The 56,170-nt window shown below is 49.7% G+C and carries 60 protein-coding genes, 1 tRNA gene and 2 pseudogenes; 54 read left to right on the forward strand and 9 right to left on the reverse strand.

Annotated features, from left to right (window positions below):
- The 17 genes from ACTOY7_RS03750 to feoB form a co-directional block, all read left to right on the forward strand.
- Positions 1-216, forward strand: a 216-nt coding sequence (locus ACTOY7_RS03750; RefSeq protein ID WP_482672661.1) for a helix-turn-helix domain-containing protein, incomplete at its 5' end; no start/stop codon positions are given.
- The gene (locus ACTOY7_RS03755) at positions 206-1,105 is read left to right on the forward strand and encodes a DMT family transporter (protein ID WP_160282346.1); all 900 of its coding nucleotides are present in this window, start codon (positions 206-208) and stop codon (positions 1,103-1,105) included. The genes ACTOY7_RS03750 and ACTOY7_RS03755, both read left to right, overlap by 11 nt.
- 84 nt (positions 1,106-1,189) lie before the next feature.
- Positions 1,190-1,618 (forward strand): hypothetical protein, encoded by a 429-nt coding sequence (locus ACTOY7_RS03760; protein ID WP_482671986.1) that lies wholly within the window; start codon positions 1,190-1,192, stop codon positions 1,616-1,618.
- On the forward strand, positions 1,585-2,007 hold the full coding sequence (locus tag ACTOY7_RS03765; protein WP_482671985.1) for a DUF2000 domain-containing protein: 423 nt from the start codon (positions 1,585-1,587) through the stop codon (positions 2,005-2,007). Before ACTOY7_RS03760 ends, ACTOY7_RS03765 begins: the two co-directional genes overlap by 34 nt.
- 86 nt (positions 2,008-2,093) lie before the next feature.
- A complete protein-coding gene (locus ACTOY7_RS03770; protein ID WP_482671984.1) occupies positions 2,094-2,690 on the forward strand; it encodes a YbhB/YbcL family Raf kinase inhibitor-like protein in 597 nt (198 codons plus the stop codon).
- Between the two features lie 37 nt (positions 2,691-2,727).
- Positions 2,728-3,285 (forward strand): helix-turn-helix domain-containing protein, encoded by a 558-nt coding sequence (locus ACTOY7_RS03775; protein ID WP_482671983.1) that lies wholly within the window; start codon positions 2,728-2,730, stop codon positions 3,283-3,285.
- A 15-nt stretch (positions 3,286-3,300) separates the two neighbouring features.
- The gene (locus ACTOY7_RS03780) at positions 3,301-4,179 is read left to right on the forward strand and encodes an MBL fold metallo-hydrolase (protein WP_160285176.1); all 879 of its coding nucleotides are present in this window, start codon (positions 3,301-3,303) and stop codon (positions 4,177-4,179) included.
- Between the two features lie 275 nt (positions 4,180-4,454).
- Entirely contained in the window at positions 4,455-5,354 is a 900-nt protein-coding gene (locus tag ACTOY7_RS03785; RefSeq protein ID WP_482671982.1) for a helix-turn-helix domain-containing protein, read from the forward strand.
- Entirely contained in the window at positions 5,351-5,842 is a 492-nt protein-coding gene (locus ACTOY7_RS03790; RefSeq protein ID WP_482671981.1) for a hypothetical protein, read from the forward strand. The genes ACTOY7_RS03785 and ACTOY7_RS03790 overlap by 4 nt, the downstream gene beginning before the upstream one ends.
- Positions 5,843-5,874: 32 nt before the next feature.
- Entirely contained in the window at positions 5,875-6,207 is a 333-nt protein-coding gene (locus ACTOY7_RS03795; RefSeq protein ID WP_482671980.1) for a hypothetical protein, read from the forward strand.
- A 95-nt stretch (positions 6,208-6,302) separates the two neighbouring features.
- Positions 6,303-6,524 carry a LytR/AlgR family response regulator transcription factor gene (locus ACTOY7_RS03800; RefSeq protein WP_482671882.1) on the forward strand — a complete coding sequence of 74 codons (222 nt, stop codon included), beginning with the start codon at positions 6,303-6,305 and terminating at the stop codon, positions 6,522-6,524.
- A gap of 150 nt (positions 6,525-6,674) precedes the next feature.
- Positions 6,675-6,812: a GHKL domain-containing protein gene (locus ACTOY7_RS03805; RefSeq protein ID WP_482671877.1), complete on the forward strand. Its 138-nt coding sequence runs from the start codon at positions 6,675-6,677 to the stop codon at positions 6,810-6,812.
- A gap of 163 nt (positions 6,813-6,975) precedes the next feature.
- Positions 6,976-7,614 (forward strand): DUF6033 family protein, encoded by a 639-nt coding sequence (locus tag ACTOY7_RS03810; protein ID WP_482671878.1) that lies wholly within the window; start codon positions 6,976-6,978, stop codon positions 7,612-7,614.
- Positions 7,615-7,708: 94 nt separating this feature from the next.
- On the forward strand, positions 7,709-8,332 hold the full coding sequence (locus ACTOY7_RS03815; RefSeq protein ID WP_160280469.1) for a DUF6033 family protein: 624 nt from the start codon (positions 7,709-7,711) through the stop codon (positions 8,330-8,332).
- Positions 8,333-8,351: 19 nt separating this feature from the next.
- Entirely contained in the window at positions 8,352-8,927 is a 576-nt protein-coding gene (locus ACTOY7_RS03820; protein WP_482671879.1) for a DUF3879 family protein, read from the forward strand.
- Between the two features lie 597 nt (positions 8,928-9,524).
- Positions 9,525-9,770: a FeoA family protein gene (locus ACTOY7_RS03825; RefSeq protein ID WP_482671880.1), complete on the forward strand. Its 246-nt coding sequence runs from the start codon at positions 9,525-9,527 to the stop codon at positions 9,768-9,770.
- A complete protein-coding gene (gene feoB / locus ACTOY7_RS03830; RefSeq protein ID WP_482671881.1) occupies positions 9,749-11,854 on the forward strand; it encodes a ferrous iron transport protein B in 2,106 nt (701 codons plus the stop codon). The genes ACTOY7_RS03825 and feoB overlap by 22 nt, the downstream gene beginning before the upstream one ends.
- A gap of 83 nt (positions 11,855-11,937) precedes the next feature.
- Here feoB and ACTOY7_RS03835 read toward each other — a convergent pair whose 3' ends face one another.
- The 3 genes from ACTOY7_RS03835 to ACTOY7_RS03845 all read right to left on the reverse strand — a co-directional run bounded on the left by ACTOY7_RS03835 (position 11,938) and on the right by ACTOY7_RS03845 (position 14,212).
- Entirely contained in the window at positions 11,938-12,675 is a 738-nt protein-coding gene (locus ACTOY7_RS03835) for a tRNA pseudouridine synthase A (RefSeq protein WP_160280465.1), read from the reverse strand.
- A gap of 446 nt (positions 12,676-13,121) precedes the next feature.
- Positions 13,122-13,406 carry a hypothetical protein gene (locus ACTOY7_RS03840; protein ID WP_160280464.1) on the reverse strand — a complete coding sequence of 95 codons (285 nt, stop codon included), beginning with the start codon at positions 13,404-13,406 and terminating at the stop codon, positions 13,122-13,124.
- Positions 13,403-14,212 carry a hypothetical protein gene (locus ACTOY7_RS03845; RefSeq protein ID WP_482670241.1) on the reverse strand — a complete coding sequence of 270 codons (810 nt, stop codon included), beginning with the start codon at positions 14,210-14,212 and terminating at the stop codon, positions 13,403-13,405. The genes ACTOY7_RS03840 and ACTOY7_RS03845 overlap by 4 nt, the downstream gene beginning before the upstream one ends.
- A gap of 179 nt (positions 14,213-14,391) precedes the next feature.
- On the opposite strand from ACTOY7_RS03845, the gene ACTOY7_RS03850 reads away from it, so the two are divergent.
- From ACTOY7_RS03850 to ACTOY7_RS03865, 4 genes are all read left to right on the forward strand, one after another.
- The gene (locus ACTOY7_RS03850) at positions 14,392-14,562 is read left to right on the forward strand and encodes a hypothetical protein (RefSeq protein ID WP_300885913.1); all 171 of its coding nucleotides are present in this window, start codon (positions 14,392-14,394) and stop codon (positions 14,560-14,562) included.
- Positions 14,563-14,755: 193 nt separating this feature from the next.
- Positions 14,756-16,201: a DNA cytosine methyltransferase gene (locus tag ACTOY7_RS03855; RefSeq protein WP_300885912.1), complete on the forward strand. Its 1,446-nt coding sequence runs from the start codon at positions 14,756-14,758 to the stop codon at positions 16,199-16,201.
- Positions 16,198-17,274, forward strand: a complete 1,077-nt coding sequence (locus ACTOY7_RS03860) for a hypothetical protein (protein ID WP_300885911.1) — start codon at positions 16,198-16,200, stop codon at positions 17,272-17,274. The genes ACTOY7_RS03855 and ACTOY7_RS03860 overlap by 4 nt, the downstream gene beginning before the upstream one ends.
- A 9-nt stretch (positions 17,275-17,283) precedes the next feature.
- Positions 17,284-17,742, forward strand: coding sequence for a very short patch repair endonuclease (locus ACTOY7_RS03865; RefSeq protein ID WP_160280462.1), 459 nt, complete (start codon positions 17,284-17,286; stop codon positions 17,740-17,742).
- A 117-nt stretch (positions 17,743-17,859) separates the two neighbouring features.
- Here ACTOY7_RS03865 and ACTOY7_RS03870 read toward each other — a convergent pair whose 3' ends face one another.
- On the reverse strand, positions 17,860-18,129 hold the full coding sequence (locus tag ACTOY7_RS03870) for a chorion class high-cysteine HCB protein 13 (protein WP_160280461.1): 270 nt from the start codon (positions 18,127-18,129) through the stop codon (positions 17,860-17,862).
- Positions 18,130-18,427: 298 nt separating this feature from the next.
- On the opposite strand from ACTOY7_RS03870, the gene ACTOY7_RS03875 reads away from it, so the two are divergent.
- The 5 genes from ACTOY7_RS03875 (at position 18,428) to ACTOY7_RS03895 (ending at position 22,567) form a co-directional block, all read left to right on the forward strand.
- Entirely contained in the window at positions 18,428-19,714 is a 1,287-nt protein-coding gene (locus ACTOY7_RS03875) for an aspartate aminotransferase type Ic (RefSeq protein ID WP_482670242.1), read from the forward strand.
- A 220-nt stretch (positions 19,715-19,934) separates the two neighbouring features.
- A complete protein-coding gene (locus ACTOY7_RS03880) occupies positions 19,935-20,327 on the forward strand; it encodes a GntR family transcriptional regulator (protein WP_004080916.1) in 393 nt (130 codons plus the stop codon).
- Between the two features lie 44 nt (positions 20,328-20,371).
- Complete coding sequence (locus ACTOY7_RS03885) at positions 20,372-21,295, forward strand: ABC transporter ATP-binding protein (protein WP_482670243.1); 924 nt, start codon at positions 20,372-20,374, stop codon at positions 21,293-21,295.
- The gene (locus ACTOY7_RS03890; RefSeq protein ID WP_004080907.1) at positions 21,292-21,912 is read left to right on the forward strand and encodes a hypothetical protein; all 621 of its coding nucleotides are present in this window, start codon (positions 21,292-21,294) and stop codon (positions 21,910-21,912) included. Before ACTOY7_RS03885 ends, ACTOY7_RS03890 begins: the two co-directional genes overlap by 4 nt.
- Entirely contained in the window at positions 21,902-22,567 is a 666-nt protein-coding gene (locus ACTOY7_RS03895; protein WP_300885312.1) for a hypothetical protein, read from the forward strand. The genes ACTOY7_RS03890 and ACTOY7_RS03895 overlap by 11 nt, the downstream gene beginning before the upstream one ends.
- Positions 22,568-22,689: 122 nt before the next feature.
- Here ACTOY7_RS03895 and ACTOY7_RS03900 read toward each other — a convergent pair whose 3' ends face one another.
- A complete protein-coding gene (locus ACTOY7_RS03900) occupies positions 22,690-24,057 on the reverse strand; it encodes a spore germination protein (RefSeq protein WP_300885313.1) in 1,368 nt (455 codons plus the stop codon).
- A 107-nt stretch (positions 24,058-24,164) separates the two neighbouring features.
- Complete coding sequence (locus ACTOY7_RS03905) at positions 24,165-25,373, reverse strand: M23 family metallopeptidase (RefSeq protein WP_482670244.1); 1,209 nt, start codon at positions 25,371-25,373, stop codon at positions 24,165-24,167.
- Positions 25,374-25,645: 272 nt separating this feature from the next.
- Between ACTOY7_RS03905 and ACTOY7_RS03910 the strand changes: the two genes are divergently transcribed.
- The 3 genes from ACTOY7_RS03910 to ACTOY7_RS03920 are packed head-to-tail and all read left to right on the forward strand — an operon-like array spanning position 25,646 to position 29,504.
- Positions 25,646-27,076 (forward strand): sodium:proton antiporter, encoded by a 1,431-nt coding sequence (locus tag ACTOY7_RS03910; protein WP_482670278.1) that lies wholly within the window; start codon positions 25,646-25,648, stop codon positions 27,074-27,076.
- 12 nt (positions 27,077-27,088) lie between these two features.
- Complete coding sequence (locus ACTOY7_RS03915) at positions 27,089-28,159, forward strand: cytidylate kinase-like family protein (protein ID WP_482670245.1); 1,071 nt, start codon at positions 27,089-27,091, stop codon at positions 28,157-28,159.
- Positions 28,146-29,504 (forward strand): MATE family efflux transporter, encoded by a 1,359-nt coding sequence (locus ACTOY7_RS03920; RefSeq protein WP_300885317.1) that lies wholly within the window; start codon positions 28,146-28,148, stop codon positions 29,502-29,504. Before ACTOY7_RS03915 ends, ACTOY7_RS03920 begins: the two co-directional genes overlap by 14 nt.
- 27 nt (positions 29,505-29,531) lie before the next feature.
- Here the strand turns inward: ACTOY7_RS03920 and ACTOY7_RS03925 are convergent, their stop codons facing one another.
- The gene (locus ACTOY7_RS03925) at positions 29,532-30,890 is read right to left on the reverse strand and encodes a sodium-dependent transporter (protein ID WP_482670246.1); all 1,359 of its coding nucleotides are present in this window, start codon (positions 30,888-30,890) and stop codon (positions 29,532-29,534) included.
- 492 nt (positions 30,891-31,382) lie between these two features.
- Here ACTOY7_RS03925 and infC point away from each other — a divergent pair, with 492 nt between their 5' ends.
- The 8 genes and pseudogenes from infC to ACTOY7_RS03965 form a co-directional block, all read left to right on the forward strand.
- Positions 31,383-31,877, forward strand: a complete 495-nt coding sequence (gene infC, locus ACTOY7_RS03930) for a translation initiation factor IF-3 (RefSeq protein ID WP_004080894.1) — start codon at positions 31,383-31,385, stop codon at positions 31,875-31,877.
- Between the two features lie 50 nt (positions 31,878-31,927).
- Positions 31,928-32,125 (forward strand): 50S ribosomal protein L35, encoded by a 198-nt coding sequence (gene rpmI, locus ACTOY7_RS03935; RefSeq protein WP_004080891.1) that lies wholly within the window; start codon positions 31,928-31,930, stop codon positions 32,123-32,125.
- A 29-nt stretch (positions 32,126-32,154) separates the two neighbouring features.
- Positions 32,155-32,511, forward strand: a complete 357-nt coding sequence (rplT, locus tag ACTOY7_RS03940; RefSeq protein ID WP_160280450.1) for a 50S ribosomal protein L20 — start codon at positions 32,155-32,157, stop codon at positions 32,509-32,511.
- Between the two features lie 205 nt (positions 32,512-32,716).
- Positions 32,717-32,869, forward strand: coding sequence for a hypothetical protein (locus ACTOY7_RS03945; RefSeq protein WP_300885319.1), 153 nt, complete (start codon positions 32,717-32,719; stop codon positions 32,867-32,869).
- A 263-nt stretch (positions 32,870-33,132) separates the two neighbouring features.
- Positions 33,133-33,261: a hypothetical protein gene (locus ACTOY7_RS03950; RefSeq protein WP_300885320.1), complete on the forward strand. Its 129-nt coding sequence runs from the start codon at positions 33,133-33,135 to the stop codon at positions 33,259-33,261.
- A 192-nt stretch (positions 33,262-33,453) separates the two neighbouring features.
- Positions 33,454-33,624, forward strand: coding sequence for a hypothetical protein (locus tag ACTOY7_RS03955; protein WP_482670247.1), 171 nt, complete (start codon positions 33,454-33,456; stop codon positions 33,622-33,624).
- 59 nt (positions 33,625-33,683) lie between these two features.
- Positions 33,684-34,308: pseudogene (locus ACTOY7_RS03960) on the forward strand (IS66 family transposase); the annotation flags it as partial.
- A 48-nt stretch (positions 34,309-34,356) separates the two neighbouring features.
- Positions 34,357-34,626: pseudogene (locus ACTOY7_RS03965) on the forward strand (hypothetical protein); the annotation flags it as partial.
- Between the two features lie 5 nt (positions 34,627-34,631).
- Here the strand turns inward: ACTOY7_RS03965 and ACTOY7_RS03970 are convergent.
- Positions 34,632-34,715: transfer RNA gene (locus tag ACTOY7_RS03970), tRNA-Leu, on the reverse strand.
- Positions 34,716-34,941: 226 nt separating this feature from the next.
- On the opposite strand from ACTOY7_RS03970, the gene ACTOY7_RS03975 reads away from it, so the two are divergent.
- The 15 genes from ACTOY7_RS03975 (at position 34,942) to ACTOY7_RS04045 (ending at position 51,399) form a co-directional block, all read left to right on the forward strand.
- Positions 34,942-35,325, forward strand: a complete 384-nt coding sequence (locus ACTOY7_RS03975; RefSeq protein ID WP_160280449.1) for a helix-turn-helix domain-containing protein — start codon at positions 34,942-34,944, stop codon at positions 35,323-35,325.
- Positions 35,326-35,517: 192 nt separating this feature from the next.
- Positions 35,518-36,441 (forward strand): nucleotidyltransferase family protein, encoded by a 924-nt coding sequence (locus ACTOY7_RS03980; RefSeq protein WP_482670248.1) that lies wholly within the window; start codon positions 35,518-35,520, stop codon positions 36,439-36,441.
- Positions 36,442-36,443: 2 nt separating this feature from the next.
- Positions 36,444-37,556, forward strand: coding sequence for a phosphotransferase enzyme family protein (locus tag ACTOY7_RS03985; protein ID WP_160280447.1), 1,113 nt, complete (start codon positions 36,444-36,446; stop codon positions 37,554-37,556).
- 66 nt (positions 37,557-37,622) lie between these two features.
- Positions 37,623-39,161 carry a polyphosphate:AMP phosphotransferase gene (gene pap / locus ACTOY7_RS03990; protein WP_482670249.1) on the forward strand — a complete coding sequence of 513 codons (1,539 nt, stop codon included), beginning with the start codon at positions 37,623-37,625 and terminating at the stop codon, positions 39,159-39,161.
- 128 nt (positions 39,162-39,289) lie between these two features.
- Positions 39,290-40,291 (forward strand): deoxyguanosinetriphosphate triphosphohydrolase, encoded by a 1,002-nt coding sequence (locus ACTOY7_RS03995; protein WP_160280486.1) that lies wholly within the window; start codon positions 39,290-39,292, stop codon positions 40,289-40,291.
- 91 nt (positions 40,292-40,382) lie between these two features.
- A complete protein-coding gene (dnaG, locus tag ACTOY7_RS04000; protein ID WP_482670250.1) occupies positions 40,383-42,158 on the forward strand; it encodes a DNA primase in 1,776 nt (591 codons plus the stop codon).
- A 55-nt stretch (positions 42,159-42,213) separates the two neighbouring features.
- Positions 42,214-43,329: an RNA polymerase sigma factor RpoD gene (gene rpoD, locus ACTOY7_RS04005; RefSeq protein WP_160280444.1), complete on the forward strand. Its 1,116-nt coding sequence runs from the start codon at positions 42,214-42,216 to the stop codon at positions 43,327-43,329.
- A gap of 126 nt (positions 43,330-43,455) precedes the next feature.
- Positions 43,456-44,208, forward strand: coding sequence for a tRNA (adenine(22)-N(1))-methyltransferase (locus tag ACTOY7_RS04010; protein ID WP_482670251.1), 753 nt, complete (start codon positions 43,456-43,458; stop codon positions 44,206-44,208).
- Positions 44,198-44,980: a Nif3-like dinuclear metal center hexameric protein gene (locus tag ACTOY7_RS04015; RefSeq protein WP_482670252.1), complete on the forward strand. Its 783-nt coding sequence runs from the start codon at positions 44,198-44,200 to the stop codon at positions 44,978-44,980. The genes ACTOY7_RS04010 and ACTOY7_RS04015 overlap by 11 nt, the downstream gene beginning before the upstream one ends.
- Before the next feature lie 42 nt (positions 44,981-45,022).
- Entirely contained in the window at positions 45,023-46,693 is a 1,671-nt protein-coding gene (locus ACTOY7_RS04020) for a uridine kinase family protein (RefSeq protein ID WP_482670253.1), read from the forward strand.
- Positions 46,694-46,843: 150 nt separating this feature from the next.
- On the forward strand, positions 46,844-47,392 hold the full coding sequence (locus ACTOY7_RS04025) for a helix-turn-helix domain-containing protein (RefSeq protein WP_160280434.1): 549 nt from the start codon (positions 46,844-46,846) through the stop codon (positions 47,390-47,392).
- 11 nt (positions 47,393-47,403) lie between these two features.
- Positions 47,404-48,477: an ABC transporter ATP-binding protein gene (locus ACTOY7_RS04030; protein WP_482670254.1), complete on the forward strand. Its 1,074-nt coding sequence runs from the start codon at positions 47,404-47,406 to the stop codon at positions 48,475-48,477.
- A gap of 131 nt (positions 48,478-48,608) precedes the next feature.
- Entirely contained in the window at positions 48,609-49,448 is an 840-nt protein-coding gene (locus ACTOY7_RS04035; protein ID WP_482670255.1) for an ABC transporter permease, read from the forward strand.
- Positions 49,442-50,248, forward strand: coding sequence for an ABC transporter permease (locus ACTOY7_RS04040; RefSeq protein WP_160280432.1), 807 nt, complete (start codon positions 49,442-49,444; stop codon positions 50,246-50,248). The genes ACTOY7_RS04035 and ACTOY7_RS04040 overlap by 7 nt, the downstream gene beginning before the upstream one ends.
- An 89-nt stretch (positions 50,249-50,337) precedes the next feature.
- On the forward strand, positions 50,338-51,399 hold the full coding sequence (locus ACTOY7_RS04045) for an ABC transporter substrate-binding protein (RefSeq protein WP_482670256.1): 1,062 nt from the start codon (positions 50,338-50,340) through the stop codon (positions 51,397-51,399).
- A gap of 63 nt (positions 51,400-51,462) precedes the next feature.
- Here the strand turns inward: ACTOY7_RS04045 and aroC are convergent, their stop codons facing one another.
- On the reverse strand, positions 51,463-52,560 hold the full coding sequence (aroC, locus tag ACTOY7_RS04050; protein ID WP_482670257.1) for a chorismate synthase: 1,098 nt from the start codon (positions 52,558-52,560) through the stop codon (positions 51,463-51,465).
- A gap of 302 nt (positions 52,561-52,862) precedes the next feature.
- On the opposite strand from aroC, the gene ACTOY7_RS04055 reads away from it, so the two are divergent.
- Positions 52,863-54,956: a L,D-transpeptidase family protein gene (locus tag ACTOY7_RS04055; RefSeq protein WP_482670258.1), complete on the forward strand. Its 2,094-nt coding sequence runs from the start codon at positions 52,863-52,865 to the stop codon at positions 54,954-54,956.
- 75 nt (positions 54,957-55,031) lie between these two features.
- A complete protein-coding gene (gene tgt / locus ACTOY7_RS04060; RefSeq protein ID WP_482670259.1) occupies positions 55,032-56,159 on the forward strand; it encodes a tRNA guanosine(34) transglycosylase Tgt in 1,128 nt (375 codons plus the stop codon).
- Positions 56,160-56,170 lie beyond the last annotated feature (11 nt).

Below are 56,170 nucleotides of genomic sequence, written 5' to 3' on the forward strand. Positions count from 1 at the left end.
GTCACGCCGTACCGATACCTTGAGACAGTCCGCATCAATGAGGCAAAGAAGCTGTTATCGGAAGGTGTGCCGCCCGTGGAGGCGGCCATAAGGACAGGGTTCTCAGACCAGAGCCATTTTACTAATTATTTCAACCAGTTTATAGGGCTTGCGCCGGGGACTTACCGTGAAATATTTTCGGAAAAAGACGGGGACGGTGGGCAGCATGGGGAATAGGAGAACGGCAGGGCATCTGGCGGCGCTGTTCACCATCATCATATGGGGGACGACATTCATATCCACCAAAGTCCTGCTTACGGATTTCAGGCCGGTGGAAATCCTGTTTTTCCGCTTTGTTATGGGACTTGCGGCATTATTTTTGGTTTGTCCGCACCGTATGAAAGGCGTGGGGCGCAGGCAGGAGCTGACATTTGTATTGGCGGGACTGTGCGGGATATGCTTATATTATCTGCTGGAGAATATTGCGCTTACATATACGATGGCGTCCAACGTGGGAGTCATCATCTCGGTTGCACCGTTTTTCACGGCAATCCTGTCACATCTGTTCCTGAAATCGGAAGGGAAACTGAGAGCGAATTTTTTCATAGGATTTGTGGTGGCGATGGCGGGTGTTGCGCTGATCAGCTTTAACGGCTCCCGTATGGAGCTGAACCCGATGGGGGATTTGTTGGCAGTTCTTGCGGCTTTTGTATGGGCGTGCTATTCCATACTGACAAGGAGGATCAGTAGCTTTGGCTACCCGGTCATACTCACCACGCGGCGGACATTCTTTTACGGCATCCTGTTCATGGTTCCGGCATTGTTTCTTTTCGATTTTGAAGTCGGGCTGGAACGGTTTGCGGATACGACGTATTTACTCAATATCCTGTATCTTGGGCTGGGGGCGTCTGCACTCTGCTTTGTCACATGGAACCTTGCAGTAAAGATGCTTGGCGCGGTCAAGACCAGCGTCTATATTTACATGGTTCCCGTCATAACGGTGGTGACTTCCATGTTAATACTGAAGGAGCCGGTGACAGGGGTTTCCGTTATGGGGACGGTTCTGGCGGTCGCAGGGCTTTTCCTTTCTGAATATAACGGGAAAGGAAGTGGGAACAGTGAATGAGCCTGCGATAAGGACGGGGAGCAGATCATCAGCCTGTTCCCCGACAGGGAAACTTTAATCTGCCGGGGATGGGGGCTGAAAAGAATGGAAGGGCAGCTTTTGGTCTATCCGCTGTATTACAAGTTTTCGGAAGGGGATATCCCGGAGAATATACGAAGGTGCGAGGAGATCAGCCGCCAGTGCGGGGCAGGATGCGTGTTCCGCATCGTGGAGCATACCAATTACCACCTGAGTTCCATCCTTACGGACAATGGGTACGGGCTGGAAAAATGCGGCGTGGTCGATGAATGGAATTTAACAACGGATACCGGGGAACTTTGCATGAAAGAGAAAGTGCAGGGCGGGCTGTTCATGAAAAACGGGAATGGCGGGACGGACTGCCGGAGCAGTATGGGCGGCGGGGTTTTTGCAGGGCCTATCTCTACCGTCGTTATCAGAAAAATCAGGAGGAGAAATCCTTCAGAAAAGAGGATTGAAAGATGGATTTACAGAATGAAAAATGTGTCATGGTGATTGACGAGAACCTGCCGCTTGGCATCATAGCGAACACGGCGGCGATCATGGGCATCACGCTGGGGAAGCAGATGCCGGAGGTCGTAGGCGCGGATGTGTATGACAGGACAGGAAACGGTCATTTGGGGATCATTGAATTCCCGGTGCCAATCTTAAAGGGCAATGTGGAGGTAATCAAGTCTATCCGTGAAAAGCTGTATGAGCCGGAGTTTTCGGACTTGACGGTGGTGGATTTTTCAGACCTTGCGCAGGGGTGCAAGACCTATGATGAGTTTATTGAAAAGATGAAGGACGTTCCAGAAACGGAACTGAATTATTATGGGATTGCCATTTGTGGTGTGAAAAAGAAAGTAAACAAATTGACAGGGAGTATGGCGCTGCTGAGATAAAGGGTACCCACGAAAAAGTGGGTAATTTACTGTCCGGGAACCGCTGCTTATAATATCATCATAAAATCGGATTGGAGGATTCAAAGATGAATGCTACGAGCAGCGGTATTGTAAACGGGGTAATCCAGCCCCAATATGGCGGGCATGGGGCGCAGTTCAATGAAAATGGCATCCCTACTTATTCTTTACCCTTTACAGTGGAGGATGCGCCGCAGGGAACGGTGTCGATTGCCATTGTCCTAGAGGACAAGGACGCATACCCGGTGACAGGGGGATTTGCATGGATACATTGGCTGGCAGCAAACATAAATCGTTTTGAGGTCAAGGAGAATGAGAGCCAGACGGCGGATGACTTTGTGCAGGGATGGAACAGTTGGACGAGCATACAGGGCGGAGAGCAGTCTGCGGAGCTTTCCTGTTATTATGGCGGGATGACGCCGCCGGATAAGCCGCACATATATGAACTTCATGTGTATGCTCTGGATAAGATGCTGGAGTTGGAAAAGGGATTTCTGTTGAATGAACTTCACCGGGAAATGGACGGGCATATCTTAGACCAGTTTACGCTGAAAGGGATATATGAAAATTATCAGGTAGCATTTACAGAACAGCAGAATCGCCGTAAATGGGATCAGACCATTGCGGCGTTTTCTTCTTTATATTTCAAAATGAATATGCTATAATATATTTTGTTCAATAAAACATATTCAAGGAGGAATCATGGAGCAGGTTTCATTGAAGATAGGAGAGCGGCTGAAAGAAATCCGGAACACAAGGCAGCTTACGCTGGAGGATGTTGCGGAGCTGACTGGCGTGAGCAAGCCCATGTTGGGACAGATCGAGCGTGGGCAGTCCTCACCCACCATCAACATTTTATGGAAGATTTCAACAGGGCTGAAAATTCCATTGTCCTTTTTCTGCAAACAGGAGGAAGCGGAATATACGGTCGCCGGGTCTGGTGGGGAAAATGTGATCACGGAGGAAAATGGAGGGATGCGGGCATACCCGTTGTTTCCCTTTGACCCGATAAGGAATGTGGAGGTGTTCTATATTGAGTTTGACGCAGGTGTGCAACACGAATCGCTTTCCCATGTGGCGGGCGTGGAGGAATATGTTTTTATGGTGCAGGGGACGCTGAAAATGGTAATAGGCGGGGAAGAAGTGACATTGCAAGAAAAACAGTCCATACGGTTTGGGGCTGATATTTTCCATGCATACCACAATGTTTCAGATAAAGCCTGTGCTGCCTATAATGTGATATTTTATCCGAATAATTAAAGGAGGAAACGAAAAATGTATGAATTGGTACAGGTCAGTGAGAAATGCTATTACATAAACTGCCCGGCGAAGATAGGCGTCTATGTGGCAGACAATGATCATGTCTATCTGGTTGACAGCGGGAATGATAAGGATGCGGGGAGGAAAGTCAGGCAGATACTGGATAAGAACGGATGGCATCTGGCGGCAATCCTGAATACCCATTCCAACGCAGACCATATCGGCGGGAACAAATACCTGCAGGGGCAGACGGGCTGTAAGGTGTATTCCGGCGGCATAGAGGCGGCTTTTACAAAATACCCGGTCTTGGAGCCGTCCTTCCTTTACGGCGGTTATCCGTGTAAGGATTTGCGGCATAAGTTTCTGATGGCGCAGGAGAGTGATGTGACGTATTTTTCAGATGAAAGTTTCCCGAAGGAGATTGAGGTGATTCCCCTGCCGGGACATTTCTTTGATATGGTCGGGTTCCGTATGCCGGACAATGTAGTGTTCCTTGCGGACTGCATCAGCAGCAGGGAAACGCTGGATAAGTATGCGGTTTCCTTCATCTATGACGTGGGCGCATATCTGGAAACGCTGGATAAGGTGGAACAGATGGAAGCGGCCATGTTCGTTCCCGCCCATGCGCAAGCTCAGGCTGATGTGAAAGAGCTTGTCTGCTATAACAGGGATAAGGTGCATGAGGTGGCGGACAGGATTCTGTCCATCTGTGGGAAGCCGATGTGCTTTGAGAGGATTCTGCAGGAAGTGTTCAAAGGCTATGGGCTTTCCATGAACTTTGAGCAGTATGTGCTGGTGGGAAGCACGGTGCGCTCTTACCTTTCGTGGCTGAAAGATACCGGGAAAATGACGGCTGAATTTCAGGACAGTATGCTGCTGTGGCAGAAAGCATAATTTTATGACAAACAGTCCGGGAGGCATACAGGCAAAGCACGGAAAGGCTGAAATCTTATATGCAGCGCCAGTGGAGCCTTGTCGGGGGAATGGCTGGCACGTTCAGGGAGATGGAATGATGGTTTGATACCAAAAGTTCTGCCAGAAAACGGAATTAGAGCATAAAAACAGAGAATGACACGCTGAATTGACAGGATGACACGCTAAGATGGTGGCATTTATACAACTTTGATTCTATAATCCAAACAGAAAAACAGAAAGAGAGGTTGTTTAAGATGACTTTTGGAGAAAAACTGAAAGGGCTCCGCAAAGAGAAAGGCTATTCTCAGGAGGAACTGGCAGGACTGTTAGAGGTGTCACGCCAAGCTGTAAGTAAATGGGAAAGTGACAGGGGGATACCAGAGATCGATAAATTATTGCAGATCAGCAATATGTTTGGCGTGACACTGGATTATCTGCTAAAAAGTGAAGGACCGGATGAGAATAATAAAGAAAATGGGTATTATGTAAGCCGGGAGACGATTGATGGGTTCCTTTCCCATAAGAGGCATTTGGCGAAAAACATTGCTATTGGGGTTGGTCTGGTCATCAGCTCGGATATTTTTGGATGCTTTTCCGGATATATGCAGTTGCTGCGCCCGTTGTATTGGGGGACAATGGCAATTGGCATAGCTGTTTTGGTATGGACTTTTTTTCAACCGAGGCGTTACAAAGAAATCAGTTCAAATACCTTGCTGTTTGACGAAACAGTGATAAAATCCTTTCGTGAGGAAAGTAACCGAAACAGGAAAAGATATGTTGGCATGATTGTTTTGGGGGTGATAATGTTCCTTTTTGGATCAGAGTTTCTGTATATGGTAAAAGATGCTGTCGGCAGTGAGGTATGCAACGCATTGGACTGGCTGATAGATGCGGCATCGGTCATGCTCCTGATCATAGCGGGAATAGCGATCCATGCCGAAAATATAATTACCCGGAATGCGGATTATATTGCGAAGAAAAATTCGCGCGGGAAATTTACATGGGTGTATATTGCCCTGCCTGCAACGGTACTGGCGGTATTGATAGGTATTGCCACAAATGCCTGGAGCCCGGTTTTCCCGGTCATTTTCCTGTTTTGTGTGTTGCTTGTGACAGTCTGTAAATTGCTGATAGAAAGGAAGGGATCTAAATGAAGAAGGTATTGAGTTGTTTACTGGTAGTTATTCTGTCCGCTATAGGTCTGGCTGGATGCGGCGCAGGCGGGAATGCGGGAGGGGAAGATGTACAGCGGCTTTCACAGGTGGAAGTTTATTCAGCGGATGGAAATCTGCTGGGTACTGTTACGGATGAGGATACCTTACTCCGGTTTAGCGGCTTAGAATATACTGATATTTCGTCTGATACAGATGCGGAGATGGATATACTGGAGAGTAAAACCGAAAATCTTAAGGTATTATACACGATTATTTCTTACAAGGCACCAGTGGCAGCCTATAATGATGGAAACCCGGAAAAATTGATGGAACTGACGGTATATGAAGATTCAAATATCATTAAAGAACAGATTGCTCCGGAAACAATAAGAGGGGGATATGTAGCCGAGGAATTTTTGACATTTTATACTACTGTATCAGATGAAGATAAAAATTTTATTCTGTCATTGGCGGAGATTAAAAAATAATAAGCGCAAGCTGATAAGGGAAAGCCTATTTAATGAATGTGGATAAGCAAAGTAAAGACCGCCGCTATGGCAAACCGCCATATGCGGCGGTCTGCCTATTGGAAAGCAGGGAATCAGAGGTAATATGCTTACACGGCGGCTTGCGTTTGTACCGCCTTGCGGGGGCAGCCACTCCTATATCGGACGAATGGCGAAAAACTTTAGATTTATTTTGGAATTTTTTGTACTGCGTTTCTGCCTTTCGTTCCCGAAAAGTGGTCGTTTCGTTCCATCCGCCCGAAAAACGGGAAATTTCTGCCGATATAAAAAGTGAATGCCTATATGGATTTGAGGTGATGGATTTTGGATATTGCAGTTGTGGATGACGAGAAAGCGATCAGGGAACATATATGCGGGCTGGTGGAGGAACGGCAGACGGCTTTGCCGACTGTTTTTACGCATGTGAGTGAAATGACTGTGAATAGTAACATCAGGGAAACGGTTTGACATCGTTTTCCTTGACATACAGATGGAGGGCATGAACGGCATAGAGGCGGCAAGGGGCCTGCGGGAAAGGCGGGGGGATATCGTGCTGGTGTTCATTACGGGCATTAAGGATTATGTGTTTGACGCGCTTGACCTTTATGCGTTCCAGTATCGGCTAAAGCCAATAGATGAGAGGAAATTTGCGGAGGTGCTGTAAAGGGCGGGGAACATGGTGGACAATGCGATTGAAGCCTGCCGGAAGCTGAAAGCGAAAGAACCGGGGGGCGGATGCCTTTATCCGCATAAGTTCCCTACAGAAAGGGAACCTGCTCATCCTGAAAGTGGAGAACAGCTTTGACGTGCGGCGGTGCTTAAGGCCAAGGAGGAGTTCCCGGTGACGGATAAGGCGGACAGGCAATCCCACGGGATAGGACTTGCCAACATTAAAAGCACGGCGGAGAAGTACCAGGGTGTAGTCAAGGCTCCAAGTTGCTCGGACTTATAGCAAGGGAGTGGATTTAGCCCTGAATGACAGAGGGACTGTGATACAAATATGTTTTGGAAGGAAAGGATTGATTATGAGTATTTTAGGAGTAAACAGTGCTTTGGCGGGTGCATATCAGTACGCCAATAGGACACAGAAAACAGGCACAAACAGGACGGGTTTTATGGAGCGGTTGCAGAAAACAGGAGAAGCGGCGGAAACATCAAAGGTGGATGCTTACACAGAATATCTACGGTCAAAGTATGGCAATGTAAGAATCCAGAGTATTGGGAAAGACCAGAAAAGCCTTGACAGGGCGGGAAAGAGCATGAGCGGCAGTGATGTTGTAATCGCCCCGAATATTCTGGAGCAGATGGCGAATGACCCGGAAAAGGCGGCTTATTACGAGGGAAAGATAGATGATTTCTTTGAAGCCACGCCGAGATTGAAGGCTTCCTTTGCGGCACAGGGGCTTGATTACCAGCCGTGCGGGGTAGTCGTCCATGAGGATGGGAGCGTCACTTATATCGGCGGATGCGGCGATTCCCCGGAGCGTGTGGCGGAGGTGAATGCGATTAATAAGGCAAAGTGGGAGAAGGAAGCCGCACAGAGGAAAGCAAGTATGGAGCGTAGCCAGGAGGCGGCGGAAGAACGGAAACAGCAGATGGAAATAGCTTACAGGAAACAGGCTGTGGCGGAGTTTTTTGCCAGCCGTACAGTAGATATGAGCAGAGTTACATATACGGGTACACCGAGAGTTATGGGTTCTGCGGTTGCGGCATATGAACAGAACATTATGGAAGCGGCGGGCATTTTGAAGTAAGGAAGATCATGCCCGGACTTACCGAAAGGGGGTATGGGCAGTTCCGAATGACAGAGGGGACGCAGGTAAGATTTTGTGAAGGAGGATGATTATTATGGCAATTTCAGGAGTAACGGATTACACGAACACTTATGCGGCAGACAGGGCAAATGGGAGCAGTTCCCTGAATGGGGATTCGCAGGCTTACCTGAATAGTCTGAAAGAGAAATACCCGGATGTGAACATAACGGTGGCGGATTTCAAGAACGGGAAGCAGGAAGATGCCTATATGCTTGGGAGCAGGGGATATAAAAACATAGCGGTTTCTCCCGGAATCGTAGAGAAGATGGCGGAAGACCCGGCAGCGGCCGCAAAGTATGAGAAAGTCTTTGCAGAAATGTCCGGCAATTCGGAGCGAATTGAGAAGTTCGCAAGGGAGAACAATGACGAGATACTCAGCGCAGGCGCCCTTATTGACAAGAATGGGAAAGTGTCCTACTGGATGGTCGGCAAGAGCAAGGATACGATGGAGAACCCCGGCACGGTCTATAAGGAAAAGGTACAGAAGCAGATAGCGGAAAAACGCGCGAAGAAGAAAGAGGAGGAAGTCTTAAAGGAGAAGAAGCTGGCAAAGGCGGAATCCGTGGAAAAACTGATGGAACAGATAAAGGCGGGAACAAGCCAGCCTGTAAAAGTGCAGGAAGAAGGCAAGGGCGCACAGTTGGATTTGACCATATAGAAGTAGGAGGGATTTTATCATGCGTATAGGAAATAACAGCCAGGGAATCTGGCAGCTTTTATCAAGGATGAACGGCGGCAAAGCAAATACGAATATGCTTTTCGGCAGTGGTGCGTCGAAAGGATATTATTGTGGTAATACCATTGATGATCTGCGTTCTGGACATTTCAAAAATTCTTATGGAGTTGAAGGCATGGGAATCACAGGAAAAACAGATTGGAAGCGGATTGTCAATGTATCAGATGAAATGAAACAGCACGTTTATGATGATGTTAAAAAGTCGTTTTACAAGTATGGCGGAATGTCCGGCGATAATACTGCTGAGACAGATGCGTATTATGACAAGATTCATTCCTATGTGAAGTCGTTAGATTTAAGTACCCGCCGTGCTGCGCCGTGGACGTTGAGCCAGCTTCATTTGGAAATTTCCGGAAGGGTAACACAGGCTGTAAAGGAAAAAGACCCAACATGGACAGCCGGAAATCCAATTTCTCATGAGATACTGGATGAGATTTTTGCAGGTGACGCTATCTATCAGGACAGTGTAAATGCCTTGTACTCTAAAGGCAGCAAAGGGCTGGATATACAGATATAATCTTTACAACGTATTCCGCGGAGGTGTATAAACCTTTGCCTCTGCGGACTGCAAGGGTGCATGGGCGGCTCTGACCGACAGAGGGGCTGTGATGTAAAATTGATGGGGGTTCTGTAGCATTATGAAAAAGAACTTTATTTTATGGTTGGTGGTTTCGGCTGCTCTGTTCCTGATTGGCACATGGGTGTTAGGTCTGGCATTCCAACAGTAAGTACAAGCGGACGGTATGGCAGTGCAACGCCAAGTTCAAAGGCGAAAGCAAATGCGCCATGTCCCATCTGTACGAGCAGAGGATAAGGGAGCTGTTCCACAGACTTGTGGATTACGCAACGGTATACTCAATTGTTGTGATTTCCGTAGTATCATCATTTTAATGAAATGGGGAACATTCAGTGGGGAGCGATTTGAAATTAAATTCATATATTTGGATTTCTATAATATATTTTATAGCAAAGATGCTTCATCTTGAACAGCAATGATCCGGCAGCGATCAGAATGCGTTACTGTGAGCGCCCGTTCAGGGTGTGAACAGTAACCAGAATACAAGATCAGTTACGACTGCCGGTGATAGAAAATAGATTTGGAGGAGGGGAGAGGATGCGGCTCAAAGAGGGGAGGGATCACCAGGTCTATGAAGTGTTGGACCTGCATCTGGAACCGGAGCTGGAGCGCCGTATGATGGCTCTTGGGCTGACGGCCGGGACCAGGATCGAGATTGTGAACAATCAGAAAAAGGGGGTTGTGATCGTGAAATTCCGGGGCGCCCGGTTTGCGTTCGGCAGGAGGATCGCCGATCAGATTCAGGTAAAGGAGGCAGCAGGATGGGGGAATACAGCGGGGTGATCCGGGCAGGCCTGATCGGGAATCCGAATTGCGGAAAGACAACGCTGTTCAATGCGCTTACCGGGGCAAATCTGAAGGTAGCGAACTGGCCCGGCGTGACCGTAGAGAAAAAGGAAGGGCGGACAACCTGGCAAGGGCAGGACTTTTATCTGACGGACCTTCCGGGTGTCTACAGCCTGGCATCCTATACCATGGAGGAACGTGTATCAAAGGAATTTATCCTGAGCGGTGAGGCGGACGTGGTGGTGGACGTAGCGGACGCGTCCTCTCTGGAAAGAAATCTTTACCTGACGCTGCAGCTGCTGGAGCTGGGGAAGCCGGTTGTGCTGGCACTGAATATGATGGATATCGTAAAGGAGCGGGGAATGGAGCTTGACCTGCCCCGTCTGTCGGAACTGCTGGGAATCCCCTGCATTGCCATATCCGCAAGAGAACGCACGGGACTGAACATGCTGCTGTATGCCATGTCTCGGTATGAGGAGTACGGGAATCCAGCAATGCCTGCAAAAAGGGAGCGTGTATCGCTGCGGTTACGGGACAGGCAGGATGCAGGGAAACAGAGAAACAGGTTATCAGAAAAATGGAATCCCACATTTGAGAGAGGTATGAAATCTGCTTCACTGGCGGGGGTGAGCTATGATTGGATTGAGGAGATCATATCGCAGGTTGTAAAAGAGACTGAAAATCATACATTGCTGATGTCCGGACAGATGACAGAAAGTGAAAACCATGCAGCGCTGATTCCCAGACAGGTGACAGAAAGAGAAAATTATGCATTGCCGATGCTAGGACAGGTGATGGAACGTGAAGATTCTACAGTGTCGATACCCAGCCGGGCGATGGAAGAAACAATCCGGAAGCGGCAGGACCGGACGGATCGGATTGACCGATACCTGACCGGTAAATGGCTGGGGCTTCCGATCTTTCTGGCAATCATGGGACTGGTATTTTTCCTGACCTTCGCGGTGGGCGGGTGGCTGAAAGGATATTTTGAGACCGGGCTGGTGCTGCTTTCGGACAAGACGGGAGTTGTACTGGAAGCATGGAAGGTCAGCCCTATACTGCAGTCCCTGATTGTGGACGGGATCCTGTCCGGTGTGGGAGGGATCCTGACCTTTCTTCCAAACATCTTTATCTTATTCCTTGCGCTGGCGTATCTGGAGGACAGCGGATATATGTCCAGGGCTGCGTTTGTCATGGATGACCTGATGAGCAGGGTGGGACTGTCCGGAAAAGCATTTCTTCCGCTGCTTCTGGGGTTCGGCTGTTCGGTTCCGGCGGTCATGGCCTCACGGACACTGGAAAACCGGAAGGACAGGCTGCGGACGATCCTGATCACTCCTTTCATGTCCTGCAGTGCCAGGCTTCCGGTCTATGTTCTGTTTTCCACGATGTTTTTTGGGAAATATGCCATGGCCGCATGCTATTCGATGTATCTGATCGGGATCCTGGCAGCAGGAATATCGGCCTGGATCCTGTTTCGACTGGATCCTCATGGGACAGACTATATGCTGCTCATTGAGCTGCCGGAGTATCAATCGCCAGATGTCAGATCCATCATAATGTATGTCTGGGAGAAGGTGAAAGACTATCTGACGAAAGCAGGAACCGTAATCTTTCTGGCATCAATGGTCATGTGGCTTCTTCTGAATTTCGGAGCGGAGGGATATGTTTCGGATATGAGCCGGAGTTTCGGGGCTGTGATCGGAAAATGGATCACGCCGGTGTTGGAACCGGCCGGGCTGGGATACTGGCAGATCATTGTGGCTCTGATCTCCGGGATTGCGGCAAAGGAGGTGGTGGTGTCCAGCTGCGGCGTGCTGTTCGGAATCCCGAATATCACGACCGCCGGCGGGATGGAAGGCTTTGCGCATATACTGGAGGACATGGGATTCGGCATGCCTAACGCATATGCTCTGATGACCTTCTGCCTTTTGTATGTGCCCTGTACGGCAGCGATCGCTGCCATCAGAAGGGAGACAGGGAGCGGAAAGGTTACGGCGGCGATCGTACTGTTTCAGACCGCCGCGGCATGGGTGGTGAGCGTCATTGCTTATCAGGCGCTGCGCTTATGGGGATTTTAGTACAGCATTGCGTAAACAGAAGGGACGAAATCGCCCCAATTACACTAAGAAACAAAAACAGCAGGTTATTTATGCATAATTCCTTAGTATCGGGTTCCCGTCAGGCAGAGTCCTGCCGGAGGAGCCGGGCGACTGGCCGGCTCCCGCCCTGACAGAATGGCAGGAATACATGCCGCGCTTCGGACGTCCGTTCCCACATCCAGCAGGGTGCCTGCAATGAGCCGGGGCATCTGGCGCAGGAAGGAAGAGGCTTCCAGGACAATGCAGAGTTCCTCTTCCGCAGGGGAAACGATCTCTGCGGACAGAAGCTCCTTTTCACAGCTTTTCTTCGTCCTGCCGGAGGACAGACAGCGGAAGTCATGAATTCCGACAAGATGGGAGGCTGCCGCTTCCATGGCGGAGATATTCAGGGGCCGGGGAATGTGGAACATATGCTTTCTACGAAACACATCCATCACGGCGCCGGTATGGATCCGGTAAGTATAGGTCTGGGAAAGGAGGTTCAGGGAAGCATGGAAGCGCTCCGGAACTTCCTCGGCCCGCAGGACGGCAATATCCTGGGGAAGATATTGATTCAGCTCACGCCGGATCTCCAAAACCGGAAGCGGGGAAGCCGTTTTGAAGCTGACGGTCTGGCAGGAGGCATGGACGCCCGGCTCTGTGCGCGCGGCGCAGAAGATCTCGATCTCTTCTCCGGTCAACCGGCAGAGCGTTCCCGTCAGCCTTCCGGAAATGGTGCCGGAAGGGTCTTTTTTTCCGAGCTGCTGCCAGCCCTGATAACGGGTTCCGTCATATTCCAGGATCAATTTGATATTTCTCATGGTGTCGGTTCTCCTTTATCCAGAGTGTGTATCGTGAAGCTGCTGTATACATAGCAAAAGGATATTTACGCGGCCGCAGACGCAAAACGGTGTATTACTTTATACGGCTGTGCGCATCATAATATACGGAGCGGCAGTTTTATCTGACACTCCGTATATTATATACTGTTTCAGACCGAAAAACCAGAGAAATCTGCGGCTATTGAAACCGCAGCAGCTAATATGTGTTACATGTCACACCTCGACCAATCACCACGCTGATTGGTCGGGAGGATGCACATAAGAGCTGGTATTCAGGCCGTCCATTGCCGTAGGCAATTTAAAATGACGGCCTGAGTTACAGGGCACGCCTGGTCAAGGTGTGACCTGTAACTAATATGTTACTGTTCACACCCTGACCGGGCGCTCACAGTAACGCTAATATCGTAATAATTCACATGGCAGCCTTATTTTGTATTCTTTTGGATCAGAGAAGTCACCATCTGGATCGTCTTGTCGATCTGCGCCTGTTCTTCCTTTGATTTTCCTTCTTTCAGTACTCCCAGGATCAGACTGATCTCCTCCTGGGAAAACTGGATCTTCTGTCGGTTGGCGCTGGTGATGAGTGCCAGCATGACCGGGGCAAGCTCTTTTCCTGATTTTCCGGAAACCTGCGCGGCGGCCTTCTGGATCAGGTCCAGCTTTACCGGGTCAATATGATTTAACAGGGGGTTATTCATCCATTCATTCATAGTCTGTCTCCATTCTTTTCTGCATATTTTTGCATGTCATAATACGATCCAGTTTCAGACAGGTCCGTATCCCGCAGTGAAAATCCATCCAAATCCGGTTCCCGCTGTCCGTCCTCCCGGACCGTAAAGTCATTCACTGCGGATTCCTGCTGCTGATCCTCCTGAATCCGAACCTCCGGCGATGTCTGGCTGAAGGCGCCAAAGCCTGACGGAGCGGCATTCTCCGAGGGTGAACCGGCGGCAGCAGGCTCTTCCGGCTGCGAGAACATGGTCTGGTACATTTCGAACATTTCCTGTTGCTCCGGAGAGAGCATTCCCATCACAAGCTGCATGGGATCGAACCCTCCGCCGAAGCTTCCGGAGGTTTTTTGGGGCTCGCGCCGATCAGCGTTATATTGGGAGGAATTTTCAGAGGATGCATCTGTTTCCGGACCGCCGGACTCGTAAGGTTCCTGATTTGCGCCTGCGGAAAACTCCTGCATCATTTGTACCATATCCATTATATTCATCATATTGCGGAAGGTTCCCAGCATTTCCGCCTGCTCTGGTGGGAGATAGGGGGCGATCTCTTCCAGCATATCCAGGGGGGAGGAGAAGCCGGCGGAAAATTCCTGGCTGTGCAGGACATTTTTTTGCTGTTGAAAATATTGGAACGTGTGCTGCAGTTCAATGACTTTGACAAGAATCCCCAATGCCTGCTGTGAGGAGGCAGGTGTGTAAGGGAGAAGCAGCTTTAGGATATGAAGTTCTTTTGGGACAGTCCATTCATCGAACGGCGTCATGGGTGTGGGAGATTTCTTTTCCATAAGCACTCCTGGCCTTAACGTTGTATCAAGGGAAATTCTTTACGAATATATATATGAAGGAAAATGTGGGATTATGTTATGGTTCCGGGATCATTCAGCGAAATCGTGTGCTGCGGCGGAGTTCCTTTTCAGAACGGCGAACATACAATAATAGGGAACGAATCACAGGAGAAAAGCTGATGAGAGCGAAATTGATCATCGACGGAAATGCGGTCTATGAGATTGACGAAGGCTGTATGAGAAGAAAACAGACCGATCATGGGAAGAATTGCTTTTCTGAAAAGAACGGTAAAGAACATGCAGGGCTGGAAAAATTAAAAAAGAGTGATAGGGAAAAGAATAATCCGTAGTTCCTGCCATTATACGCTCAATCCCGGTAATCACGCATGTTCTAGCAATGTAGAAAGAATTACGTAGCGGGAACTATGGATTATACAGCCGGAAAGAAATGGGCAGTTTAGAAAACTTCTAATTGATAAAGTAAAAGTATAATGTTATAATTTAGATGTGTTCGTATTGACGAATAAATAGATTGGAGGAATAATGATGATTTCATTTAGCAGTGTGGCAGAGACTGCGGAAAGATGGAATATTACGCAGAGGCGAGTACAGGTTCTTTGCAATGAAAATAGAATTGATGGAGCAATAAAACAAAGCGGAATATGGTTGATTCCAAGCAATGCGAGAAAGCCGCAGAGGTTGTTGCCTGGAAAAAAGAACAAGTCAATTGTTAAAGTGCATAATGTTTTATCTCTATTTTCAGGATGTGGTGGAATGGATCTTGGATTTGAGGGCGATTTTTCTGTCTTAGAACGGTCCATAAACAGGTCAATGCATGAAGATTGGATAGTGAAGGAAGAAAAAAAAGGCTGGGTAAAGCTACGGAAGACATGCTTTCATACAGTATTCGCAAATGATATTAAACCGGAAGCAAAAGCTGCGTGGATAAACTATTTTGGCTCAAAAGGCGTTGATATATCAGCGTATTTTTTAGACAGTATTGTAGATCTGGTGAAGCTCGAAAAAGAGAATAAATTATCTGTTTTTCCAAAGAACATAGATATAGTTACTGGAGGATTTCCATGCCAGGATTTTTCAATTGCGGGTAAAAGACTTGGCCTTAATTCAGATACCGGGCATAATGGTAAAAAGAAACAGGAGGAGGATCCGACTATAGAAAACAGAGGGCATTTGTATATGTGGATGAGAGAAGTGATTTCTATTACGCAGCCCAAAATGTTTATTGCGGAAAATGTAAAAGGTCTTACAAATTTAAACGACGTTAAGGAAATCATTGAGAAGGATTTTTCATCAGTATGTAATGAAGGATACTTAGTTGTACCTGCAAAGGTGTTGAATGCGGCTGAGTATGGTGTTCCACAGGGAAGAGAGCGTGTAATATTTTTTGGCTTTAAAAGGTCGGAATTGACAGAAAAAGCGAAAAAAGCGTTGGAAAAAGAAACCATTGATATGGCGTATGATCCATATCCGACGCATACGCATTTTTTAAATGAAAATGACGATGGGAAAAAATGCAAATATGTTTCTGTGAGAGAAGCCTTGGCTGATCTTCCAGAGCCGGATGACGCGGAAGATATTAATCAAAAAAAATACTCAAAAGCAAAATATATGGGGAAACATTGTCAAGGACAGCAGGAGGTGAAATTAGACGGGATTGGACCAACAATAAGATCTGAGCACCATGGCAATATTGAATATAGAAGATTGAGCAAAGAACATGGTGGAGTTCATAAGGAAGAGTTAGCAAAAGGATTATCAGAAAGAAGGTTAACGATTAGGGAATGCGCAAGGATACAGACATTTCCTGATGAATATTCATTTGTAATTCCGGCAAAAGGCGAAGAATGTTCAGTGTCAGCTTCGGAAGCGTATAAGATAATTGGTAATGCGGTACCTCCGCTATTAGCGTATAATATCGCAAAAAATATTGAAGAAAAATGGGACTTATATTTTGGAGGAGAAGTATGATGGCTTCGGATCAATTTATAAAATATTATCAATTGCTGAAAAGAATGACAAGCCAATTACAATCGGATATGCAATCTGAGTTGTCTGAAGGTAAAAAAATTAAGATGACAGGAACAGAATTTGAAAAAAGAGTATATGACGCTCTGACCGACGCGGGAATTAAAGAAGAAAATATTCAGCATAGCGCGCAAAAATTTCCTGACTTTATTATTACGGATCCGGAAAAAGGGGAGAAGATTGGCGTAGAGGTAAAGAAGACGGATTCGGCTAAGTGGGAGGTTATTGGTGGAAGCATATATGAAAGTTTAAAAAATAATATAGATGAAACATATGTTGTCATGGCAAAGCTTGGTGGAAATAATCCGGAAGTACGTTTCAGAAAATATGAGGAATGCATTGCTGATTTGAAAGTTACTCATAGTCCAAGATTCTCTTTGAATATGGACCTGAAAAAGGGTGAAGACTATTTAACAACGCATGATTCAGGCGATTTGCTGAAATTATCTGGAGATGAGCTTAATAAGCGGATACGGCAGCTGCTTAGATCAAATAAATCGACATGGTGGAGCGAAGCGGAAACAACATCCTTTACAGAGTTATCATTAGAAGAAAAAGACGCTTATTTTGTAGATGGAGTTGTCCTTTTTCCAGAGGTTTTTGGCGGAAACTATGAAAGATTTACACCCTGGCTGATATATAGCTGCCTTGTCTGGTGCAAAAATGTCAGAGATGTTTTTTCGGCAGGAGGTACTCAGAAAATAACTGAGATTGATACGTTTGTGTCTGCGGTTATGAATAGAACAGTCGAAAAGATAGATGACGTAAAAGCTAGAATCGATAATCTGACAAATGATGAAATACAGAAATTTTGGAAAAAGGAATATGCGCAAAGAAGCAATAAAATACAGATATGGCTATCGTTAGTGAAAGAAAATATGAAATTCTCAAATAAACTGATTGAGAATAATAAGAAACTTGATAATTATAAAGAATTACCTGATGAAGATATTTCAGAAAAAATAAAGGATACATATTGCGGACATATAAGCTCACTTTTAAAATTACATAAATAGAGAAAAGTTATGAGAGATCCCAAAATAACTCACAGGATAATGTCGGCGGTTAAATCGAAAGATACTCGTCCGGAATTGATTTTACGTAAGGCGCTTTGGCACAAAAATTATCGATATCGCATTAATTATAAGATGCTTCCAGGAAAGCCGGATATTGTTTTTACTAAATATAAAGTCGCTGTTTTTTGTGATGGGGATTTTTGGCACGGACATAACTGGGCATTACGAGGGAAGAACTGTTTGGAAGAGGAACTGAAGGGATATAACGATTATTGGAAAAACAAGATACTTCGTAATGTAGAACGTGACGAGGAGATCAATAAGACGTTGAACGCTCTGGGATGGTCGGTTGTTCGAATCTGGGAAAGTGAAATAAAAAAAGATGTAGATGGATGTGTGCTGTCTGTTGAAGAGGCCTTATTTAGCGCTATGCTTCAGCATAATGAAAGCGATATTTATTTTGAATAGGAACGATATGTGAAAATTTCCCCGGTACGAAACAGGGCACCGGGGAGGGGAACGCCTGCCGGTGCGGCAGAGCTGCCGGAGACAGCCGCGCCGCAACAGGCTTACCGCTTCAAAAAATTAGCATCCGCATCCGCAGCCATCATTCATTCTGCCACAGCCATTGCCGCATCCGCCGCAGAAGATGAGAAGCAGGATGATCCACAGGCAGCTGTCATTGCCGCATCCGCATCCGTCGCTCATTCTGCCGCAGCCGTTGCCGCATCCGCCGCAGAAGATGAGAAGCAGGATGATCCACAGACAGGAATTGTTTCCGCCGCTTCCGAAGAGACCGCCGCCACAGGAATTTTCACATCCGCATCCACAGTTTGTTGCGCTTAAATCACTCATTTTGAAATCCTCCAAATTGATTGTTTACAGTTCCATAATATGTGTGTGGAAGAAATGTGTGAATAATTTTTTGAATTTTTTTCAAAAAATTATAACCCATTGTCCCTACTTTAGTCTGACAGAGCAGTTTTTTCTTGACGAATTGCCGAAAATTATATACAATAGCAAACGGTGACAAGTTGGTGAGTCAGGAACTGTCACGAAATAGTATTGAGAAGCAGGAGGCAGCTCCTGGCGATTGTAAAAACAGATACCAATAGTATTTCATGACAGCTCCTTAAGTTTGGAGGTTGAGATTATGCCGTCATACAGAGAGATGAATGCGGAAGAACTGGAAGCATTAAAGAAGGAACTGGAACAGGAGTTTGAAGCGGTCAAGGCGAAGAAACTGAGTCTGGACATGTCCAGGGGAAAGCCGTCTATAGCTCAGCTCAATCTGTCTATGGAAATGATGGACGTACTGCACAGGGAATCAGATATGATCTGCGACGAGGGCATTGACTGCAGAAACTACGGGGTCCTGGACGGAATCCGGGAAGCCAAGCAGCTTCTGGCAGACATGATGGAGGTTCCAAAGGATAATATCATTATTTTCGGAAATTCCAGCCTGAATGTGATGTACGATATGATCTCCCACGCGATGACCCACGGCGTAATGGGCAGCACGCCATGGGCAAAGCTGGAAAGGGTGAAGTTCTTGTGTCCGGTGCCAGGGTATGACAGACATTTTACGATCACGGAGCATTTCGGGATTGAGATGATAACTGTTCCGATGACGCCGATGGGACCGGATATGGACATCGTGGAAAAGTTGGTTGCAGAAGACGAGACCATTAAGGGGATCTGGTGCGTTCCCAAGTATTCCAATCCGCAGGGAATCACCTATTCGGACGAGACGGTTCACCGTTTCGCGTGTCTGAAACCAGCGGCAAAGGATTTCCGTATCTATTGGGATAACGCATACGGCATCCATCACCTGTATGATGATAAGCAGGATTACCTGATCGAGATTTTCATGGAATGTAAAAAAGAAGGCAATCCGGATCTGGTGTACAAGTTTGCGTCCACATCCAAGATCAGCTTTCCGGGCTCCGGAATCGCGGCATTTGCGGCATCGGACGCAAACCTGGTGGAGATCCGCAAGCAGATGCGGGTACAGACGATCGGACATGATAAGGTGAACCAGCTCCGCCATGCCAGATTTTTCGGAGATATTTCCGGAATGGTGCAGCATATGAAGAAGCATGCGGAGATCCTGCGGCCCAAGTTCGATACGGTATTGAATACCCTGGAAAAAGAACTGGGAGGACTGGAGATTGGTTCCTGGATCGCGCCCCGGGGCGGATACTTTATATCATTTGACGCCATGGACGGCTGCGCGAAGGCCATTGTCGCAAAGGCAAAGGAAGCGGGCCTGGTGATGACGGACGCGGGAGCGACCTATCCTTATGGAAAGGATCCGAAGGACAGCAATATCCGGATCGCGCCCTCGTATCCGACTCTGGAGGAGCTGAGGGTGGCAACAGAGATTTTTGTGCTGAGTGTAAAGCTGGTCAGCATTGACAAGCTGCTTGGAGATCTATAGAATGTAAGGAACTGCTTTCATACTGCTTCATAAAAAGCTGCGGTACAGATTTTTGGTCTGTACCGCAGCTTTTTTCGTCCCGGCGAGTGTTCGGTCAATCTTACAGGGTTACTATTCACAGTAACCTTACAGGTGTAATTTTTACCTCAAGTACTTGACAAATATCTGATTATAGTGTATATATAACATATGAACAGATAAAAATGAAAGTGGTGATGATTTGAAACTATTACAAAATTCCGGGATACCCATTTATCAGCAGATTGCGGAACAGCTGAAGACGGACATTCTGGCTGGCAGGCTGAAGGAGGGAGAGTATCTTCCTTCCATCCGCAGTCTGGCGAAGGAATTGAAGATCAGTGTCATTACCACGATGAAAGCGTATGAGCAGCTTGCGTCGGAGGGGCTGGTGACCGCTGTCCAGGGAAAGGGCTTCTATGTCAATGCCCAGGACAGCGAGATGCTTAAGGAACAGCATCTGCGCCGGGTGGAAGAAGCCCTGACGGAGGCAATCCATGCCGCGGAGATCGCAGGTATGCCGCGAAGTGACCTGGAAATGACGCTGCGGGTATTGCTGGACATGAGCGAGGAGCAAAAAAACGGACCGGAATAACCGGAAGATATAGACACGCAGACAAACAGAAAGGGCGGGAGGATATGAAACAGGCAGAGCAAAAACAGGAAAGCGTAATACAGGCAGGCAATCTGAATAAGAAATACGGCGACTTTCAGCTTTCGATTCCGAGACTGGAGATTCCCAGGGGCTTTGCCACGGCATTGATCGGGGAAAACGGGGCGGGTAAGACCACGCTTTTAAACATACTCTCCGGCATCCGGCTGGATTTCCAGGGGGAGGTGTCCTACTTTGGGGATCGGAGTCGGAAGCTGGACGGCAGCGTGCAGGAGCGGATCGGCTATACGGGACCAGGCAGCTATTATCTGCCCCACTGGACCATTCGTCAGGTGGAGGAGATCAGCGGGCTGCTGTTTGCGGGCTTTCAGAAAGAACGGTTCCGGGAACTCTGCGAAGACATGGGGATCAGCCGGTCTATGACGAAGAGCGTGAAAAAGCTTTCCGACGGCAACCGGATGAAGCTGATGCTGGCGGCAGTGCTGTCCAGGGATACGGAGCTTTTGATCATGGATGAACCCGCATCCCCGCTGGACCCTCTCATGCGGGAGCAGCTTTGCGACAGGATGCGGGACTATCTGGAGGAGGGGGACGGAGAACGCTCGATCTTTTTTTCCACCCACAATATCGCGGATATGGAAAATGTGACGGACTATTGCCTCATCATGGAGCATGGGACGATCGTAGAGGAAGGGTTTGTAGAAGATCTGAAGGAAGAATACGCTCTGGTAAAAGGGGAGGCATCGGATGCCGATCAGACAGGGGAGGTTCTTTTTTCTATGAGCAGGAATTCCTATGGGTTTGAGGGGATCTGCCGGACCCGGGATCTGGAACGTCTGGCCGGACTGGACATCGCCGTGGAGATACCCACCCTTTCTCAGATCTGCGTGGCGGTGATGAAAGCAAACACTGTAAACAGCCCCCGGAAAGGAAGGGATTCAGGCTTATGAAGAAAAAAATAAAAAGCTATCTGGTCTTTTCTTCTTTTTCATACAAGGTGTGCATATTTCTCCTGATGCCTGCGGTATTGGTGGGAATCGGCATAGGCATCGTAAGCATTTTCGGAGAACTGGGGTTGACGGCGACGGCAATGCTTCTGACGATGGCGGAGATCCTTTCCGATCACTGGCTGTTTTCCGGGCTGATGGCAAAGGAGTCGGAAAGGATGGAGGTTCTTCGGACCTCCGGCATGGGAATGGAGATCATGAAAAATGCGCTGATATTGGATCTGCTGCGCAAGCTCCTGACAGCTTTTGGAATCCTGGCGGTCTGTGAGCTGTATGCAGGGCACTGGGGAGGGCTGCTGCTTATGGCAATGGTTTCTTATGTTTTTTCCGCAGCGGGCACATTTTTGGCAAGGTATGGGGGCGGACTTGCGGTCAATGTCTGTATAGGGCAGATTTCGGCGTTTCTGGTTCTGGGATGTCTGTTTTGTGTGTTCCAGTCAGGATCATGGCGGTTCCGGGTTGGATTTGAGCTGCTGTTTCTCGCCCTTGGAGTCCTGGCCAGTGTTCTGACCGTAAGCAAAGCAATGAGGAAAGTGAAGGGAGGATATTATGATCAATGATATGAAACTGGGAATCCGGTTATTACGTTACGGGTTTGGAATCAAAACAAATCTGGTGCTGCTGATCGTATTCACGGCAGCAGATCTGTTATGCTTTGCCCTAGAACTGGCAGGAATTACGATGCCGCTGGACGGGTTCATGCTGCTGGCCTGCGCAATGATACCCGGGCAGATTCTTTTTACTTTAAATGCGGTTGATATCGTGCTGGCCTCTCCTGCCAGAAAAAAACTGCAGACATCGGTTCCGGCAGTGATGAGTCTGTGCACAACACTGGCAGCGTATCTGATCGTTGTTCTGAAAGAAGCGGTGATCGTCCTCATTTATCCGGACAAGACTGCTCAGAGTGCCATGCATCTCGTCTTTCTGGAGGTTTTAGCGGCAGTGATCCTGGCTTTTACAGGAGTTCTGTATAAATCATTTCCGGCACTTCTTGTGATGTATTTTTCTCTGTCCGGCTTCAATTCGTTTTTCATGATGCCGATCTTGCGGTCGGATTTTCTGGGGGAAGATATGGGGGCGTTGGTGCGGGCCGCACTGATCGGGGTTGTCCTGATCCTGGCGGGAGGTGCTTTGGAGTATGCGCTCTCTGTTCTATTTTACAAAAAGCCTGTTTCAAAAAAGGTGCTGGGAGAAAGATTGAGCAGGGAGCTGTAAAGTGAAGCGGAAGGGCTGCGGGACTTCCGCCTCACATACCATCGTATGCAGAAAGGCTGCCAGTGGCAGGCGTACTTTAGGAACTGCGCAAAAAAGCAAGTTATTTTTGCACAGTTCCTTACTCAATTCATTTTCACATTCAGAAAGCTTCTTCCGGTCAGCGTCTTATTAAAGAGCAGGAAGCAGAACACGATGACGCAGCCTGCCGCGAACCCGATCCAGTTGAATAAGGCTGTCAGGATCAGAAGGAGGATCCGCATGAACTTCATGGCATATCCAAGCTCAAAGTTGGGCTGGGCATAATTCGCCATGGCGACAAAGGCCATATACAGCATCACCTCTGCGTTGAACCAGCCGGAGGATACGGAAAATTCCCCCAGCACCAGGGCGGTGATCACACTTAAGGGGGTACTGAGCATGCTGGGCGTATTCAACGCCGCCAGATGGAGACCGTCGATGGCAACCTCCAGGAGCAGGAGCTGGAACACCAGAGGGATATTGACCATGTCTTTGACCGCTACAAAGGAAAATACTTCCGGCAGCCAGTCTAGGTTCTGCATAAAAAGCAGAAATACAGGCGTCAGGAACACGGTGAGAAATGCAATGACCGCCCGGGAGATCTTTAAGTAGGTTCCTGTGATCTTCGGGAAATAATAGTCATTGGCCTCTTCCACAATATCCAGGATGGAGGTGGGCAGGATCATGGCGGAGGGGGAATTATCCACCAGGATCACCACCTTTCCTTCCAGAAGACAGGCAGCCGCGGTATCCGGGCGCTCTGTGAACTTAAACTTGGGAAAGGGATTGAACCATTTCCGGTGGTAGATCGCCTCAGCCAGGCTCTGCTGGTTCATGCGCAGGTCGTCCATATGGAGCGCGTCGATCCGCTGCTTTATATTGTTCAGCAGGTCCTTGTCCACACGGTCCTGGATATAACAGATGGCAATGTCTGTCCGGGAGGTCTGACCGGCTTCTGTCATCTCCATGACCAGATGAGGGTCGCGGATCCGCCGCCGGATCAGGGCAGTGTTGAATACGATGGTCTCTACAAAACCATCCCGGGAGCCCCGGAGAGACTTGTCCTTTTCCGGCTCCCCTACGCTTCTGGCAGGGTAAGTCCTGCAGTCGATGGCAATGCACACCTCATAGCCGCTGATGAACAGGCAGGTCATTCCGGAGAGGATGTTGCGCATGACCTGGTCGTAATCGCCGAGGACATCCACTTCCACGTAGGGGATCTTTGTCCTGGCAAATGTGGTCGCATCTTCCGGCATGTCATCGGGCGTCACCCGGAAGAAAGCGTCCATGATCTTCACTAAAGTCTCATCCTTGGTAAAACCGTCAATGAAATAAAAGGTTGCCTCCCGTTCTCCGATCACAATATCCCGGCGGATGATATCAAAGCTCTCCTTCACCGGAAGGAGCTTATCCATATAGGCAATATTTTCCTCAAAGGAGGGCATCACTTTTTTAGAAATTTTATCTATCATACAAATCAGAGTCCTTTCCTGCACGGCATACATGAACCGTTTCTATCAGTATATAGAATCTCCGCCGGGGATTAAAATTATTCTCGAAAACAAAGAAAATCCTCTGTCTAGGATGCCGGCACGGAGGGATCCTGTATCTGATAGATCCGTGTCCATTCTTTTGTCTCATCGTTCCGGATCACTTCGGAGCGGTTTCCGGAAAGAAAACGGACCAGCTCATATCCGCTGACCCAGATTTCCCCGCTGCCTTCCCTCTGGGATTCGTCGAAGATGAGCTGCAGTCCGAAGTGGAGATGAGATTCATCGATATTGTTTACGTTTTCTTTCTTGCTGTATCCGGTGCGGCCCATGTATCCGATCACGTCTCCGGCCTGTACGATATCCCCCTCCTTCAATCCTTCGGCATAAGGCCGGTTCTGCCGCAGATGTGCATAGTAGTAATACCGCTTTCCGTCAAAGCTTTCAATCCCGATTCGCCAGCCGCCGTACTGATTCCAGCCGAGGGCTGTAACCTTACCGGATTCCACGCTGATGATGGGGGTGCCCACCTGTCCCATCATGTCATGGCCCAGATGGCTGCGGCGGTATCCATAGCTTCTTGCCGCCCCGAAGTCGTCAAAATCCGAATAGGGGAATCCTTTTGCAATGGGAGAGAACGCCTTCAGACCGTAGCAGGATTTCCGGTGCGCGGACGTTTCCTCTGTGGATTCTGCCTCGCTTTTTTTCGGTCTGCTGTCAGTGCCCGGGGGCTGTTCCAACTGATATTCTCCGACCATGCCTCCCAGCACCGCTCCATATGCTTCCCTGTAATAGGGAAAATATTTCATATCCTTTGTATAATCTCCTACGGCAGACTCACCGGAGAGAAGTGTTTCCGCGATGCTGTCCAGGTCGTCTGCGCGGTACCGCTTGAAATCCCCTCCGTATTTTGCGCCCAGGATCGCAAGCAGGTCGATCCAGTCCAGGTGGACTTCTTTTCCGTAGGTGTCCGTGTCATACTGGCAGGCCCGCTTCATGGCCTCTGCCGTCACATCAAAATCCACCCATTTTATGTAATCCTTCTGTTCGGAATCCGGATTTCCCGAATCTGCATTTCGGCCGGCATCCTGGTTTTCTGCGGATTCTTTTTTCCATATTCCTGCGGCGGTCTGCTTTAAATCCCGGGAATCCTCTGCAGAGACCGCTTTTCTGTCCGACGCCTGGGGCTGGGAAGGCTCTGTGCCTGGTGTGACGCCGGATGCCAGCAGGACGGCGCATAGGGCCACCGCAGCGGCCTCGATGCCAAGGGCGATTTTCAGATTTCGATAGTTAGGCATTGTTCTGCTCCTCATAATAAGACTCTGCTATAGCTTATGCGGAAAAAATCCGGCAGATAACAAGGAGTTTTGTTGAATATTCCGATTTTTGCGTCAGGAAGGGAGTTGGGATAGGCGAAAATTTTACTTGAATTTCGACGGAGATTTGCTTATAATGTGCCTCGTAGTTAAAATTGTTTCAAAACAGCGTGCCGCCGTTTTTATCCTGTTGCTGCTGTTTTGAAAGAAGATCTAAAAAGCTTGATGAGGAGGTTGTAACATTGAAAAAGTGTATGATGTTTTTGGGAAGCCTCACAGCAGCGGTTCTCTGCAGTCCTTCTACCGCCCTGGCAGCAGAAGGGGCCAAGGCGGCATCCACGCCGATTCCGCTGTGGCTGTGCATTCCCTTTGCGGGGCTGTTGTTCTGCATTGCGGTGCTTCCCCTGATAAAACCGGAATGGTGGGAGTCCCATCAGCCGCTGGCGGTGGCCTTCTGGTCCTGTCTGTTTATCCTGCCCTTCGGATTTTTCTATGGTCCGGGGAGGGCGGTGGAAACTGTTCTGGAATGTCTGGTCAATGATTATCTGACGTTTATCGTATTGCTGTTCGGTCTGTTCTGCGTATCGGGCAATATCACCATGGAAGGCGACCTGGCCGGTTCCCCCAGGGTGAATATCATCCTGCTGACCATCGGGACGCTGCTGTCCAGCTGGATCGGGACGACGGGAGCCAGTATGCTGCTGATCCGTCCGGTGATCAAGATGAACGCCTGGCGCAGAAACCGTTCCCATATCATGGTGTTTTTTATATTTCTGGTGTCCAACATCGGAGGCTGCCTGACACCCATCGGTGACCCGCCGCTTTTGATGGGATTTTCCAGAGGGGTTCCGTTTTTCTGGAGCCTGCATCTGTTCCCCATTATGCTGTTCAATATGGTGCTGATTTTGTTTATCTTTTACAGGGTGGACATGAAGAGATACCGCCGGGACATGGCAAGGGGGCGCAAGCCTGATATCAGCAGGCCCGGAACAAAGATCCGCATCCGGGGGCTGCACAACCTGATCTTCATCGCCATGATTGTGGCGGCGGTGATCTTAAGCGGAATGCTGCCGGATATGCCCTTGTTTAAGACGCCGGAGGGCCATGTCCGGGGAATCCATATATTCGGGGAAGTGGCGCTTGGCTTCCCGGCCCTGATCGAGATCGTGATCATCCTGGCGGCGGCATATTTATCCTTCAAGACCACCAGCCCGGAGATCCGGAAGAAAAACCATTTTACCTGGGGGGCCATCAAGGAAGTGGGAATCCTGTTCATCGGAATTTTCATCACCATGCAGCCGGCTCTGGCAATCCTGAAAGGAATGGGCTCCCAGCTTGGGATCACAGAGCCGTTTCAGATGTTCTGGGTGACCGGGGTGCTGTCCAGTTTTCTGGATAACACGCCTACATACCTGGTATTTCTCACGACGGCGGGGGCCATTGGGTTTACAGGGGGGCTTGCGACTTCCCTCGGACAGGTTCCGGTGAAGGTGCTGACGGCCATTTCCTGCGGCGCAGTGTTCATGGGTGCCAACACGTATATCGGAAATGCGCCCAACTTCATGGTAAAATCCATTGCGGATGAAAACGGTATCCATATGCCGTCGTTTTTCGGGTATATGGGCTGGTCGCTGGCGGTTCTGGTTCCGGTATTCCTGCTGGATACCGTATTGTTTTTCAGATAGGAGGGGAATCACATGTCAAATGAAGAGAAAAATCTGCATGAGCTTGCGGGACGGATCTATGATCTGGATGAGGAAGTCTACAGAGAGCTTGGTTCCTCTCTGGGGCGCGTGTTCAACGGGAAAAAAGAGGACTGCATCGAGGAAACCTTCCGCATGATGCACGAGCGGAACCAGGCGTATATCCTGAGAAATGAGCTGGCTCTGATCAGCAACATGGCGCGGACGATCCAGGACCGTGCGGCGCGCCACCGGATCATGGTCAAATACGACGAGATCTTAAAAGAAGTGACGGAGCTGCCTACCAGCTTCATCAAAGGGGATATTCTGGATCAGAAGATGGCCAAGCTGAATATGCTGAACCTGCAGTCCCGTTTTTCAAAAAACGACCATCTGATCATCTGCATCGGGCGTACCTACGGCTGCGGAGGGAGCGAGATCGGATTTACCCTGGCAGACACCTTAAAGATCAACTACTACGATGTGGAGATCTTCGACGAGGTATTAAAACGCCTGGAGGCGGAGAAGGATTATGTACATGACAAGGGCGGTTATCCGTACAAGGAAGGAGAGAACCACCAGTCCCGGTATCTGAGCACGGTTCCGGCATTTGCCCCGGCGCCCAAGTCTACGATCAAAGAAAAGTTAAGGGAGTTCAGCCGGTATCACGGACTGCCGAAAAAGGACGCCATCTTCTTTAACCAGAGCGACCTGATCTGCGATATGGCAAAAAAAGAGGATTTTGTAGTCATGGGGCGGTGCGCGGACGCCATCCTGACCAATAACCGGATTCCACACATCAGCATCTTTATCACGGCGCCCCTGGAGCAGCGGGTACGGCGGATCATGGAGGTGCGCGGGTACGAGAACGAGAAGGAGGCAAAGCGTCTCCTGACCAAACTGGATAAAGATCATGTGAAATACTACAAATTTTATACCGGAAGGAACTGGGGCAAGGCCAGAAACTATGATCTGTGCATCAACAGCGCCAGCTATGGGATACAGGGCTCCGTGGATCTGATCATGCGGATGCTCAAGAAGGATGGTGACGGGAAGGAAGGGTCCGAAGAGAATGGTAAAAAATGACGAAAGACTTGGGAGCGCGCCTCTTGGAAGGCTGATGGTGAGTATGGCCCTGCCGGCGGTGGCGGCCCAGGTGATCAATGTGCTGTATAACATTGTGGACAGGATTTACATCGGACATATCCCGGGCTACGGGGAGCTGGCCCTGACCGGGGTCGGGGTTACGGCCCCGATCCTGATGGTGATCTCTGCCTTCAGCGCATTTGCCGGTATGGGAGGCGCCCCCCAGGCGTCCATCCAGCTTGGAAAGAAAAACTATGAAGGCGCGGAGAAGATTCTGGGAACCAGCGTGGCCATGCTTCTGTTGTTTTCCGTGGTGCTGACCGTAGTATTCCAGGCATTCAAGACCCCCATCCTGTATGCCTTCGGCGCCAGTGACAACACCATTGTCCATGCCAGGGAGTACATCACAATCTATCTGGCGGGCACCGTTTTTGTCCAGTTCGCTCTGGGGCTCAATACCTACATCAGCGGCCAGGGCAATGCGAAAATCGCCATGCTTTCCGTTCTCCTGGGCGCGGTGACCAACATCATCCTGGACCCGGTGCTGATCTTCGGATTCCATATGGGAGTCCGGGGAGCAGCCCTTGCCACGGTCATTTCCCAGGCATTAAGCGCGGCGTGGGTGCTGCGGTTTCTGACCGGTTCAAACAGTGTGATCCGGATTCGCAGAAAACAGATCCGTCTGGATAAGAAAACGGTGCTGGGCATCGGCGCGCTTGGAATCTCCCCGTTCATTATGCAGAGCACGGAAAGTCTGGTGATGATCACACTGAACACAGGGCTGCAGAAATACGGCGGTGACATGTATGTGGGCACCATGTCCATCATGGCCAGCGTGATGCAGCTGATCACTATCCCGGTACAGGGCGTCGCCCAGGGGGTGCAGCCGATTATGAGCTATAATTACGGCGCAGGCAACCTGAAGCGGGTGAAAGATACCTTCCTGAGGATGGTGCTGGTCTGCCTTGCCGGAACCATGGTGTTTGCAGGGATCGCGGTGCTGCGGCCAGAGTTTTACGCGCGGCTGTTTTCCAGCAATGAAGAACTGACCATGCTGACCTGCCGGTATATGCCGGTTTACTTCCTGGGGATCACGATCTTCGGAATCCAGATGGGCTGCCAGACGACCTTCCTGGCGCTGGGACAGGCAAAAGTATCTCTGGTGATCGCGCTGCTCCGCAAGATCGTGCTCCTGGTGCCTCTTGCGGTTCTGTTTCCCAGATTTATGGGTGTGGACGGGGTCTACCGGGCGGAGCCGGTTGCAGACTTTACATCCGTTGCCGTGACGATGCTCCTGTTTTTCTTCACGGCCAGGAAGCTCCTCTCCGGGGAGCAGCCGGAGTAAGTGATCCGGCTGCCTCCATTGTATTTGCTACATCACAAAGATGCCGAGGGCGTTCAGGATCGAACTGATGAGGATGGCAACCAGGATGACGGGGGCCACCCATTTGATGACCACGGTAAACAGATGCTTCCCTTTGAAGTCGGCACCTTCGGCGCATGCCTCATCAATGATGGCCTTGGGCTTGATGACAAACCCTGCAAAGAAACAGGTCAGCAGCGCCACAATCGGCATCAGGATGCTGTTGCTGATGAAGTCCCATGCATCCAGGATAGACATGCCCAGGGGCTTGACGAAATCCCAGATCCCGAATCCCAGGGAAGAGGGAACGCCCATGAGCAGGGAATAGATAAACACCAGGATGCTGGTTTTGCGGCGGGACCAGTGGAAAAAGTCCATCAGGATGGATACGATGGTTTCCATCAGGGAGATGGCGGAGGTGATCGCCGCAAAAAATACAAGCACAAAGAAGACCGTGCCTAAAAATCCGCCGAACCGGATGCTGGCAAAGACCTTCGGAAGGGTGATGAACATCAGCCCCGGGCCTGCTTTTAAGGCAGACGGGTCTCCGCCGGAAAAGGCGAATACTGCGGGCACGATCATCAGTCCGGCGAAAAAGGCGATGCCGGTGTCAAAGATCTCGATCTGCCTGACGGAGCTTTCCAGATTGGTGGATTTGCTCATATAGGAACCGTAAGTGATCATGATGCCCATGGCAAGGGACATGGAGTAAAACAACTGTCCCATGGAAGAGAGCAGTGTCTTGAGTGAAAAGTCGGACATATGGGGCAGGACGTAGTATTTGACACCTTCCATGGCGCCGTCGATGGTCAGCACATACAGGGAGATGCCAACAGTCAGGACTACCAGCAGCGGCATCATGACCTTGCTGACTTTTTCGATCCCTTTTTCCACGCCGCAGATCACCACCGCCGCCGCGATCGCCGTAAAGATCACAAACCAGACGATGGGCTCTGATACACCGGAGATAAAGCCGGTAAAATAGGTATCCTCAGCCGCCGCGGACACACCGCCCGTCAGGAAGGTGAAAAAGTATTTGATGACCCATCCGCCGATGACGGAGTAGTAGGGGAAGATGATGACCGGCACAAGGGTGACCAGGACGCCTACAAAACGGTACCGCTTATTCAAAGCGGAAAAGGCTCCGATGGCGCTTAAGCCCGTCTTGCGTCCCAGGGCGATCTCCGCGGTCATCAGGGCGAACCCGAAGGTGACGGCCAGGATGATATAGCAGAGCAGGAACGTGCCCCCGCCGTACTGCGCCGCCAGATAGGGAAACCGCCAGATGTTCCCCAGCCCCACCGCCGACCCGGCGGCGGAGAGGATGAAGCCGATCCGGCTTGTAAAGTTGCTTCTGCTGCTTTTCATATTATAAAGCCCTCCTCATATGGTTTTGGTGAATTTGTACATGTTTTTGTGTTCTGTACGTCAGACATATAGGATTATGACATAAAGTACAGGGAAATACAAGAGGTAACGCGAATCATGTCAAAATCTCGTTCCCGTTCACAGGGTGTCTGCAGACAGCTTTGACGGCTGTTTTTACGCATGTGTATGAAGAGACCATAAATAGTAATGAATTTGCGGAATAATTTGAAAAATGTGTTGACAATTGATGGGAAGTGTGCTAGATTATTCCTTGCGTAAAGCGAAAAACAAAGCAGAGTATCCACTCTCACCATAGCGCAAGCGGGCGACTATCGGTTTGATATTGACACAGGACACAGGGCTGGGTCGGAGTATTTTATGACAGCCGTATGTCTGTGAATTGTCGGGTGGATATCTGTTCACTCGTTTTTTTAATTTGCGACAGCCCAATGGAAATTCATGTGACGGAGGTATACGACAATTAGTGAGTTAATGATTAACGAACAGATCAGAGATAAAGAGGTTCGTCTGATCGGTGAGGATGGGGAACAGTTAGGGATCATGTCAGCGAGGGATGCTTTCAGGATCGCCCAGGAGGCGGAGCTTGACCTGGTGAAGATCGCTCCGGGAGCAAAGCCGCCGGTGTGTAAGATCATCGATTACGGAAAGTATAAGTATGAGCTGACAAGAAAAGAAAAGGAAGCGAAGAAAAAGCAGAAAATTGTTGAAGTCAAAGAAGTGCGCCTGTCACCGAATATTGATACGAATGACCTGAATACCAAGGTGAACAATGCTAAGAAGTTCATCCTCAAGGGCAACAAGGTAAAGGTGACCTTGCGTTTCCGGGGCAGAGAGATGGCACATGTCCAGCAGAGCAAGCATATATTGGATGATTTTTACAAGCTGGTGGGGGACATTGCGGTAGTGGAAAAGCCGGCGAAGCTGGAAGGCCGGAACATGAGCATGGTTTTAACCGTAAAACGTTAAAAATATACAAGCTGGTTATAAGGCAAGCACAATAAAGGAGGAAGATTATTATGCCAAAATTAAAAACAAATAGAGCGGCGGCAAAGCGCTTCAAAAAGACAGGTACAGGAAAGCTGAAAAGAAACAAAGCTTACAAGAGCCACATCTTAACCAAGAAGACGACCAAGAGGAAGAGAAACCTCAGGAAGTCCACTATTACAGATGCTACAAATGTAAAGAATATGAAGAAAGTATTACCGTATATCTAAGACTCGGGTAATAGAAGGAGGATTAAGAAATGGCAAGAATCAAGGGCGGAATGAACGCAAGAAAGAAACATAACAGAGTATTGAAGCTGGCAAAAGGATACAGGGGAGCACGTTCCAAACAGTACAGAGTGGCAAAGCAGTCCGTTATGAGGGCTTTAGCTTCCTCTTATGCAGGAAGAAAGCAGCGCAAGCGTCAGATGAGACAGCTTTGGATCGCGCGTATCAACGCGGCGGCAAGAATGAACGGCCTGTCCTACAGCAAGTTCATGTATGGCCTGAAGCTGGCGGATGTGGATATGAACAGGAAGATGCTGGCAGAGCTGGCGGTCAGCGACAAGGCAGGATTCGCGACATTAGCGGAACTGGCAAAAGAAAAAATCGCATAATTGTGAATGGGATAAAAGCGGAGTGGTGTATTCCGCTTTTATTTTTTGTTCTATAGGTAACTTCTCCGAATTTTCCTATAGAACAAAAAGCCTCCGGGGGATGCGCATTTTTTTCAAAATATATTGGCAATATTCTAAGAATAGGTTACAATATAGTTATAGAAGATTTGTAAGCGGCTGTAAACAGACGAGGAGGAAGGAGGTTATGGATAAAATGACAGATAAGGAACGGCAGGATACGAAAATGGCAATGTTGTATGAACTGAGATTAATTTTTGCCAATGGAGAAAAGAAAGAGTATACGACAGAAGAAATTGTTGAATTGCTTGATAAGATTGCTATGGCTAAAGAGCAGTAACAAATAGAGGTCACATGTAAAGCGGAGGCTTAGCCCTCCGCTTTTAATATACCATCGTATGCAGAAAAGCTGCCAGTGGCAGGTTTTCTGCATGGGTTTATATAATTGTAAGAAAAAACAAATCTTTTTTTAAATTAAGGGCTTGTTTGTTTTTATATTTCGTTTTAAAATAGCCTTATAGGTCAGATCCTTTGCATTTGACAGGCTGTTGATGAATGTAAGGTTTAGCTGGAAAGGAGTTTTGAATGACGGAGGTAATGGAAATGGATAAAAAAGAAATTAAGGTTGTTATTGAATGGTGTGATGAAAAAGGGCATAGCGAGCATGAAATATTGGATTTAATACGCCGGATTGTTAACGCAAACCCACGGCATGAAGAAAAAGAAGAGTAAAGCGGAGGTTTAGCCCTCCGCTTTTAAAATTGGTTTATGTTTGTTGTTAAAGTTTTGCAAGTAGTTTGCCGCTCATATGTAAGCACGAAATAATCCGTATCTATGAATCCTCCATCATTTTTGATACAATAGCTCCAAATCAAGGAAGTATTGCCTATGAATGAAACGAACCTTACAAAAGAAGATTTCTGGATGAAGCGGATTCAGGATTTCCAAAAAAGCGGATTGTCAAGAAAAGAATGGTGTCAGGAAAATCAAGTCCCCCTGTCTGTCGACTTTCAGTTATTGGATCAGAAAACAAATGCAGAAGCCGTCCGCATTGGATCAAGGGATGGATCCGGTCTTTGCCAGACTCCTTTCTGAGTTAGAGGTTTCCTCCCAACCGTTGTCGGACTATCCTCCCATAACGATCCATCTTCCAGTATCTTACGGATGAATACAGCGGATCCCCACGGATGGTCCTTTTCCAATATGAAAGGACCAGGGGTGGCTACCATCCGGCAGAAATCCTGGGGGATGAATTCCGTGGCTATCTGACCTGTGATGGATACCAGGCTTACCACAGCCTTCCGGAGCAGATCACCGTGACAGGGTGCATGGCACATGCAAGACGGCGTTTTGATGAAGCCCTTACCCCTTTAAAAAAGGGCTTTACCAAAGAACAGCTGAAAGAAACAACTGCATACCAGGCAATGGCACGGATCGGCTTTAAATCAGGAAAAATACCTCAAAGCCTATCTGGAAGACGGACATCTGAGTATCGATAACTCGGCAGCGGAGAGGGCGATCAAGAACTTTGCCATTGGCCGCCGCAACTGGCTGTTCTCTAAAAGCATCAAAGGCGCGGAGGCCAGCGCGACCGTATACAGCATCACGGAGACGGCGTTACTGAAGGGGCTTAAGCCATATGACTATGTGGCTTACATACTGGAACGTATGAAAGATCTGGGGCCATTCCCGTCAAAAGAAGATCTCCAGCAACTATTACCATGGTCAGAATCCATACCGGAGTCCTGTCGTACAAATCGTCCAGGTGCGTCCACTTAGCAGAAACTGCTGGGTGGATTTTTTGCATAAAATCCGCGAAAAACATATGGTTCTACGCTCTTTAACAATGGAGTTGACTTAAGCGCTGTTAAAGATATGCTAGGACATGCAGACGAGGCAACAACTTTGAAATACTATATTTTCAGCAATTCTGACGAAAAAGAAAGGGAAGAAAAAGTGTTGAGTGCTTTGCGGGGAAACACAACATATAGTGAAAAACCTGCTGAGAGCGTGAGACAACGTGAGATAAATATTATACAATTTCCAGCAGATAAAAAAAGAAAGCCTCTAGTAATTAAAGGCTTTCCAGTCTTTTAAATGAATGCGGAAGATGGGACTTGAACCCACACAGCTCGAAAGCTACAAGATCCTTAGTCTTGCTCGTCTGCCAATTCCGACACTTCCGCATTCGTGATCCTAACGCTACGTCAAATCACAAGACACATCATACTATTTTCTGCAAAAAATGTCAACCCGTTTTTTTTAATATTTTTTATTTATCCAATTGATTTATTTTATTTTTTTACCATAATCCGGAAACTCTGAAGGGAAGTAATATCTTACATTATATTCGGGTAGCATAAGAAAAGATATTCGATAAAATAAAAAAGAGTAGTATGGAGGGCTTAAGTTATGGTGCGAAATCGGGTAAAAGAACTGCGCAAGGAGAGAAGACTGCGTCAGGAGGAACTAGCAGGCAGGATCAATATTTCACAGCAGACGGTCAGCCGGATTGAAAACGGGGATAACGCGCTTGCGGCGGATATACTGATGTCTCTGGCAAATTATTTTGGTGTGTCCGTTGATTATATTCTGTATCGGTCAGATTCACGAAGAGGGGCGGAAAACCAGACAGAATTTAATGAGATTCAGGAGAGGAACTATAACCTCTGCAGAAAGTATGAGCAGTTAAACCGCAAAAATCAGGAATTGATCTACAATCTGACGGAAGAACTGGGAAACGGACAGCGTTTCAAGGAGGAGCTACTGAGCAGGAAAAAGGAAAAGCAAAAATAGAATGAGCAGGTTTTTGCGGAAAAATATGGAAGGCCATATGGATAGTAACAGTTCGGCTTGGCATGGAAAGGATTCCAGGTCGAACTGTTACTATTTTTGTGCGTTTTTGGTAATTATTGTTTGATTATGTATAGGCTTTTTGTTAAAATAAGACCATACTATTAACGTAAGAAAGGATTGGAGGAAAAAGAAATGAAAAAACCGGTATTAGTGATCATGGCTGCGGGAATGGGAAGCCGCTACGGCGGGTTGAAGCAGATTGACCCGGTGGACGATCAGGGACACATTATCATGGATTTTTCCATATATGATGCGAAGCTGGCGGGCTTTGAAAAGGTGGTATTTATCATCAAGGAGGAAAATGAAAAGGACTTCCGTGAGGCCATTGGAAGCCGGGTGGAGCAGTATATGGAGACTTCCTATGCGTTTCAGCGGATCCAGGACATCCCGGAGGGCTTTGCCGTACCGGAGGGCCGCGCGAAACCATGGGGGACGGCACATGCGGTTCTGAGTGCTGTTCACGAGATCGACGGGCCTTTCGCGGTCATCAATGCAGACGACTATTATGGAAGAGACGCATTCCAGAAGATTTACGGCTACCTTTCTGCTCACGAGGATGATGAGAAATACCGCTACACCATGGTGGGCTATGAGTTGAGGAATACGGTGACCGACAATGGACATGTGGCGCGGGGCATCTGTGAGGTCAATGATGCCGGAGAGCTCACAGCCGTTACAGAGAGAACCCGGATCGAAAAGAGGGAGGGCGGCATTGCCTATACGGAGGATAACGGGGCTACCTGGGTGCCGATTCCAGGCGAGACGCTGGTTTCCATGAATATGTGGGGATTTACGAGAAGCATCCTGGATGAGATCCAGGCAGGATTCCCGGCATTTCTGGAAAAGGGCCTTCGGGAAAACCCGCTCAAATGCGAGTATTTTCTCCCCAGTGTAGTCAGCGGACTGGTGGAGCAGGACCGGGCATCCGTAGCAGTCCTTTCCTCTGCGGACAAGTGGTATGGCGTAACATATAAAGAAGATAAGCCGGTTGTAGTTGCGGCGATGCAGAGACTGAAAGCGGAAGGCTTCTATCCGGAAGATTTATGGGAGGATTGACGATGAGGAAAGAAAATGATAAGGGAAAAACAGACGCGATCAATAATTTCAGCTCCCGCGGGAACCTGGTCTCTGTGGAGCCATATGGCAGCGGGCACATTAACGATACCTACCTGCTTATATATGATGATCCGGAAAAGGGGCAGTATAAAAAGATCCTGCAGCATATGAACCGGCAGATCTTTACCAGGCCCATAGAGCTGATGGAAAATATCATGAACGTGACGACCTATCTGCGAGAGCGGATCCTGGAGAAGGGCGGAGATCCGGAGCGGGAAACGCTGAATGTGATTCCGGCTTTGGACGGAAAGCCATACTACATAGACTCGGAAGGAGAATACTGGCGGGCATATCAGTTCATCACCGGAGCGTCCTGCTACGATCAGGTGAAAAAGCCGGAGAACTTTTACCAGAGCGCTTTTTCCTTCGGCAATTTCCAGAGGATGCTGGCAGATTATCCGGCAGATACCCTGCATGAGACCATACAGGGGTTCCACGATACAAAATCCAGGTTTGCGGCATTTCGGCGGGCCGTGGAGGCAGATGTCTGCGGCAGGGCAGAGTCCGTCAGGAAGGAGATTGATTTTGCCTTTGCGCATGAGGAAATGACTGGTGTGCTGGGAGGGATGCTCGAGAGGAAGGAGATGCCTCTTCGGGTAACCCACAATGATACGAAGCTGAACAATATCATGATCGACGATGCCACGGGAAAGGGAATCTGCGTGATTGACCTGGATACCGTGATGCCCGGGCTTGCGGTCAATGACTTCGGGGATTCCATCCGCTTTGGGGCCAGCACGGCGGCAGAGGATGAGACGGATCTGGACAAGGTGGAATGTGATATGGAGTTATTCGAGCTGTACACAAAAGGCTTTGTCGAGGGATGCGCGGGCAGTCTTACAGCGAAGGAGTTGGAGATGCTTCCCATGGGGGCAAAGGTGATGACCTTCGAGTGCGGGATCCGTTTTCTGGCGGATTATCTGGAGGGAGATGTCTATTTCAAGATCCACAGAGAGGGGCATAATCTGGACCGCTGCAGGACACAGTTCAAGCTGGTAGAGGATATGGAAAAAAAGTGGGATATTATGAACGAAATTGTCAGAAAATATAGCTGATCAGAAACAAATACGATTGACAAAGCAACAACAGCAAAAAACAAAAAAATACGGGAGGAAAAGAAAATGCTGGAAAAAGTGGATTTGTCGAAGGAAATGTCAAAAGAAGAATACAAGGATAAAATGCCGCTTCTGGAAAGCAGACTGGGAGAACTGCAGAGACAGTGCAAGAGCCTGAAGATCCCGGTGATGATCGTGTTCGAAGGTTTTGGCGCCGCAGGCAAGGGGCTGCAGATCGGGAAGCTAATTCAGAGTCTGGATCCGCGCGGGTTTGAGGTACATGCGATCCAGCGTGAATCAGAGGAGGAAAAGATGCATCCGTTCCTGTGGAGATTCTGGACAAAGACTCCGGCAAAGGGAAGGATTGCCGTATTTGACGGAAGCTGGTACAGGAAGGTCCTGATCGACCGTTTTGAAAAAAAGAACAAAAAGACGGAGCTTCCGGATGCCTTTCATTCGATCTGTTCCTTCGAGAAACAGCTGACGGACGATGGCTGCGTCCTGATTAAATTGTTTTTGGATATCAGCAAAAAGGAACAGAAAAAACGTTTCCAGAAGCTGAAAGAGAACAAGGAGACCGCATGGAGGGTCAGCAAAGGGGACCTGGAGAGGAACAAGCGCTTCGACGAATACCAGGCGATCATGGAAGAGATGCTGCAGAAGACGGACACGGATTATGCCCCGTGGATGATCGTGGAAGCCACGGATAAGCGTTTCGCGACGGTAAAGATCTATTCGGCGGTCATTAAGGCGCTGGCACAGCAGATCGAAAAGGTACAGCATAAAAAGGCAGAGGCCGATGCGGTGAAGGCGATCCGGTCCATGGAGGAAAACGTACAGGTATCGGCGGTGGCGGAGGAGGCCGCGAAAAATGTGAACGACCTTCAGGAGTCCATCCTCCGGAATGCGGACCTGACCTTAAGCTATACGAAGGAAGAGTATAAGAAGAAGCTGGAGAAGCTGCAGAAGAAAATGGAGCTCCTGCACGGGGAGCTGTACCGGAGGCGGATTCCGGTGATATTGGGATTTGAAGGCTGGGATGCCGGCGGCAAGGGCGGCGCCATCAAGCGTCTCACCGAGAAGATGGATCCCCGCGGATTTGTCGTGAATCCTACGGCTTCTCCCAATGATATTGAAAAAGCCCATCATTACCTGTGGCGGTTCTGGCGGGCAGTGCCCAAGGACGGGCACATCGCGATCTTCGACCGGACCTGGTACGGCCGCGTGATGGTGGAGCGGATTGAGGGCTTCTGTACGAAGCAGGAGTGGCAGCGGGCTTATAAGGAGATGAACGATATGGAAAAGGACTGGGCGGATGCGGGCGCTGTTGTCATGAAGTTCTGGATGCAGATCGATAAGGATGAGCAGGAGCGCCGCTTTAAGGCACGCCAGGAAAATCCGGAAAAGCAGTGGAAGATCACGGATGAGGACTGGCGCAACCGGGAAAAGTGGGATCAGTATGAGGATGCGGTCAACGAGATGCTGATCCGGACTTCCACGGAATACGCCCCCTGGATTGTGGTGGAAGGCAACTGCAAATATTATGCAAGGATCAAAGTTCTGGAAACTGTGGTGGACGCGATTGAAAAGCGTCTGAAAGGATAACCGGGAACTGTCGGCATAAGCTTACATTCAGGCCGGGAATTTCCTCTTTTGGAAAATTAGAGGAAATTCCCGACAGGTTTTGAATATAATATAATAGGGAGTTCAGGATTTGAAAGAGGCAGCGGATGATGACGATCAGAGAACAACTGGAAGAAAGGGAATTGGAGTACTTGAGTCCATACGCGTCCTTCAGCAGGGAGTCAAGAGGGAGGGAGCGCCCGGAGCAGGAATGTGACATACGCCCGGTGTTTCAGCGTGACCGGGACAGGATCCTGCACTGCAAGGCGTTCCGGCGGATGAAGCAGAAGACGCAGGTATTCTTACAGCCCAAAAGCGATCACTACCGTACCAGGCTGACACATACGCTGGAGGTGTCGCAGAATGCGCGTACGATTGCCAAGGCGCTTCGTTTAAATGAAGATCTGGTGGAAGCGATCGCCCTGGGGCATGACCTGGGACATACGCCTTTTGGGCATGCGGGGGAGAGGGCGCTGAATTCGGTGTATCATTTTGCGCATAATGAGCAGAGCGTCCGTGTTGTGGAGTATATTGAGAGACAGGGAAAAGGGCTGAATCTGACATGGGAGGTACGGGACGGCATTCTGAACCACAAGACGGCCGGTACGCCGCACACGCTGGAGGGGCAGGTGCTCCGCCTGTCAGATAAGATTGCCTATATCAACCATGATATCGATGACGCTGTGCGGGGCGGTATTTTAACAGAAGAGGAAATTCCGAAGGAAATCCGGAATACACTGGGGGATACCGGAAAACGCAGGCTGGATACCATGGTCCATGACGTGATCGTGCACAGCATGGACAGACCGGAGATCCTCATGTCCGAGGAAGTGGGGCAGGCCATGAAGGAGCTTCGGAAATTTATGTTTTATCATGTATACCTCAACCCCAAGGCAAAGGGGGAGGAGGATAAGGCAGTGGACCTGATCCACCGGCTGTATGAGTATTATCTTACACACCTGGAGCTGCTGCCTGAGCAGTTTCTTCATGCCATTGATCTTCCGGGAAACTGCCGGGAACAGATCGTGTGCGACTATATTGCCGGAATGACCGATAATTACGCGGTGAAGAAGTATGAGGAGTATTTTATGCCGGAAGCATGGTCGAAGTAGTTTTTTCGTGACTTTTTTCTTGAATTACAGGAAGGAAATTTATAAGTTTTGTCGAATATATAACATATAGGGAATTTTTTGGGAGGTCAGAATGTATTATTCGGAAGATTTGATCGAAGAAGTACGGATGAAAAATGATATCGTGGATGTGATTTCCGGATATGTGAAGCTGCAGAAAAAGGGCAGCTCCTATTTCGGTCTCTGTCCGTTTCATAATGAAAAGTCTCCGTCTTTTTCCGTCAGCAGGCAGAAGCAGATGTATTACTGCTTTGGCTGCGGCGCCGGAGGGAATGTCTTTACGTTTCTGATGGAATATGAGAATTATACATTTATCGAAGCTGTCGAATATCTGGCGGAGCGTTCCGGGGTGGAGCTTCCGAAGGCGGAGTACTCCAGGGAGGCGAAGGAGCGGGCCGGCTTAAAAGCCTCTTTGCTGGAGATCAATAAAGCGGCGGCGCAGTATTTTTATGTGCAGCTGAAGTCGGAGCAGGGAAAGGCCGGTTATACATATCTGAGGGAGCGCCGTCTGTCGGATGAGACCATCCGTGCATTCGGGCTGGGCTATTCCAATAAGTACAGCGATGACCTGTACCGTTATCTCCGGTCAAAGGGATATCCGGAGGAGATGATCCGCCAGGCTGGCCTCATCAGCATCGACGAAAAGCATGGTGTCTATGACAAGTTCTGGAACCGGGTCATGTTTCCGATCATGGATGTGAACAGCCGGGTGATCGGATTCGGGGGACGCGTCATGGGAGATGCGAAGCCCAAGTATCTGAATTCCCCGGAGACCCCCATTTTTGACAAGAGCCGGAATCTGTACGGGCTGAATCGTGCCAGGTCCTCGCGGAAGCCATATTTTCTGCTCTGTGAAGGCTATATGGATGTGATCGCGATGCATCAGGCCGGCTTCACCAATGCGGTGGCTTCCCTGGGGACCGCGCTGACCGCGGGGCATGCTTCCCTGATCCGGCGTTATGTCCAGGAGGTGTACCTGACCTATGACAGCGATGAGGCAGGGACGAAGGCAGCGCTCAGGGCAGTTCCGATCCTGAGAGAAGCAGGAATCTCTGCAAAGGTCATCCGGATGGATCCCTATAAAGACCCGGATGAATTTATCAAGAACCTGGGGGCGGAGGAATTTGAGCAGAGGATCGAGGGGGCAAAGAACGGGTTTATGTTCACCCTGGAGATCCTGGAGCGGGAGTATCATATGGACTCTCCGGAGGGCAAGACCGCGTTTTTCCAGGAGGCGGCAAGACGGCTGATCGGTTTCCAGGACGAGCTGGAACGGAATAATTACATAGAAGCGGTTGCAAAGGCCTATCGGATCAGCGAGGAGAGTCTGAAAAAGCTGGTGTCCAGGACCGCAGTCCGGGAAGGCATGGCAAAGCCGGTGGAACGTCCCAGGACGGCGCCGGGGCAGCCCCTTAAGAAGGAGGACGGCAGTCTTACGGCCCAGAAGGTGCTTCTTACGTGGATGATCGATGACAGCAGGCTGTTCGGCATCATCAGCAGACATATCAGCCCCGGGGATTTTACACAGTCTCAGTATCGCACGGTGGCGGAGCTTTTGTATGAGCAATACAGGGCAGGCAGTTTGAACCCGGCAAAGATCATCAACCATTTTACGGAGGAGGAAGAACATCGGGAGGCAGCCGCGCTTTTCAATACCCGGATCAGCAGGCTGACCACGCCGGAGGAAAAGGTACGTGCCATTAAGGATTCTCTCCTGCGGGTGAAGTCAAACAGCATTGATGTCCGGATGAAGAATCTGGAACCGACGGATATGGCGGGTCTGCAGCGGCTCATGGAAGAAAAAAGACGGCTTGGGGAATTGGAGAAACTGCATATTTCTTTAGAATAAGGATAAAATATAACAAGATAGCCTGGCGCTGTGCAGGCAGAGGAAGGAAGGACACATGGAAGAGAACACACAGAAATTTTTGGAGCGTTTAAGAGACCTGGTTGCTCTCGGCAAGAAAAAGAAGAGCATCCTGGAGATCCAGGAGATCAACGACTTTTTCCGTGACATGGAGCTCAATGCGGAACAGATGGACAAGGTATTTGAATACCTGGAATCCAACAATATTGATGTGCTCCGGATTAGCGGCAGTGACGATGATGTGGACATTGACATGGACGTGATCCTGTCCGAGGAAGAGGACGTGGATGTTGAGAACATTGATCTCTCGGTTCCGGATGGAGTCAGCATCGAAGATCCTGTGCGCATGTATCTGAAAGAGATCGGAAAAGTTCCTCTTTTGAGTGCCGAGCGTGAGATCGAGCTTGCCCAGCGGATGGAAGACGGGGATGAGGATGCCAAGAAGGAGCTGGCGGAGGCAAACCTGCGTCTGGTGGTCAGCATTGCCAAGAGGTATGTGGGCCGCGGAATGCTGTTTCTGGACCTGATCCAGGAGGGCAATCTGGGACTCATCAAGGCTGTGGAGAAGTTTGATTACCACAAGGGATATAAGTTCAGCACCTATGCCACATGGTGGATCCGTCAGGCGATCACCAGGGCCATCGCAGACCAGGCGAGGACGATCCGGATTCCGGTTCATATGGTGGAGACCATCAACAAGCTCATCCGTGTGTCCAGACAGCTCCTGCAGGAGCTGGGGCGTGAACCCACCCCGGAGGAGATCGCGAAGGAATTGGACATGCCGGTGGACCGTGTCAGGGAGATCCTGAAGATCTCTCAGGAGCCGGTTTCCCTGGAGACTCCCATCGGAGAAGAGGAAGACAGCCATCTTGGAGATTTTATCCAGGATGACAATGTACCGGTTCCCGCGGAGGCGGCGGCCCAGACCCTGCTCAAGGAGCAGTTGGACGAGGTGCTGGATACGCTGACCGAGAGGGAGCAGAAGGTGCTCCGGCTCCGGTTCGGCATGAACGATGGAAGGGCAAGGACGCTGGAAGAGGTAGGCAAGGAATTTGATGTGACCAGAGAGCGGATCCGTCAGATCGAGGCAAAAGCGCTGAGAAAGCTGCGTCATCCCAGCAGGAGCAGGAAGCTGCGGGATTACCTGGATTAAAAAGCCTTGCCCGGATAAGAGACGGAATAAAAGCAGATTTTGAGGCGCGGCGCGGCGCGTGTCTGCCGGAAGTAAGAGACTGCCGGAGAAAATATGCGCGGGCGGCGGACCGCAGAGGATGGACAGATGGAATTATCAGACAGACTGCAGGCGGTCGCTTCCCTTGTGACTGCCGGGCATCGGGTTGCGGATATAGGTACGGATCACGCCTATATCCCGATCTACCTTTTGCGGAAAGGGATGGCCCCGTCGGCCATTGCCATGGATGTGAATGAAGGGCCGCTGAAAAAGGCAGAGGCGCATGTGAAAGAGAACGGCATGGAAGAGAAGATCCGGCTTCGGTTATCGGACGGTTTTGAGAAGCTGGAACCGTTTGAAGCGGATACCGCCGTGATTGCAGGAATGGGCGGGCCGCTGATGATCCGGATCCTGAGCGCGTATCCGGAGGTTACCCGGTCTCTGAAGGAACTGGTTCTCCAGCCCCAGTCCGAGATCGCAAAAGTCAGAGCCTTTCTTTTAGAGGAAGGTTTTTTGTTTATTCAGGAGGATATGGTAAAGGACGACGGAAAATATTATCCAATGATGAAGGCTGCGCCCCCCAAGGACGGCAGACGCGGCGGCCGGAGAAAAGGTGCGGAAAAAAGCCTGGAACCGGATAGGGCCTGCGTGTGGGACGAAACTGGGATCCGATACGGGAAGCTGCTTTTGGAAATGCGGCATCCGGTCCTCAGGGAATATCTGGACCGGGAATTGGAGATCCGGCAAAATATTCTGGCAGGGCTGCAGGGGCAGACCGGAGAGCGGATCCGGATCCGCAGGATGGAACTGAAAGAGGAGTTGGATTATATCCGGAAAGGGTTGGATTACTATGCAGTGTAAAGAGATTATGGATGTTATCGAAGAAGTGTACCCAAAGGAAGCGGCATTGGGATTTGACAATGTAGGCCTGCAGGCAGGAAGATCCGATCAGGAAGTGGCCCGGATCTATCTGGCGCTGGACGCCACGGAGGAAGTGATCCGGGCGGCAAAAGACTCCGGCGCGGATATGCTGATCACCCACCATCCGCTCATATTCAGCCCGTTAAAATCTGTGACTGATGAACAATTTGTGAGCCGGCGGATTCTGGAACTGATCCAAAGTGACATTTCCTATTATGCCATGCACACCAATTATGATGTGCTGGGAATGGCGGAACTTTCCGGGAGGATCCTGGGGCTGCGTGATCCGCGGGTTCTGGACGTGACTGCGGAGATTGGCGGAAGGGAAGAAGGGATTGGGCGCATCGGCAGTCTGGAAAAAAGCATGACGCTGCGGGAGTGCTGTGGGTATGTGAAGGAGCGGCTGGCACTGGATTTTGTGAAGGTATCCGGAAATCTGGACAGGGAGGTGCGGCGCCTTGCCGTTTCGCCCGGTTCCGGAAAAAGCGCCATTGCTCCCGCTATCGCAAAAGGGGCTGATGTGCTCGTGACAGGGGATATCGGCCACCATGACGGACTGGACGCGTGGGAGCAGGGACTTGCGGTGATCGACGCGGGGCACTACGGGACGGAATCTATTTTTATAGAGGATATGAAGCAATTCCTGGAAAAACGGCTGGACGGGGTGGAGATCCGGACTGCTCCGGCGGCGCATCTGTTTTCCATACAATAGGCAGAGGACGGAAAAGACTGATGAAAGGCAGGGATGGAATCTATGGATAAAAAAATGTATACGGTTACGATCGGAGAAGAAACCAGACAATATGCGGAAGGGACAACATACCGGGAGATTGCGGAGGAATTTCAGCATCTGTATCCGCATCCCATCGTTCTGGTGTATGTCAACAAGTATCAGCTCCAGGAATTGAATAAGCATCTGAAAAAGGACTGCGAGCTTGGATTTATCACGACGGCGCGCCATATCGGACATGAGACCTATAAGCGGAGTATGTGCCTTCTGCTGGTGAAGGCGGTACATAATGTAGGCGGATATGACAATGTGGAGCGGGTGCGGATCCATTTCTCCGTAAGCAAGGGCTACTACTGCACGGTGGAAGGAAACGTGACGGTGGACGAGGCATTTCTGGAAAAGGTGGATGCCAGGATGCGCGAGCTGATAGCGGAGCAGGTTCCGATCCAGAAGCGCTCCGTACATACCAACGATGCCATCGAACTGTTCCGCAGGCACAGAATGTATGATAAGGAGCACCTGTTTGAATACCGCAGGGTATCCAGGGTGAATATCTACAGCATCAAAAATTTTGAAGATTATTTTTACGGATATATGGTTCCGGATACCGGATATCTGAAATATTTTGCGCTTCATCTCTATGAGGACGGATTTGTGATCCAGATGCCCACCATGAATCAGCCGGATACGGTGCCGCCCTTCGAGCCTCACAGGAAGCTGTTTGAGGTACTCCGCGAATCCGTTGCCTGGGGGGACCAGCAGGGGATCGATACGGTGGGAATGCTCAACGATGCGGTGACAAAGGGCAACATGCAGGAAATGGTTTTGGTCCAGGAGGCGCATCAGGAGCGGAAGATTGCGGAGATCGCAAAGATGATCGCGGAACGGCCAGATGTAAAATTTGTTCTGATCGCAGGACCATCTTCCTCGGGAAAGACTACATTTTCCCATCGTCTGTCCATTCAGCTTCGGGTCAACGGGCTGGTGCCGCACCCGATCGCGGTAGACAACTTCTTTGTGGACCGGGAAAAAACGCCCCGGGACGCCAACGGGGAGTATGATTTTGAATGTCTGGAAGCCATTGATGTGGACCTGTTCAATCAGGATATGCAGGCATTGCTCAACGGCGAGGAGGTGTACCTTCCGGTCTTTGACTTCAAGTCCGGAAAGCAGAACCGCTCCACGAAGCCGAAGAAGCTCGGGGAGAATGATATCCTGGTCATTGAGGGCATACACTGTCTGAATCCCAAGCTGACGGAAATGCTGGACGATGCCAATAAGTTTAAGATCTATATCAGTGCATTGACGCAGCTGAATGTCGATGAGCATAACCGGATCCCGTCCACCGACGGGCGGCTGATCCGCCGGATCGTGCGGGACGCAAGAACCCGTGGAAATTCCGCCCAGAAGACTATCGCTATGTGGAGGTCGGTGAGAAGAGGGGAGGAGGCGAATATCTTTCCTTATCAGGAGGAAGCGGATGTGATGTTTAATTCCTCACTGCTCTATGAGCTGGCGGTGCTCAAGCAGTATGTGGAGCCCCGGCTGTTCGGCGTGGAGAAGGACAGCGCGGAATATGCGGAGGCGAAGAGACTGCTGAAGTTTTTTGATTACTTTGTGGGGATCGAAAGCGATTTTGTGCCGGCGAAATCCTTGCTGAGAGAATTTATCGGCGGGGGATGCTTCCAGCTATAAAGTACATAAAAAACAGGCTTTTGCAAGTAAAATCGCAAAAGCCTGTTTTTTTATGTTGACTTTTGACTTAGTATATGTATAATTGATTATGGTAAATAAAAAGTTTAGTAATCCTAAGGAACTGTACAAATAAAAAGGAAGTCGGAGACTATGAGTATTGAAGAAAAGATCGGCATGAAAATCCGTAATCTGCGCAATCAGAACGGCCTGACACAGGAAGAGCTGGCGGACCGGACAGAGCTGACGAAGGGGTTCATCTCCCAGCTGGAGCGAGGGCTGACGGCGCCTTCGGTATCTACCCTTCTGGATATCGTGGAATGCCTGGGAACGAATCTTTCGGATTTTTTCCATGATGAGGATGACCTGCAGATCGTATTTCCAAAAGAGGATTATTTTGAGAAGGAAGACGAGGACGGCAACAGCATCACCTGGCTGATCGCGACGGCGCAGAGCAGGAGTCTGGAGCCGATCCTGGTACGGCTCCAGCCGGGACAGTCCATGCCGGTTGACAAACCCCACGAGGGGGAGGAATTCGGCTACGTGCTGGACGGCAAGATCCAGGTACATTACGGAGATGAAAAGTATACGGTACGGAAAGGCGATTCCTTTATCTTTCCGGCTAACAGAAAACACAGGATAAGTTCGGCTTGTAAAAAGGTTTCGTCCATTCTATGGATCAGCAGCCCCCCAAGCTTTTAAGGAGGATGTCAATGAAGGATGTGATACTGCAGCTGGATTCCGTCAGCAAATCATTTGATGGGAAACAGATCTTGAACCACCTGGATCTGGAGATCGGGCGGAATGAATTTATTACACTTTTGGGGCCTTCCGGATGTGGGAAGTCTACGACCCTGCGTATTATCGGCGGATTTGAGAAGCCGGATGAGGGGCGGGTTTTATTTGAGGGAAAGGAGATCACCGGACTTTCTCCGGATAAACGGAATGTGAATACGGTCTTTCAGAAATATTCCCTGTTTCCTCATATGGACGTGGCGGAAAATATTGCCTTTGGGTTAAAGCTGAAAAAGAAGACCCAGCAGTATATCAAGGATAAGATCCGCTATGCCTTAAAGCTGGTCAATATGGACGGCTATGAGACCCGGATGCCGGATTCCCTAAGCGGAGGGCAGCAGCAGCGGGTGGCGATCGCAAGGGCCATCGTGAATGAGCCGAAGATCCTGCTTTTGGATGAACCTCTGGGGGCGCTGGATCTGAAGCTGCGCCATGGCATGCAGAGGGAGCTGATCAAGATCAAGCAGGAGGTGGGGATCACCTTTGTCTATGTGACCCACGACCAGGAGGAAGCGTTGACCATGTCGGACCGCATCGTTGTCATGAACAAAGGGATCATCCAGCAGATGGGAACCTCCAAAAGCATTTACGATGAACCGCAGAACGCGTTTGTGGCAGACTTTATCGGGGACAGCAATATCATCGACGGGATCATGAAAGAGGACTGCCTCGTACAGATCCAGAATGTGCCGATCCCCTGTGTGGATACCGGGTTTGCCAGGGATGAGCTGGTGGATGTGGTCATTCGTCCAGAAGATCTGGTGATCGTGAAGGAGGAGGACGGGTATCTCAAAGGGATGGTCGTTTCCATCATATTCAAGGGGGCATTTTACGAGATCAAGGTGCGCGCCTGGGAATATGACTGGATCGTCCAGAGCGTCAATCCGGCCCAGATCGGCTCTGTGGTGGGGATGACGATCCTGCCGGACAACATCCAGATCATGCATAAGCCCCATTCCGAGGATGCGGAGGCCGTGCGGGAGGATGCGTAGAACAGACCGCCGGGGATATCCGAATAGACATATAAAAAATTGTCCAGGCAGCTCTGGATCCTATACGAGCTGCTGGAAGGCGGTTATGTCTGAGGCAAGTGGAAAAAGAGGAAGCAGGAGGTTGTGATAAGATGATAAATCGTGCAAAATCCGTAAACAGGCGGACATGGTTGTCCTCCCCCTACATTGTATGGGTCATCGGCTTTACCGTGATCCCTCTGGGGGTGATTTTTAAATATGCGTTGACCAGCCGGGAGAGTGGATTCTCCCTGGAAAATATCGTTGCCATTTTTGACCCGATCCATCTAAAGGCAATGGTCTTTTCGCTGGAGATCGCCATTGGGTGTACCCTGATCTGCATCCTGTTATCCTATCCGCTCGTGCTGGCCCTGAGATACTTAGGCATGGGAAGACAGGGATTTACCATGTTTATCCTGATCCTTCCGATGTGGATGAACTTCATCCTGCGGATCCTGGCATGGCAGATGATCCTGTCCAACAACGGGATCCTGAATTTTCTGCTGACGAAGCTGGGGCTTGATGCTCTGCCGCTGGCCAATACGGGGACGGCCATTATGATCGGGGTGGTGTATGACTATCTTCCCTATATGGTGCTCCCCATCTTCAACGCAGTGGCGGAGATCGATGAGGATATCATGGAGGCGGCAAGGGATTTGGGAGCCAACGGCTTTACGGTATTCCGGAAGATCATCTTTCCGCTGTCCATACCGGGACTCTTAAGCGGGATCGTGATGGTATTTGTTCCGTCCATGACGTCCTTCGTGATCTCGGATATCCTGGGCGGAGGAAAGCTGCAGCTGATCGGAAACATCATCGAACAGGAATTTACAAAGAGCTCCAACTGGAATCTGGGATCCGGACTGTCGGTTTCCCTGATGATCTTTGTCCTGATCAGCATGGCATTTACTACGAAAAATGATGTGGAAGGAAAGGGGTCGGCAATATGGTAGAAAAGCTGAAAGGATTTCTGAGCCGGTTTTACATCGGCCTGATCATTTTGTTTTTATATGCGCCGATCCTGGTGCTGGTCATGCTGTCCTTCAATAATTCCAGGTCCCGGGTGACCTGGGGCGGTTTTACACTGCAGTGGTATGGGAAATTATTTTCCAACGGGCAGATCATGGAGGCGCTTGTGACAACACTGGTGCTGGCGACAGCCTCGGCGCTGATCGCGACGGTGATCGGTGTATTGGGCGCTCTGGGGATCCATGCCATGCGACAGAAAAATTATCAGATCATGATGATCTGCACCAATATCCCGCTGCTGAACGCGGACATCGTGACCGGGATCGCGCTGATGCTCTGGTTCGTGCATTTTATCCCACTGGGGTTCGGCAGCGTGCTTTTGGCGCATATTACCTTTAATATCCCCTATGTGATCCTGAGCGTCATGCCGAAGATCCGGCAGATGAATGTGAGCCTCTATGAGGCGGCCCGGGATCTGGGGGCCAATGCGGTGTATGCCTTTTTCAAGGTCATTCTGCCCCAGCTGGCCAGCGGAATCGTGGCCGGATTTTTCATGGCATTTACCATGTCCATGGATGACTTCGTGATCACATATTTTACGAAGGGGGCCGGGGTCAATACACTGTCCACCATGATCTACGGAGAGATCCGAAAAGGGATCAAGCCGGAGATGTATGCGCTGTCTACGATGATCTTTGTGTTTGTTTTTGTGGTGCTTCTGGCGGCCAATTACTGGCCTGCCAAAAAGGCGGAGCTGCAGAAGCCGGTCAGTTATGAATCGTGAAAATGAAGGAAGAAGCGGCGGTTCGTCTTAGGGAGTTTTCAGATTTTGCGGGATCTGATAAGATTTTAATTTTAGAAAGGATATGGGAAATGAAAAAGAGAGTGAGCTATGTTTGTCTGGCCGGCCTTCTGGCCTGCTCCATGCTGTCTGTGACAGGCTGCGGAAGCAAAGAGGGAGGAAAGGGGAGCCTTACGGTATTCAGCTATGGGGAATATATGGATCCGGATGTATTGGATCAGTTTACCGAGGAAACCGGGATCGAGATCAAATATGAAGAATCTTTGACGCCGGAGGAGATGTATACCAAGTACAAATCTGGAGCAATCAAGTATGATCTGCTCTGTTCCACGGACTATATGCTCCAGAAGTTTATAGACGAAGGAGAGCTTCAGAAAATTGATCGGGGCGCGATGGAAAACAGCGGCAATATCGGTGACAAATATTGGAAGCTTGCTGCGGCATTTGACCCGGAGAATGCATACACGGTTCCTTACTTCTGGGGGACGCTGGGGATTCTTTATGATACGACCAGGGTTTCGGAGCCGGTGGACAGCTGGGATGTGCTGTTCAACGGAGACTATGCCGGGGAGGTTATCATGCAGAACAGTATGCGGGATACCTATATGGCGGCATTGAAGTACCTTGGATATTCGTTAAATTCCAACAATGAAAATGAGATTCGGGAGGCCCAGGAGCTGCTGCTGAAGCAGAAGCCGGATGTGCAGGCTTATCTGGTGGATGAGGCCAGGGATGAAGTGGTAGCCGGAAACGCGGTGATGGCGATCGTGTATTCCGGAGAGGCCTATCTGGGACATCAGTACAATGAGAACCTGGCCTATGTGATCCCGAAGGAGGGATCGAATGTCTGGCTGGATGCCTGGTGTGTGACGAAGCACTGTGAGGATCTGGACGCGGCGCAGAAGTTCCTGGATTTTCTCTGCAGGGAGGATATCGCGAAGAAGAACTTTGAATATATTTATTATTCGACCCCCAATGAAGCGGTCGTGGAGAGCCTGTCGGAGGAGGAACGCGCGGATGAGGCATTGGTCCCCGCGGAGAACGCGACGGACAATTGTGAGGTGAGCCTGCAGTTAGAGCCGGAGAGCAATGATCTGATGAATGAGCTTTGGAAGGAATTGAAGGCGGATTAAACAGAGTGCAGCCCTGAGGGGGAGTGAACGGCTTGGGCCGGCGTCCCCTCAGGGCTGCATATTTCAGGTATATATTTTTTTCAGATGCTCCATTCTGCTGCCCATATTCTGCAGCAGCAGGTCCGCAAGAGTCAGCGCGGCCATGGATTCCACTACGACCACGGCCCGGGGTACGATGATCGGATCATGCCGTCCGTGGATGACAAGTTCCGTATCTTCCCCGTTTTCTGTAACTGTCTGCTGGGGCTGGGCGATCGAGGGGGTGGGCTTTACGGATGCCCGCAGCACCAGCGTATCCCCATCACTCATCCCGCCCAGGACTCCGCCTGCATGATTTGTCTTTTTCCTCACGGTGCCGTCTTCCATATAGAAGGGATCATTGTTCTGGCTTCCATTCAAATGCGCGGCTTTGATCCCGTCTCCGAATTCCACGGCCTTGACTGCGCCGATGGAGAGGATTGCCCTTCCCAGGCAGGCATCCAGCTTGTCAAAAACTGGTTCCCCGATCCCGACAGGAAGCCCGGTGACCCGGCACTCGATCACCCCGCCGCAGGAGTCCAGGTTCTTTATCATAGATTCCAAATAGGAGGCAGCCTCATCCGCCCGCTGATTGTTGGGCATGTACAGCTTATTCTGAAAAATCTCTTCGAACCGATATTCCTCTTCCGGAACTTCTACAGGTCCTATGGCCTTGGCATAGGCCGTCAGTTCGATTCCCAATTCCCTTAAAATTTGGGAAGCTACCGCGCCACCGGCCACCCGTCCGATGGTTTCACGTCCGGAGGAACGCCCACCGCCCCGGTAATCCCGGAAGCCGTATTTTTGCGTATAAGTGTAGTCGGCGTGTCCCGGACGGTATACGGAAGCAATATTTCCATAATCCCGGGAACGCTGGTCCTGGTTGCGCACCAGCAGGGAGATCGGCGTCCCCGTCGTCCGTCCCTCAAATGTGCCGGAGAGGATCTCGACCTGGTCGCCTTCCTGACGCTTGGTCGTGAACCTGCTCTGTCCCGGCTTCCTCCGATCCAGAAAAGCCTGGATATCGGAGCCTTCCAGAGGGAGTCCGGCCGGACAGCCGTCGATCACGGCGCCGATGGCGGCACCATGGGATTCCCCCCAGGTTGTAATGCGGAATATATTTCCAAATGTTGAACCACTCATGTAAAAATCTCCTTTCGATGATAGATAGGATACCCATATTATATAGGAATAAAACGTATGGCGCAATCACAAATCTCAGTGAGATTGCAACGGTTATGGATTATGAAATTTTTAAAAAATGCAATTAAGGAGATTTGTGCTGTACATTCCCGGCCTTTCGTTATATAATAAAATTTGGATGTCTATAGGTAGATGATTCCAGTGTCTAAAATCCATCCACATTTCAGGAAGCAGATGGATGAAAAGTTGCTGTGAGTACCTCAGGTGAGAGCAGTAACTCATTTTTAAGGGAGAAGTATCAGATGAGCAAAAATGCCAAAGACCAGAATGATGATTCTTACTCAGGAGAAGAGATAAATTATGCGGATTACTATCTGGATGATGAAGATGATTATCTGGATGAAGATGAGGACATAAACACGAGCTTCAATGAAAACAAAAGGGAAGATCCGGCACGGGTGGAAAAAAATACGTCGATGCCAGACAATAAAAGCCGCTTGTCAGAAAACGATCCGGCAGGCGCGGATGAGAGCAGGAAGAAAACAGACATTCAATATCAGACATCAGGAAGCAAAGAATGGAATTCGGAGGTTCGGGATCAGGAAGATATGAAAAAAGAAAGCGCAAAGAATTCAGACAAAATGAGAAATGATCCAGGAAAAAAGGATACTGGAAATAAAAAGACCAGCCAGGAAAAAACCGGAGCGCAGAAGAATGGTGCCGGAAAATCTGAAGCGCAAAAGGCCAGTACCGGAAAAACCGGAGCGCAGAATACCGGTACCGGAACACAGAAGAGCAGCACAGGAAAAAACGACGCGCCAAAAACCAACCCGGGAAAGAGCGGTCCCCAGAAGGACGCCGCGCGAAAGACCGGAGCATCCAAAGGAACCGCAGGAAAATCCGGCCCACAAAAAAGCGGAGCCGGAAGACAGGGCGCAAAACGGAATTCCGGCAATCCTGCCAAGTCATCAGGCGCAGGGAGGAGACCAAAAAAGTCTGGAGTTCCCATTCCTTTGCTTGCGGCCGGCGTGTTCGTCGGTGTGCTTGCGGCGGCCTATATCGGAGTCTCCGTATATTTTACGAGTCATTTCTATATGAATACGGAGATCAACGGCCATGATTTTTCTATGAAGACGGCGGCAGACGTGAAGGAATACATAGAACAGCAGGTGCAGGGCTACAGTCTGACGATCCTGGAAAAGGACAATAAGACAGACAGCATCAGCGGGGAAGAGATTTCTCTGAAATACAATGAGAATAAGGACATTGAAAATGTTTTAAAAAAGCAGAACGCGTTTCTTTGGCCACAGGCATTTTTTGTGAAAAATTCCTCCAAGGCTACGGTGGATGTGTCCTATGACCGGGATGCGCTGGAGGATAAGATCAGCAGGCTCCAGGCGGTTAAGGCGGAGCAGATCCCGCCCACGTCTGCATATCCTAGGTTTGACGGTACGGAATATGTGGTGGAGCCGGAAGTGACGGGAACAGAGGTGAATCAGGAGCTTCTCCGTGAAAAGATCCATCAGTATATCTCGGAATTTCAGCCGGAGCTGGACATGGTAGGAGAGAACTGCTATGCCCTGCCTAAGTATACGTCGGAATCCGGAGATGTGAAGGCTGCATGCAATGAGATGAACCAGTATCTCAAGGCAAGCATCACGTACTCTATGGATCAGCCGGTGGTGGTAGACAAGACACTGATTTCCGAATGGGTGACAGCAGACGCGGAGATGAAGGTGACTTTCAATGAGGGAGCCGTCCGGGAATGGCTGAGAGAGTTCGGGAAGCAGTACGATACAGTGGGCAAGACCAGGACGATCACCTCTCCCTGGGGGAAGACTGTAGAGGTGTCCGGAGGTACTTATGGATGGTCGGTAGACGAGGAAGCGGAATTTCCGGCGTTGGTCAACAGTATTAAGAATGGAGAAGTGGTGACAAGGGAGCCAATCTACGTGGATGGTCAAAGAGCGGCATCAAGGGGACCCCAGGATTGGGGCAGCACCTATGCGGAGGTGGACCTGTCCGGACAGCATATGTGGTTCATCGTAGACGGTGTGGTCGCCCTGGAGACAGATGTGGTAACTGGCGTTCCGACCCCGGCTAGAGAGACACCCAGCGGTGTGTACAGTATTCTGGATAAGGAGCTGAATTCTACATTGGTAGGCGAGATTGATCCGGCAACAGGGCAGCCGGAATACCGAACCCCGGTTGCCTACTGGATGCGGGTGACCTGGAGCGGGATCGGATTTCATGATGCAACCTGGCAGCCGGCGTTCGGCGGTTCCTTGTATGCCAGCGGCGCAGGCTCTCACGGATGTATCAATATGCCGCTTGATCAGGCTGGGGCTCTCTATAATATGCTGCCGGTCGGAACACCTGTGATCATTCATTATTAGTTCACGGCAGCGATCCTGAACGGCGTCATCTAAAACAATATACTGTGCAAGTTTCAATTTATGAAAGAGGGAAAAATGTATCATTTAATAAAAACAGACGGGATGGCGAAGCGGGGACGCCTTGCCACCGTTCACGGAACTATCGAGACGCCGGTCTTCATGAATGTAGGAACCGCGGCCGCCATTAAGGGCGCGGTTTCGACCGATGACCTGCGTCAGATCAAAACGCAGGTGGAGCTGTCCAATACCTACCATCTGCATGTCCGTCCGGGTGATCGGATTGTCAGGCAGATGGGCGGACTGCACCGGTTTATGAACTGGGATAAGCCGATCCTGACGGATTCCGGCGGATTCCAGGTGTTTTCGCTGGCAGGATTAAGGAAGATCAAGGAGGAGGGGGTCCACTTCCATTCCCATATTGACGGGAGAAAGATCTTTATGGGTCCGGAGGAGAGTATGCAGATCCAGTCCAATCTGGCGTCCACCATTGCCATGGCATTTGACGAATGCCCTTCCAGCGTGGCGGATCGTGCCTATATGGAGGCTTCCGTATCCAGGACATACCGTTGGCTGAAACGCTGCAAGGCAGAGATGGACAGGCTGAACGCTCTGCCGGATACGATCAACCGCAAGCAGCTTCTGTTCGGCATCAACCAGGGAGGCATCTATGAGGATATCCGTAGGGAGCATGCGAAGCAGATCACGTCGCTGGATCTGGCCGGATATGCCATCGGCGGCCTGGCCGTGGGAGAGAGCCATGAAGAGATGTACCGCATCCTGGAGGCTGTGGTTCCCCTGCTTCCCAGGGACCGGCCGGTCTATCTGATGGGAGTGGGGACGCCTGCCAATATTCTGGAAGCGGTAGAACGGGGCGTGGACTTCTTCGACTGCGTATACCCTTCACGGAACGGGCGCCACGGGCATGTATATACCAACCACGGCAAGCTGAACCTGTTCAACGCAAAATACGAGACGGATCCCGGCCCCATTGAAGAGGGCTGCCGGTGCCCGGCATGCAGAAGCTACAGCCGCGCCTATATCCGGCATCTGCTCAAGGCAAAGGAAATGCTGGGAATGCGCCTCTGCGTCCTCCACAACCTGTATTTTTACAATACGATGATGGAAGAGATCCGGGATGCCATTGAGGCGGGAGAGTATCAGAGCTATAAAAAGAAGAAGCTTGCGGGGGTTCAGGAACAGTAAGATAAAACTGG

The organism is Schaedlerella sp., from assembly GCF_056796775.1.

Excerpts from the sequence above, each read along its gene's own strand:
- ACTOY7_RS03755 (WP_160282346.1), top strand. The coding sequence starts at position 206 with ATGGGGAATAGGAGAACGGCAGGGCATCTGGCGGCGCTGTTCACCATC.
- ACTOY7_RS03760 (WP_482671986.1), top strand. The coding sequence starts at position 1,190 with ATGGAAGGGCAGCTTTTGGTCTATCCGCTGTATTACAAGTTTTCGGAA.
- ACTOY7_RS03765 (WP_482671985.1), top strand. The coding sequence starts at position 1,585 with ATGGATTTACAGAATGAAAAATGTGTCATGGTGATTGACGAGAACCTG.
- ACTOY7_RS03770 (WP_482671984.1), top strand. The coding sequence starts at position 2,094 with ATGAATGCTACGAGCAGCGGTATTGTAAACGGGGTAATCCAGCCCCAA.
- ACTOY7_RS03775 (WP_482671983.1), top strand. The coding sequence starts at position 2,728 with ATGGAGCAGGTTTCATTGAAGATAGGAGAGCGGCTGAAAGAAATCCGG.
- ACTOY7_RS03780 (WP_160285176.1), top strand. The coding sequence starts at position 3,301 with ATGTATGAATTGGTACAGGTCAGTGAGAAATGCTATTACATAAACTGC.
- ACTOY7_RS03785 (WP_482671982.1), top strand. The coding sequence starts at position 4,455 with ATGACTTTTGGAGAAAAACTGAAAGGGCTCCGCAAAGAGAAAGGCTAT.
- ACTOY7_RS03790 (WP_482671981.1), top strand. The coding sequence starts at position 5,351 with ATGAAGAAGGTATTGAGTTGTTTACTGGTAGTTATTCTGTCCGCTATA.
- ACTOY7_RS03795 (WP_482671980.1), top strand. The coding sequence starts at position 5,875 with ATGAATGTGGATAAGCAAAGTAAAGACCGCCGCTATGGCAAACCGCCA.
- ACTOY7_RS03810 (WP_482671878.1), top strand. The coding sequence starts at position 6,976 with ATGGAGCGGTTGCAGAAAACAGGAGAAGCGGCGGAAACATCAAAGGTG.
- ACTOY7_RS03815 (WP_160280469.1), top strand. The coding sequence starts at position 7,709 with ATGGCAATTTCAGGAGTAACGGATTACACGAACACTTATGCGGCAGAC.
- ACTOY7_RS03820 (WP_482671879.1), top strand. The coding sequence starts at position 8,352 with ATGCGTATAGGAAATAACAGCCAGGGAATCTGGCAGCTTTTATCAAGG.
- ACTOY7_RS03825 (WP_482671880.1), top strand. The coding sequence starts at position 9,525 with ATGCGGCTCAAAGAGGGGAGGGATCACCAGGTCTATGAAGTGTTGGAC.
- feoB (WP_482671881.1), top strand. The coding sequence starts at position 9,749 with ATGGGGGAATACAGCGGGGTGATCCGGGCAGGCCTGATCGGGAATCCG.
- ACTOY7_RS03835 (WP_160280465.1), bottom strand. The coding sequence starts at position 12,675 with ATGAGAAATATCAAATTGATCCTGGAATATGACGGAACCCGTTATCAG.
- ACTOY7_RS03840 (WP_160280464.1), bottom strand. The coding sequence starts at position 13,406 with ATGAATGAATGGATGAATAACCCCCTGTTAAATCATATTGACCCGGTA.
- ACTOY7_RS03845 (WP_482670241.1), bottom strand. The coding sequence starts at position 14,212 with ATGGAAAAGAAATCTCCCACACCCATGACGCCGTTCGATGAATGGACT.
- ACTOY7_RS03850 (WP_300885913.1), top strand. The coding sequence starts at position 14,392 with ATGAGAGCGAAATTGATCATCGACGGAAATGCGGTCTATGAGATTGAC.
- ACTOY7_RS03855 (WP_300885912.1), top strand. The coding sequence starts at position 14,756 with ATGATGATTTCATTTAGCAGTGTGGCAGAGACTGCGGAAAGATGGAAT.
- ACTOY7_RS03860 (WP_300885911.1), top strand. The coding sequence starts at position 16,198 with ATGATGGCTTCGGATCAATTTATAAAATATTATCAATTGCTGAAAAGA.
- ACTOY7_RS03865 (WP_160280462.1), top strand. The coding sequence starts at position 17,284 with ATGAGAGATCCCAAAATAACTCACAGGATAATGTCGGCGGTTAAATCG.
- ACTOY7_RS03870 (WP_160280461.1), bottom strand. The coding sequence starts at position 18,129 with ATGAGTGATTTAAGCGCAACAAACTGTGGATGCGGATGTGAAAATTCC.
- ACTOY7_RS03875 (WP_482670242.1), top strand. The coding sequence starts at position 18,428 with ATGCCGTCATACAGAGAGATGAATGCGGAAGAACTGGAAGCATTAAAG.
- ACTOY7_RS03885 (WP_482670243.1), top strand. The coding sequence starts at position 20,372 with ATGAAACAGGCAGAGCAAAAACAGGAAAGCGTAATACAGGCAGGCAAT.
- ACTOY7_RS03890 (WP_004080907.1), top strand. The coding sequence starts at position 21,292 with ATGAAGAAAAAAATAAAAAGCTATCTGGTCTTTTCTTCTTTTTCATAC.
- ACTOY7_RS03895 (WP_300885312.1), top strand. The coding sequence starts at position 21,902 with ATGATCAATGATATGAAACTGGGAATCCGGTTATTACGTTACGGGTTT.
- ACTOY7_RS03900 (WP_300885313.1), bottom strand. The coding sequence starts at position 24,057 with ATGATAGATAAAATTTCTAAAAAAGTGATGCCCTCCTTTGAGGAAAAT.
- ACTOY7_RS03905 (WP_482670244.1), bottom strand. The coding sequence starts at position 25,373 with ATGCCTAACTATCGAAATCTGAAAATCGCCCTTGGCATCGAGGCCGCT.
- ACTOY7_RS03910 (WP_482670278.1), top strand. The coding sequence starts at position 25,646 with ATGATGTTTTTGGGAAGCCTCACAGCAGCGGTTCTCTGCAGTCCTTCT.
- ACTOY7_RS03915 (WP_482670245.1), top strand. The coding sequence starts at position 27,089 with ATGTCAAATGAAGAGAAAAATCTGCATGAGCTTGCGGGACGGATCTAT.
- ACTOY7_RS03920 (WP_300885317.1), top strand. The coding sequence starts at position 28,146 with ATGGTAAAAAATGACGAAAGACTTGGGAGCGCGCCTCTTGGAAGGCTG.
- ACTOY7_RS03925 (WP_482670246.1), bottom strand. The coding sequence starts at position 30,890 with ATGAAAAGCAGCAGAAGCAACTTTACAAGCCGGATCGGCTTCATCCTC.
- infC (WP_004080894.1), top strand. The coding sequence starts at position 31,383 with ATGATTAACGAACAGATCAGAGATAAAGAGGTTCGTCTGATCGGTGAG.
- rpmI (WP_004080891.1), top strand. The coding sequence starts at position 31,928 with ATGCCAAAATTAAAAACAAATAGAGCGGCGGCAAAGCGCTTCAAAAAG.
- rplT (WP_160280450.1), top strand. The coding sequence starts at position 32,155 with ATGGCAAGAATCAAGGGCGGAATGAACGCAAGAAAGAAACATAACAGA.
- ACTOY7_RS03945 (WP_300885319.1), top strand. The coding sequence starts at position 32,717 with ATGGATAAAATGACAGATAAGGAACGGCAGGATACGAAAATGGCAATG.
- ACTOY7_RS03950 (WP_300885320.1), top strand. The coding sequence starts at position 33,133 with ATGGATAAAAAAGAAATTAAGGTTGTTATTGAATGGTGTGATGAAAAA.
- ACTOY7_RS03955 (WP_482670247.1), top strand. The coding sequence starts at position 33,454 with ATGAAGCGGATTCAGGATTTCCAAAAAAGCGGATTGTCAAGAAAAGAA.
- ACTOY7_RS03975 (WP_160280449.1), top strand. The coding sequence starts at position 34,942 with ATGGTGCGAAATCGGGTAAAAGAACTGCGCAAGGAGAGAAGACTGCGT.
- ACTOY7_RS03980 (WP_482670248.1), top strand. The coding sequence starts at position 35,518 with ATGAAAAAACCGGTATTAGTGATCATGGCTGCGGGAATGGGAAGCCGC.
- ACTOY7_RS03985 (WP_160280447.1), top strand. The coding sequence starts at position 36,444 with ATGAGGAAAGAAAATGATAAGGGAAAAACAGACGCGATCAATAATTTC.
- pap (WP_482670249.1), top strand. The coding sequence starts at position 37,623 with ATGCTGGAAAAAGTGGATTTGTCGAAGGAAATGTCAAAAGAAGAATAC.
- ACTOY7_RS03995 (WP_160280486.1), top strand. The coding sequence starts at position 39,290 with ATGACGATCAGAGAACAACTGGAAGAAAGGGAATTGGAGTACTTGAGT.
- dnaG (WP_482670250.1), top strand. The coding sequence starts at position 40,383 with ATGTATTATTCGGAAGATTTGATCGAAGAAGTACGGATGAAAAATGAT.
- rpoD (WP_160280444.1), top strand. The coding sequence starts at position 42,214 with ATGGAAGAGAACACACAGAAATTTTTGGAGCGTTTAAGAGACCTGGTT.
- ACTOY7_RS04010 (WP_482670251.1), top strand. The coding sequence starts at position 43,456 with ATGGAATTATCAGACAGACTGCAGGCGGTCGCTTCCCTTGTGACTGCC.
- ACTOY7_RS04015 (WP_482670252.1), top strand. The coding sequence starts at position 44,198 with ATGCAGTGTAAAGAGATTATGGATGTTATCGAAGAAGTGTACCCAAAG.
- ACTOY7_RS04020 (WP_482670253.1), top strand. The coding sequence starts at position 45,023 with ATGGATAAAAAAATGTATACGGTTACGATCGGAGAAGAAACCAGACAA.
- ACTOY7_RS04025 (WP_160280434.1), top strand. The coding sequence starts at position 46,844 with ATGAGTATTGAAGAAAAGATCGGCATGAAAATCCGTAATCTGCGCAAT.
- ACTOY7_RS04030 (WP_482670254.1), top strand. The coding sequence starts at position 47,404 with ATGAAGGATGTGATACTGCAGCTGGATTCCGTCAGCAAATCATTTGAT.
- ACTOY7_RS04035 (WP_482670255.1), top strand. The coding sequence starts at position 48,609 with ATGATAAATCGTGCAAAATCCGTAAACAGGCGGACATGGTTGTCCTCC.
- ACTOY7_RS04040 (WP_160280432.1), top strand. The coding sequence starts at position 49,442 with ATGGTAGAAAAGCTGAAAGGATTTCTGAGCCGGTTTTACATCGGCCTG.
- ACTOY7_RS04045 (WP_482670256.1), top strand. The coding sequence starts at position 50,338 with ATGAAAAAGAGAGTGAGCTATGTTTGTCTGGCCGGCCTTCTGGCCTGC.
- aroC (WP_482670257.1), bottom strand. The coding sequence starts at position 52,560 with ATGAGTGGTTCAACATTTGGAAATATATTCCGCATTACAACCTGGGGG.
- ACTOY7_RS04055 (WP_482670258.1), top strand. The coding sequence starts at position 52,863 with ATGAGCAAAAATGCCAAAGACCAGAATGATGATTCTTACTCAGGAGAA.
- tgt (WP_482670259.1), top strand. The coding sequence starts at position 55,032 with ATGTATCATTTAATAAAAACAGACGGGATGGCGAAGCGGGGACGCCTT.